Annotated in this window: 50 protein-coding genes and 1 pseudogene (2 of these 51 only partly in view); 35 read left to right on the top strand and 16 right to left on the bottom strand. The window is 63.7% G+C overall.

The features are described 5' to 3' along the window. On the bottom strand, positions 1-671 hold the 5' portion of the coding sequence (locus tag P0D71_RS25310) for an NAD-dependent epimerase/dehydratase family protein (RefSeq protein ID WP_408482668.1). It extends 253 nt beyond the left edge of the window; only the first 671 of its 924 coding nucleotides appear in the window; the start codon lies at positions 669-671; the stop codon falls past the left edge of the window. Positions 672-777: 106 nt separating this feature from the next. Between P0D71_RS25310 and P0D71_RS25305 the strand changes: the two genes are divergently transcribed. The 8 genes from P0D71_RS25305 (at position 778) to hutG (ending at position 10301) form a co-directional block, all read left to right on the top strand. Next, a complete protein-coding gene (locus tag P0D71_RS25305) occupies positions 778-1674 on the top strand; it encodes a LysR substrate-binding domain-containing protein (RefSeq protein WP_408186215.1) in 897 nt (298 codons plus the stop codon). A 367-nt stretch (positions 1675-2041) separates the two neighbouring features. Further along, positions 2042-3565, top strand: a complete 1524-nt coding sequence (gene hutH / locus P0D71_RS25300; protein WP_408482666.1) for a histidine ammonia-lyase — start codon at positions 2042-2044, stop codon at positions 3563-3565. Between the two features lie 24 nt (positions 3566-3589). Continuing rightward, a complete protein-coding gene (hutC, locus tag P0D71_RS25295) occupies positions 3590-4285 on the top strand; it encodes a histidine utilization transcriptional repressor HutC (RefSeq protein WP_091795112.1) in 696 nt (231 codons plus the stop codon). Between the two features lie 61 nt (positions 4286-4346). Continuing rightward, on the top strand, positions 4347-6035 hold the full coding sequence (gene hutU / locus P0D71_RS25290; protein ID WP_408186214.1) for a urocanate hydratase: 1689 nt from the start codon (positions 4347-4349) through the stop codon (positions 6033-6035). Between the two features lie 2 nt (positions 6036-6037). Further along, complete coding sequence (locus tag P0D71_RS25285; protein ID WP_408482664.1) at positions 6038-6670, top strand: HutD/Ves family protein; 633 nt, start codon at positions 6038-6040, stop codon at positions 6668-6670. A gap of 85 nt (positions 6671-6755) precedes the next feature. After that, positions 6756-7979 carry an imidazolonepropionase gene (gene hutI / locus P0D71_RS25280; RefSeq protein ID WP_408482662.1) on the top strand — a complete coding sequence of 408 codons (1224 nt, stop codon included), beginning with the start codon at positions 6756-6758 and terminating at the stop codon, positions 7977-7979. A 10-nt stretch (positions 7980-7989) separates the two neighbouring features. Next, entirely contained in the window at positions 7990-9417 is a 1428-nt protein-coding gene (locus tag P0D71_RS25275; protein ID WP_408482660.1) for a formimidoylglutamate deiminase, read from the top strand. A 68-nt stretch (positions 9418-9485) separates the two neighbouring features. Beyond that, positions 9486-10301, top strand: a complete 816-nt coding sequence (hutG, locus tag P0D71_RS25270; RefSeq protein ID WP_408186210.1) for an N-formylglutamate deformylase — start codon at positions 9486-9488, stop codon at positions 10299-10301. 261 nt (positions 10302-10562) lie between these two features. Here hutG and P0D71_RS25265 read toward each other — a convergent pair whose 3' ends face one another. Then, positions 10563-10700, bottom strand: a complete 138-nt coding sequence (locus tag P0D71_RS25265; RefSeq protein ID WP_177204991.1) for a hypothetical protein — start codon at positions 10698-10700, stop codon at positions 10563-10565. Between the two features lie 334 nt (positions 10701-11034). Here P0D71_RS25265 and P0D71_RS25260 point away from each other — a divergent pair, with 334 nt between their 5' ends. Together P0D71_RS25260 and P0D71_RS25255 are read left to right on the top strand one after the other, a co-directional pair. Continuing rightward, positions 11035-11700, top strand: coding sequence for a hypothetical protein (locus P0D71_RS25260; protein ID WP_408186209.1), 666 nt, complete (start codon positions 11035-11037; stop codon positions 11698-11700). Between the two features lie 38 nt (positions 11701-11738). After that, entirely contained in the window at positions 11739-13640 is a 1902-nt protein-coding gene (locus P0D71_RS25255) for a DUF3857 domain-containing transglutaminase family protein (RefSeq protein WP_408482658.1), read from the top strand. A 64-nt stretch (positions 13641-13704) separates the two neighbouring features. Here P0D71_RS25255 and P0D71_RS25250 read toward each other — a convergent pair whose 3' ends face one another. The 5 genes from P0D71_RS25250 to glgC form a co-directional block, all read right to left on the bottom strand. After that, entirely contained in the window at positions 13705-14856 is a 1152-nt protein-coding gene (locus tag P0D71_RS25250) for a branched-chain amino acid ABC transporter substrate-binding protein (protein ID WP_091795092.1), read from the bottom strand. A gap of 489 nt (positions 14857-15345) precedes the next feature. Further along, the gene (locus P0D71_RS25245; RefSeq protein WP_091795089.1) at positions 15346-15807 is read right to left on the bottom strand and encodes a hypothetical protein; all 462 of its coding nucleotides are present in this window, start codon (positions 15805-15807) and stop codon (positions 15346-15348) included. Positions 15808-15967: 160 nt separating this feature from the next. Continuing rightward, a complete protein-coding gene (pdxY, locus tag P0D71_RS25240; RefSeq protein ID WP_091795086.1) occupies positions 15968-16834 on the bottom strand; it encodes a pyridoxal kinase PdxY in 867 nt (288 codons plus the stop codon). A 316-nt stretch (positions 16835-17150) separates the two neighbouring features. Next, positions 17151-18611: a glycogen synthase GlgA gene (gene glgA / locus P0D71_RS25235; RefSeq protein ID WP_408186207.1), complete on the bottom strand. Its 1461-nt coding sequence runs from the start codon at positions 18609-18611 to the stop codon at positions 17151-17153. 55 nt (positions 18612-18666) lie between these two features. Further along, complete coding sequence (gene glgC, locus P0D71_RS25230) at positions 18667-19932, bottom strand: glucose-1-phosphate adenylyltransferase (RefSeq protein WP_091795080.1); 1266 nt, start codon at positions 19930-19932, stop codon at positions 18667-18669. Positions 19933-20440: 508 nt separating this feature from the next. Here glgC and P0D71_RS25225 point away from each other — a divergent pair. Beyond that, entirely contained in the window at positions 20441-21595 is a 1155-nt protein-coding gene (locus P0D71_RS25225) for an alpha/beta fold hydrolase (protein WP_408482656.1), read from the top strand. A gap of 92 nt (positions 21596-21687) precedes the next feature. On the opposite strand, the gene P0D71_RS25220 is transcribed toward P0D71_RS25225, so the two are convergent. Continuing rightward, positions 21688-22407 (bottom strand): SDR family NAD(P)-dependent oxidoreductase, encoded by a 720-nt coding sequence (locus P0D71_RS25220; protein WP_408482654.1) that lies wholly within the window; start codon positions 22405-22407, stop codon positions 21688-21690. A 130-nt stretch (positions 22408-22537) separates the two neighbouring features. Between P0D71_RS25220 and P0D71_RS25215 the strand changes: the two genes are divergently transcribed. Next, positions 22538-23500 carry a LysR family transcriptional regulator gene (locus P0D71_RS25215; protein WP_408482653.1) on the top strand — a complete coding sequence of 321 codons (963 nt, stop codon included), beginning with the start codon at positions 22538-22540 and terminating at the stop codon, positions 23498-23500. A 134-nt stretch (positions 23501-23634) separates the two neighbouring features. On the opposite strand, the gene P0D71_RS25210 is transcribed toward P0D71_RS25215, so the two are convergent. Then, positions 23635-24501, bottom strand: a complete 867-nt coding sequence (locus P0D71_RS25210; RefSeq protein WP_408482651.1) for a LysR family transcriptional regulator — start codon at positions 24499-24501, stop codon at positions 23635-23637. A 118-nt stretch (positions 24502-24619) separates the two neighbouring features. On the opposite strand from P0D71_RS25210, the gene P0D71_RS25205 reads away from it, so the two are divergent. From P0D71_RS25205 to P0D71_RS25195, 3 genes are all read left to right on the top strand, one after another. Continuing rightward, positions 24620-25231 (top strand): NIPSNAP family protein, encoded by a 612-nt coding sequence (locus P0D71_RS25205; protein ID WP_091795067.1) that lies wholly within the window; start codon positions 24620-24622, stop codon positions 25229-25231. A 226-nt stretch (positions 25232-25457) separates the two neighbouring features. Beyond that, positions 25458-25682, top strand: a complete 225-nt coding sequence (locus P0D71_RS25200) for a hypothetical protein (RefSeq protein ID WP_408186202.1) — start codon at positions 25458-25460, stop codon at positions 25680-25682. Between the two features lie 1004 nt (positions 25683-26686). Next, complete coding sequence (locus P0D71_RS25195) at positions 26687-27175, top strand: SRPBCC family protein (RefSeq protein ID WP_408482681.1); 489 nt, start codon at positions 26687-26689, stop codon at positions 27173-27175. 260 nt (positions 27176-27435) lie between these two features. Here P0D71_RS25195 and P0D71_RS25190 read toward each other — a convergent pair whose 3' ends face one another. Beyond that, complete coding sequence (locus tag P0D71_RS25190) at positions 27436-28431, bottom strand: LLM class flavin-dependent oxidoreductase (protein WP_408482649.1); 996 nt, start codon at positions 28429-28431, stop codon at positions 27436-27438. 307 nt (positions 28432-28738) lie between these two features. On the opposite strand from P0D71_RS25190, the gene P0D71_RS25185 reads away from it, so the two are divergent. Together P0D71_RS25185 and P0D71_RS25180 are read left to right on the top strand one after the other, a co-directional pair. Continuing rightward, positions 28739-29818, top strand: a complete 1080-nt coding sequence (locus P0D71_RS25185) for an LLM class flavin-dependent oxidoreductase (RefSeq protein WP_408482647.1) — start codon at positions 28739-28741, stop codon at positions 29816-29818. Between the two features lie 11 nt (positions 29819-29829). After that, a complete protein-coding gene (locus P0D71_RS25180) occupies positions 29830-30663 on the top strand; it encodes a class II aldolase/adducin family protein (protein ID WP_408482646.1) in 834 nt (277 codons plus the stop codon). 62 nt (positions 30664-30725) lie between these two features. On the opposite strand, the gene P0D71_RS25175 is transcribed toward P0D71_RS25180, so the two are convergent. Both P0D71_RS25175 and P0D71_RS25170 read right to left on the bottom strand, forming a co-directional pair. Beyond that, positions 30726-31067: a hypothetical protein gene (locus tag P0D71_RS25175; protein ID WP_286161952.1), complete on the bottom strand. Its 342-nt coding sequence runs from the start codon at positions 31065-31067 to the stop codon at positions 30726-30728. Then, positions 31064-31429, bottom strand: coding sequence for a tlde1 domain-containing protein (locus P0D71_RS25170; protein WP_091795055.1), 366 nt, complete (start codon positions 31427-31429; stop codon positions 31064-31066). The genes P0D71_RS25175 and P0D71_RS25170 overlap by 4 nt, the downstream gene beginning before the upstream one ends. A gap of 130 nt (positions 31430-31559) precedes the next feature. Here P0D71_RS25170 and P0D71_RS25165 point away from each other — a divergent pair. Both P0D71_RS25165 and P0D71_RS25160 read left to right on the top strand, forming a co-directional pair. Beyond that, positions 31560-31889 (top strand): annotated as a pseudogene (locus tag P0D71_RS25165) (cysteine dioxygenase family protein); the annotation flags it as partial. Beyond that, on the top strand, positions 31886-33487 hold the full coding sequence (locus P0D71_RS25160) for a rhodanese-related sulfurtransferase (RefSeq protein ID WP_408482644.1): 1602 nt from the start codon (positions 31886-31888) through the stop codon (positions 33485-33487). The pseudogene P0D71_RS25165 and the gene P0D71_RS25160, both read left to right, overlap by 4 nt. A 92-nt stretch (positions 33488-33579) precedes the next feature. Here the strand turns inward: P0D71_RS25160 and P0D71_RS25155 are convergent, their stop codons facing one another. Next, complete coding sequence (locus P0D71_RS25155) at positions 33580-34491, bottom strand: LysR family transcriptional regulator (RefSeq protein WP_408297014.1); 912 nt, start codon at positions 34489-34491, stop codon at positions 33580-33582. Positions 34492-34713: 222 nt separating this feature from the next. Here P0D71_RS25155 and P0D71_RS25150 point away from each other — a divergent pair, with 222 nt between their 5' ends. From P0D71_RS25150 to P0D71_RS25085, 14 genes are all read left to right on the top strand, one after another. Beyond that, positions 34714-35661 carry an ABC transporter substrate-binding protein gene (locus P0D71_RS25150; protein WP_408482642.1) on the top strand — a complete coding sequence of 316 codons (948 nt, stop codon included), beginning with the start codon at positions 34714-34716 and terminating at the stop codon, positions 35659-35661. Positions 35662-36494: 833 nt separating this feature from the next. Further along, positions 36495-37046: a hypothetical protein gene (locus P0D71_RS25145; protein ID WP_408296954.1), complete on the top strand. Its 552-nt coding sequence runs from the start codon at positions 36495-36497 to the stop codon at positions 37044-37046. Between the two features lie 35 nt (positions 37047-37081). Continuing rightward, a complete protein-coding gene (locus tag P0D71_RS25140) occupies positions 37082-38035 on the top strand; it encodes a patatin-like phospholipase family protein (RefSeq protein WP_091795041.1) in 954 nt (317 codons plus the stop codon). Positions 38036-38322: 287 nt separating this feature from the next. Then, a complete protein-coding gene (locus P0D71_RS25135; protein WP_012432581.1) occupies positions 38323-39012 on the top strand; it encodes an ABC transporter permease in 690 nt (229 codons plus the stop codon). A gap of 4 nt (positions 39013-39016) precedes the next feature. Beyond that, positions 39017-39730: an ABC transporter permease gene (locus tag P0D71_RS25130; RefSeq protein WP_091795039.1), complete on the top strand. Its 714-nt coding sequence runs from the start codon at positions 39017-39019 to the stop codon at positions 39728-39730. A gap of 45 nt (positions 39731-39775) precedes the next feature. After that, positions 39776-40603 carry an ABC transporter ATP-binding protein gene (locus P0D71_RS25125; RefSeq protein ID WP_091800603.1) on the top strand — a complete coding sequence of 276 codons (828 nt, stop codon included), beginning with the start codon at positions 39776-39778 and terminating at the stop codon, positions 40601-40603. 38 nt (positions 40604-40641) lie between these two features. Further along, positions 40642-41691, top strand: coding sequence for a GlxA family transcriptional regulator (locus tag P0D71_RS25120; RefSeq protein WP_091795036.1), 1050 nt, complete (start codon positions 40642-40644; stop codon positions 41689-41691). A gap of 242 nt (positions 41692-41933) precedes the next feature. Next, positions 41934-43169, top strand: coding sequence for an aspartate aminotransferase family protein (locus tag P0D71_RS25115; protein WP_408482640.1), 1236 nt, complete (start codon positions 41934-41936; stop codon positions 43167-43169). Between the two features lie 41 nt (positions 43170-43210). Continuing rightward, entirely contained in the window at positions 43211-44269 is a 1059-nt protein-coding gene (gene aruF / locus P0D71_RS25110; protein WP_408482679.1) for an arginine/ornithine succinyltransferase subunit alpha, read from the top strand. Beyond that, positions 44266-45303 carry an arginine N-succinyltransferase gene (gene astA, locus P0D71_RS25105; protein WP_408482639.1) on the top strand — a complete coding sequence of 346 codons (1038 nt, stop codon included), beginning with the start codon at positions 44266-44268 and terminating at the stop codon, positions 45301-45303. Before aruF ends, astA begins: the two co-directional genes overlap by 4 nt. Positions 45304-45305: 2 nt before the next feature. After that, positions 45306-46769, top strand: coding sequence for a succinylglutamate-semialdehyde dehydrogenase (gene astD / locus P0D71_RS25100; RefSeq protein ID WP_408296959.1), 1464 nt, complete (start codon positions 45306-45308; stop codon positions 46767-46769). 9 nt (positions 46770-46778) lie between these two features. Beyond that, positions 46779-48119: an N-succinylarginine dihydrolase gene (gene astB / locus P0D71_RS25095; RefSeq protein ID WP_408482637.1), complete on the top strand. Its 1341-nt coding sequence runs from the start codon at positions 46779-46781 to the stop codon at positions 48117-48119. Continuing rightward, the gene (astE, locus tag P0D71_RS25090; RefSeq protein ID WP_408186190.1) at positions 48103-49155 is read left to right on the top strand and encodes a succinylglutamate desuccinylase; all 1053 of its coding nucleotides are present in this window, start codon (positions 48103-48105) and stop codon (positions 49153-49155) included. The genes astB and astE overlap by 17 nt, the downstream gene beginning before the upstream one ends. Before the next feature lie 269 nt (positions 49156-49424). Further along, a complete protein-coding gene (locus tag P0D71_RS25085) occupies positions 49425-50219 on the top strand; it encodes an ABC transporter substrate-binding protein (RefSeq protein WP_408482635.1) in 795 nt (264 codons plus the stop codon). A 118-nt stretch (positions 50220-50337) separates the two neighbouring features. Here P0D71_RS25085 and P0D71_RS25080 read toward each other — a convergent pair whose 3' ends face one another. Further along, positions 50338-51096, bottom strand: a complete 759-nt coding sequence (locus P0D71_RS25080) for an acetoacetate decarboxylase (RefSeq protein WP_408186188.1) — start codon at positions 51094-51096, stop codon at positions 50338-50340. Positions 51097-51361: 265 nt separating this feature from the next. Between P0D71_RS25080 and P0D71_RS25075 the strand changes: the two genes are divergently transcribed. After that, on the top strand, positions 51362-52744 hold the full coding sequence (locus P0D71_RS25075) for an EAL and HDOD domain-containing protein (protein ID WP_408482633.1): 1383 nt from the start codon (positions 51362-51364) through the stop codon (positions 52742-52744). A gap of 136 nt (positions 52745-52880) precedes the next feature. Here P0D71_RS25075 and P0D71_RS25070 read toward each other — a convergent pair whose 3' ends face one another. Further along, positions 52881-54338 carry an HDOD domain-containing protein gene (locus tag P0D71_RS25070; protein ID WP_408343137.1) on the bottom strand — a complete coding sequence of 486 codons (1458 nt, stop codon included), beginning with the start codon at positions 54336-54338 and terminating at the stop codon, positions 52881-52883. Positions 54339-54489: 151 nt separating this feature from the next. Further along, a complete protein-coding gene (locus tag P0D71_RS25065; protein ID WP_408186836.1) occupies positions 54490-56304 on the bottom strand; it encodes a putative bifunctional diguanylate cyclase/phosphodiesterase in 1815 nt (604 codons plus the stop codon). 297 nt (positions 56305-56601) lie between these two features. Here P0D71_RS25065 and P0D71_RS25060 point away from each other — a divergent pair, with 297 nt between their 5' ends. Beyond that, positions 56602-57283, top strand: partial view of an EAL and HDOD domain-containing protein gene (locus tag P0D71_RS25060; protein WP_408482631.1) — the 5' portion only. 656 nt of this gene lie beyond the right edge of the window; only the first 682 of its 1338 coding nucleotides appear in the window; the start codon lies at positions 56602-56604; its stop codon lies beyond the right edge, outside the window.

Here is a 57283-nt window from a genome sequence, read left to right as displayed (position 1 = left end):
CCGCTTTCGACAAAGTAGAACGTGCCCGCGGGCGTTTTCTCGAGAGCGAGCCGATACAGTTCGGCGACGTCGTCGATATGCACGTTCGACCAGATATTGCCGCCGCTGCCCACGTGGCGCACCACGCCGCTCTTCAGCGTTTGACGTACGAGGCGCGGCAATTGCACGCTCGCGCTGCCGGACACCGCACCGTGGCCGTAGATCAGCGTGTTGCACAGCACGGCCGAACGGATGTTCTGCTGCGCGGCGTCGAGCACGAGTTGATCGATGGCCACGCGCGCGGCCTTGTCGGCGGTCGGCGTGGGCAGCGCGTCTTCGTGATAGATGCGCGCCTGACCCGCTTCGCCGCCGGACGCATCGCCGACAATGCTCGAACCGCTCGTGTGCAGGAACGTTTTGCCGGACCCGGCGAGTCCTTCGATCAGCGCTTTCACGGCGCCTTCATGGTCGCTGCTCGCGGCATTGATGACGGCGTCGGCGGCTTTTGCTTCGGCGATCAGCAACGCGCTGTCGTCGAGCGTACCGATGACGGGTTTGATACCCAGACGTTGCAGCTCGGCGCGCTGTTCGGGGTTGCGGATCAGACCGCGGACGGAGTGGCCGGCGCGCGCAAGATGCGCTGCAATGGACCCGCCGATAAAACCGCTTGCACCAGTGATGAAAATCTTCAAGTCGTTCTCCTTGTTGAGAAACACGATGACATGCAGGCAGTATCCACCGACTTGATTCTCGCAAAAAGCGTGTTAGTCTCAAATCAAACTTGATTTGAAATCAACAATGAAAACTTCGACCGACGAGTTGCTGGTGTTCGTCACGGTGATCGACAGCGGCTCGATCACCGCGGCAGCGGAAAAACTGGGGCAGACGGTCTCGGGCGTGAGCCGCGCGCTCACGCGCCTGGAGAAGAAGCTCGATACGGCGCTGGTGCGGCGCACCACGCGCCGTTTGCAGCTCACCGAAGAGGGCGAAGCTTTCCTGCAGCGCGCCCGGGCCATCCTGCACGCGATGGAAGAGGCCGAGGAGTCCGTCACGCGAGGCCGCGAGCGGCCCTCGGGGCGTTTGCGTGTCGATGCGGCGTCGCCCTTCATGCTGCATTGCGTGGCGCCGCATATGACGGCGTTTTCGGCCCTGTATCCGGAAATCAGGCTGGAATTGACCAGCAACGAACGGATCGTGGATCTGCTGGAGCAGAAGGTGGATATCGCGATCCGCATCGGCGAGTTGCAGGATTCGACCTTGCATGCGCGTGCGTTGGGGACCAGCAAGCTGCGGGTGCTCGCGAGCCCGGCGTATCTGGCCGAATATGGCGAACCCAGATCGGTGGAAGCCTTGCGGGAACATCGGCTGATCGGCTTCACGGCACCGGAGCATCTGAATCGCTGGCCGTTGCGGGAAGGGCGCAAGGGCGGCTCCGAAACGCTGAAGATCGAACCGGCGATCACCGCGTCGAGTGGCGAGACACTGCGGCAACTGGCGCTGACGGGATGGGGCATCGCCTGTCTGGCCGACTTCATGAGTGCCGCCGACGTGCGCGAGAAGCGTCTCGTACCGATTCTCGGCAACGTGCTCGCCGACGAGCGGCAGCGGGTGAGTGCGGTGTATTACCAGAGCGCGTCGCTGGCGGGGCGCGTGCAGTGCTTTCTGGACTTTATCGCGGCGCGCGTGAAGCTTTAGCCGCGTTATTCCCTTCATCCGCCTGATACGAAGCCCGCGGCTTGCCAGAGTCCGCGGGCTTTTTTACGCCGCGAGCCGCCTCGCCTATAACGCTCTTATGGCCGCGGAGTCGTCGCCGGTCGAGGCCGGAATCTTTTTGTCCGCCTCGCGCCTCGCTTTTTGAACGTGTATATACAAGTTGAGATCTTGGAAGCGGAGAGGCGCTACACATCGGGTGGTCAATTGAAGACATCGTAAAGGCAAGATCCAAGCCAAGCCTGCATCTCGCCCTAATGGAAACCCCTGGGCCGAAACCTCCAAAAACAAGTTGTATATACAAGCCGACGCCGCTAGACTTCTTTCAAATTGTATAGACAGGACGACAACCATGATGAATCTGAAGCCCGGCCACCTGACCCTCCCGCAACTGCGCCAGATCGCACGCGAACACGTCGCGCTGCAACTCGATCCCGCCAGCCATGCCGCGATCGACGCCTGCGCGCAAGCCGTTGCCGACATCGCCGCGAAGGGCGAGCCGGCCTACGGCATCAACACGGGTTTTGGGCGCCTCGCCAGCACGCATATTCCGCACGACCAGCTCGAACTGCTGCAGCGCAATCTGGTGCTCTCGCACGCGGTTGGCGTGGGTGAGCCGATGTGGCGTCCGGTCGTGCGTCTGCTGATCGCGCTGAAGCTCTCGAGCCTCGGCCGCGGCCATTCGGGCATTCGCCGTGAAGTGATGGAAGCGCTGATCACGCTGTACAACGCCGACGTGCTGCCGGTGATTCCGGTCAAGGGTTCGGTCGGCGCATCGGGCGACCTCGCGCCGCTCGCGCATATGTCGGCGGTGCTGCTCGGCGTCGGCGAAGTGTTCGCGAAGGGCGAGCGCATGGCGGCCACCGAAGGTCTCGCGCTCGTCGGCCTCAAGCCGCTCACGCTGCAAGCCAAGGAAGGTCTGGCGCTGCTGAACGGCACGCAGGCTTCGACCGCGCTCGCGCTCTATAACATGTTCGCCATTGAAGACCTGTACCGCACCGCGCTGGTGTCGGGCGCGTTGTCGGTGGATGCGGCCATGGGTTCGGTCAAGCCGTTCGACGCGCGCATTCACGAACTGCGCGGCCATCAAGGCCAGATCGACGCGGCCGAGGCATACCGCTCGCTGTTGCAAGGCTCGGGCATCAACGTCTCGCACGCCGATTGCGACAAGGTGCAGGACCCGTACAGCCTGCGCTGCCAGCCGCAAGTCATGGGCGCGTGTCTGGATCAGATGCGCCACGCCGCCAACGTGCTGCTGCTCGAAGCGAACGCCGTCTCCGACAATCCGCTGATTTTCCCCGACACCGGCGAAGTGCTGTCGGGCGGTAACTTCCACGCGGAGCCGGTTGCCTTCGCGGCCGACAACCTCGCGCTCGCCGCCGCTGAAATCGGCGCACTCGCCGAACGCCGCATCGCGCTGCTGATCGACGCGACGCTGTCGGGCCTGCCGCCGTTCCTCGTGCGCGACGGTGGCGTGAATTCGGGCTTCATGATCGCTCACGTCACGGCTGCCGCGCTCGCCTCGGAAAACAAGACGCTCGCGCATCCGGCATCGGTCGACTCGCTGCCCACGTCGGCGAATCAGGAAGACCACGTGTCGATGGCAACGTTCGCCGCGCGCAAGCTGGGCGACATTGCTGAAAACACCGCGAACATTCTGTCGATCGAGTTGCTCGCCGCCGCGCAAGGTGTCGATCTGCGCGCGCCGCACAAGACCAGCCCGAGCCTGCAGAAGGCGATGGACGCAGTGCGCAAGGACGTCGCGCATTACGAGCTCGACCACTACTTCGCACCGGATATCGCGGCGGTCACGCGTCTCGTGCAGAACGGCACGATCGCGAAGCTGAGCCCGTTCTCGTTCGTGTCCGAACAGTAAGTCTCAAGCACGCATATCAAGCCAATGAACGCACCGGCCTATCAGGGCATCAAGGACTTCATCCTCGCGCGCATCCATGCGGGCGAATGGGCCGAAGGCGACCAGGTGCCCTCCGAAAACGAGTTGGCGCGCGAATTCAACGTTGCGCGCATGACGGTCAACCGCGCATTGCGCGAGTTGACTTCGGAGCAGGTGCTCACGCGTGTGCAAGGTTCGGGCACCTTCGTGGCCCGTCCCAAGTACGAATCGACACTGGTGGCGATCCGCAGCATTTCCGACGAAATCGTCGCGCGCGGTCATCGCTATCAGGCGAACGTGCTGCACATCGGCGCGAGTATCGCCGACGAAGCGCTCGCCGAGGAAATGCAGGTGAGCGCGGGCAGCCCGGTGTTTCATTCGCGCGTGCTGCATTTTGAAAACGACGAGCCGGTGCAGCTCGAAGAGCGTTGGGTCAATCCGGCGGTTGCGCCCGAATACGCGTTGCAGGACTTTACGAACACCACGCCGAACCAATATCTCGTGCGCGTGGCGCCGTTGCAGCGCGTCGAGTATCGCATCGAAGCGCTCGCCGCTGACGGCGATACGCGCGAGTTGCTGACCATGGACGAACTCGAACCGTGCCTCGTGCTGCATCGGCGCACATGGTCGCAAAGCCAGGTCGCTTCGATCGCCAATCTCTGGCATCCCGGCAGCCGTTATCGCTTCACCGGACACTTCTAACACGCTGTCATTTCCGAATCCGATTCTTTTTCGACTATCTACAAGCATTCCGAGGGCCATCATGAACAACCCGAAACACATCGATCCGCGTCTTGATCCCACCCGCACGATCCGCGCACCGCGCGGCGCGGAAAAGACCTGCAAGACCTGGATCGCGGAAGCCGCGTACCGGATGATCCAGAACAATCTGGACCCGGAAGTCGCCGAGCATCCGCATGCGCTCGTCGTGTACGGCGGGATCGGCCGTGCCGCGCGCAACTGGGATTGCTTCGATCAGATTCTCAAGTCGCTGAAGGATCTGGAAGAAAACGAAACGCTGCTGATTCAATCGGGCAAGCCGGTCGGCGTGTTCCGCACGCATGCCGACGCGCCGCGCGTGCTGCTGGCGAATTCGAATCTGGTGCCGCATTGGGCGACGTGGGAACACTTCCACGAACTCGATCGCAAGGGCCTGATGATGTATGGCCAGATGACGGCGGGCAGCTGGATTTACATCGGCAGCCAGGGCATCGTGCAGGGCACCTACGAGACGTTCTTCTCGGTAGCGAACCAGCACTTCAACGGCGAGCCGAAGGGCCGCTGGATTCTGACCGGCGGTCTGGGCGGCATGGGCGGCGCGCAGCCGCTCGCGGCCACCATGGCCGGTTTTTCGATGATCGCGGTGGAATGCGACGAGACGCGCATCGACTTCCGTCTGAAGACGCGCTACGTCGATAAAAAGGCGAAGACGCTCGACGAAGCGCTCGCCATGCTCGACGAAGCGAAGCAGGCCGGCAAGCCGGTGTCGATCGGCCTGCTGGGCAATGCCGCCGACGTCTTCGCCGAGTGCGTGACGCGCGGCATCACGCCGGATTGCGTGACCGACCAGACTAGCGCGCACGATCCGATTCACGGCTACCTGCCGCAAGGCTGGAGCGTTGAAGACTGGCGTGAGCGGATGAAGACCGCGCCGGACAGCATCATCCTGCCGGCCAAGCAGTCGATGGCCAAACAGGTGCAAGCCATGCTGACGCTGCAGGAACGCGGCGCCGCCACGCTCGACTACGGCAACAACATCCGTCAGATGGCGCTGGAAATGGGTGTGGAAAACGCCTTCGATTTCCCGGGCTTCGTGCCGGCGTATATCCGGCCGCTGTTCTGCGAAGGCAAGGGGCCGTTCCGCTGGGTCGCGCTGTCGGGCGATCCCGAGGATATCTACAAGACCGATGCCAAGGTCAAGGAATTGATTCCCGACGATCCGCATCTGCACAACTGGCTCGACATGGCGCGTGAACGTATCGCGTTCCAGGGCTTGCCGGCGCGAATCTGCTGGGTTGGCGTGAAGGACCGCTATCGCCTGGGCCAGGCGTTCAACGAAATGGTCAGGAACGGCGAACTGAAGGCGCCTATCGTGATCGGCCGTGATCACCTCGACACCGGTTCGGTGGCAAGCCCGAATCGCGAAACCGAATCGATGAAGGACGGTTCGGACGCGGTCAGCGACTGGCCGCTGCTCAACGCGCTGCTGAACACCGCAGGCGGCGCCTCGTGGGTGTCGCTGCATCACGGCGGCGGCGTGGGCATGGGCTTTAGCCAGCATTCGGGCGTCGTGATCGTCGCGGACGGCACGGATGCCGCGAAAGAGCGCCTCGGCCGCGTGCTGTTCAACGATCCGGCAACCGGCGTGATGCGTCACGCGGATGCGGGCTATGAACTCGCGCAGGAAACGGCGCGCGAGGCCGGTCTCAATCTGCCGATGCTGGGCCGCTGATCGTGACGCTTCACGGCACGCTTCATGGCACGCCAATCGGCAGCGGGGCTACCCTCACGCTGATTCGCGGCGCCGACCTCGTGGCGGCGCCGTGGAAGAACGGCGGCGGCGTCGCCCGCGAAGTGGCGGCTTTTCCAGAAGGCGCGGGGCTCGACGCGTTCGTGTGGCGGGTGAGCGTTGCCGATGTCGCGCAAGCCGGGCCGTTCTCGCGCTTTGCCGGTATCGATCGCACGCTCGTGTTGTTGTCCGGTGCGGGCATGCTGCTCGACGAAGCCGGCGGCGAGAAGACACACGCGTTGACGCAAGCGCTCGACATGGCGCGCTTCGCCGGCGAGGCGCACATCGACGCGCGCCTTGTCGACGGCGCGACGCGCGACTTCAACCTGATGGTGCGTCGCGATGCGGCGCAGGGTGAGGTGGAAGTATGGCGCGGCGCAGCGCGGCGCACGCTTTGTGCCGACGTGGTCCTGCTGTACTGCGCGCAAGGCGCCGTGCGGGTCGCGCCGGGCGCCGCGCAACCGCTATCGCTCGAAGCGGGCGACACGCTGCGTATCGACACACCGAACGCGCTGTCATGCGTGGTAGAAGGCGAGGGCGCCTTGCTCGCCATCAGTATCCGCTACGCACAAGGCTGACGACGATTCGTATGCACGCCCAGTTCCGTCACGGCGCGCGCATGCGAACCACCACAGACACGCAACAAGCTGCAAAGAGCACGCGATGAAGCAAACCGTCTGGCATCACCTGAAACTTTGCCCGCAGGGCGATCCCCAACACACGCTGCCGGATGCCGCGCTCGCCGTTGAGAACGGCACGATCGTATGGCTCGGCGCGGCCCCCGAATTACCCGCCGAATACGCCGCATGGCCGCGCGAAGATCTGCACGGCGCGTGGGTCACGCCGGGTCTCGTCGATTGCCACACGCACCTCGTGTACGGCGGGCAGCGCGCGGACGAATTCGCGCAGCGCCTCGCGGGCGTCAGCTACGAAGAAATCGCGCGCCAGGGCGGCGGCATTGTCTCCACGGTGCGCGCCACGCGTGCCGCGGATGAAGCCTCGCTGCTGCGTCAGTCGGCCGCGCGGCTCGAACCCTTGCTTGCCGAAGGCGTGACGACGATCGAGATCAAGTCCGGTTATGGCCTCGATCTCGCCAGTGAGCGCAAGATGCTGCGCGTCGCGCGGCAATTGGGCGAGCGCTATCCGGTAACGGTCTACACGACGTTTCTCGGCGCGCATGCGTTGCCGCCTGAATTCGCCGGCCGCGCCGACGCGTATATCGACGAAGTCTGCAACACCATGCTGCCCGCGCTTGCCGACGAAGGTCTCGTCGACGCGGTCGACGTGTTCTGCGAGCGCATCGGTTTTTCGCTGGAACAAAGCGAGCGCGTTTTCGAGGCGGCGGAACGTTACAAACTCCCCGTGAAAATGCATGCCGAGCAGCTGTCGAACGGCGGCGGCACGGCACTCGCGGCGCGCCACCATGCGCTGTCCGCCGACCACCTCGAATTTCTCGACGAAGCCGGCGTGGCTGCGATGAAAGAAGCCGGCACGGTGGCCGTGTTGCTGCCGGGCGCGTATTACTTCATCCGCGAGACGCAGTTGCCGCCGCTGGAATTGCTGCGGCGCTATGAGGTGCCGATTGCGATTTCGACCGACAGCAACCCCGGCACGTCGCCCGCCACCTCGCTGCTGCTGATGATGAACATGGCCACCACGCTGTTCCGCATGACCGTGCCCGAAGTGCTGCAAGGCGTGACTTCGCACGCGGCGCGCGCGCTCGGCAAGGCGGATCGGCACGGCTCGCTGCAGGCCGGACGAGCGGCCGACTTCGCGGTGTGGTCGGTCGATTCGCTGGCCGAGCTGGCTTACTGGATTGGACGTCCGTTGTGCGCGCAAGTCGTACGCGCGGGTGAAACCGTTTATAAGCGGCGCGAATTGAGCTAGGACCTGAGAGATGACACAAACGCAGACAGAACCGCAGACACAAACACAATCGAAACGATCGCTGTTCGCCGAGCATGCTTATCTGCCCGACGGTTGGCGTCGCAACGTGCTGCTGGAGTGGGACACGAACGGCATGTTGACGTCCGTCACGCCGGATACGTCCACACCGCCCGCCGGTGTGCAGAAGGCCGCCGGTCCGGTATTGCCTGGCATGCCGAACCTTCATTCGCATGCGTTTCAGCGCGCAATGGCCGGTCTCACCGAATATCGCGCGGCGTCCGGCGCGGGCGCTACGGACAACTTCTGGAGCTGGCGCGACCTGATGTATCGCTTTGCCGCGCGCATCACGCCGGAAGGCCTGGCGAGCGTCGCGCAGTGGCTGTACATCGAAATGCTGAAGGCGGGTTATACGTCGGTATGCGAGTTTCACTACGTGCACCACACGCCTGAGGGCGGCCGCTATGCGAATCAGGCGGAACTCGCGCAACGTGTCGTGGATGCGGCATCGGCGAGCGGTATCGGCATGACGATGCTGCCGGTGCTGTATCAGTACGGCGGCTTCGGCTCGCGCGCGCCGCGTGAGGATCAGCGGCGTTTCATCAACACGCCGGAGAGTCTGCTCGATCTGCTCGGCGCGTTGCGCGCGGCGCGCCCCGAAAGCACCGCGTTGCGCTACGGCGTGGCGCCGCATTCGCTGCGCGCCGTATCCGCGGATTCATTGCGCGCGCTGCTCGGCGGCATCGACGACACAGCGCCCGTTCATATCCATATTGCCGAGCAGACCGCTGAAGTCGACGCGTGCCTCGAAACCGAAGGCGCGCGTCCGGTGCAATGGCTGCTCGATCGTTTCGACGTAGACAGCCGCTGGTGCCTCGTGCATGCCACTCACGTCGACACGAACGAAACGCTGGCACTCGCGAAGAGTGGCGCGGTTGCCGGGCTGTGCCTGACGACCGAAGCCAACCTCGGTGACGGCATTTTTCCCGCGCAGGAATATCTCGACGCGCAAGGACGCATGGGCGTGGGCTCGGATAGCCATATCGGCGTCGACTGGCGCGCGGAACTGCGTTTGCTCGAATACGGCCAGCGTCTCACGCGCCGGCAACGCAATGTGCTGGCGTCGGCGCAGACCACGCATGTCGCCGACCGTCTGTACGACGCCGCGCTCGAAGGCGGCGCGCGCGCGACGGGCCGCGCGGTTGGCGCCTTGCAGGCGGGTTGCCGTGCCGATTGGCTCGTGCTCGACGCGGATCATTCGAGCATTGCCGAGCATGCGCCGCACGCCTGGCTCTCGGGCGTTGTATTCTGCGAGCATGGCGAAACACCGATTCGCGACGTGTATGCAGGCGGCGACAAGGTCGTGGACAATCGTCGGCATCGCGATGAAGAGGGCGCGTACGCACGCTATCGTGTGGCGCTTGCGGACCTGCTCAAATAACGCGGCTGCCGGCGCGCCTTGCATGATCCGCTGAACTGATTCTTCGATCTTATCGATTCCGGACTGATATGACTGATTCGAACCCAACGCCGGTTTTCTCGCTGCATCAGGGAAGCCTGCCGCTCCTCATTTCGATTCCGCATCTGGGTACGCAGATCCCCGCCGACATCGCCGCGACGATGACGCCCGTCGCGCGGCGCACCGACGATTGCGACTGGCATCTGGACCGTCTCTACGCGTTCGCAAAACGCATGGGCGCGTCGATTCTTTCGCCGACCTACGCGCGTTACGTGATCGACCTGAACCGTCCGCCCGATGGCGCGAACCTCTATCCGGGGCAGGACACGACCGGTCTGCTGCCGGTCGATACCTTCGACAAGGAACCGTTGTATCCCGACGGCCAACTGCCGACTGAAGCTGAAGTCGCGCGCCGTCGCGAAGCGTACTGGAAGCCGTATCACGAGGCGTTGCAAGGAGAACTTGCAGCGCTGAAAGCGAAACACGGCAAGGTGCTGCTGTGGGAAGCGCATTCGATCCGCTCGCATGTGCCACGTTTCTTCGCAGGACGTCTGCCCGATTTCAACTTCGGCACGTCCAATGGCGCGAGCGCGGTGGCGGGATTGGCCGAAGAAATGGCTGCGCTCGTCGAGCGACATGACGGCGGCTATTCGGCTGTTGCCAATGGTCGCTTCAAGGGTGGGTATATCACGCGCGAGTATGGGCAGCCGTCGCAAGGCGTGCATGCATTGCAGCTCGAACTGTCGCAGATCACGTATATGGAAGAGCACATGCCCTATGCGTATGACGAAACGCTGGCTGCGAAAGTCGAGCCTTTGCTGGAAGCGCTCGTCGCGAAAGCGTTGGAGCTCGTCGAGGCGGCGTGACGCACGCGTTATCGCGCGGTCGTTTTATCTTTCCTTCCACTCGGTTCACGGTGCTGCGCAAGGTGCGCAAAGCCGTGTCCGCGTCGGCTGACACCGCAAAGGTGTAACAGCATGTGTCCGTGATTGCATGCTGCCGTTTTCGCGCAGAACGTATAGAGCGCGTCCAACACGTTGCGCTGTCTTCTACCTGCCGGCGAAAAAAAGCCCCGCGAGTAGCGGGGCTTCACCACGTGCCGCGCCGGTTAGGGCATGGCAGCACCATTAATGGCAGCGCTTTTCCCAATGATGATGGACGTGCACCTTGTGGCATTCGCGGTGATGATGCTCATACGCTTGTGCGGGCGCGATGGCGCTCAGAGCGGCGACGGCAGCGGCGATGGTGAGAACAAACTTCTTCATTACAGAATCCTTAATTCGGTGTTGGGGTATTAGCGTTGAAGCACGGCGCGTGCCGCAACGGTTCGCAAGCATGCCACATTGCGCGTTCAGAGCGGAGGAACGCTGGACAAATGCGCTGGTCAATTCACAACGACGAGCGCCGCGAGCGGCCGCTGGCGGTGACTGGCGTGCGACGGCGTGAAATCGCGCAGTGGCGTGTAAAAACGACAGATCGACGCGCATGCGATGTGATGCCGGGATTGCGCGTCATGGCTTGAAGCGGCTACCCTTTCAAAACGATGACGCGCCTAAGCGCGTGATCTTCACATCGGGCAAAAAAATGGAAGACCCAGCGATGGAAGATTCCGACGAATTGCTGCTCCCGGTCTGGCGAGCGAACCTGGTGCTGTTGACCCGCGAGGTCGGTGCGGCGTCGCGCCTCGCGCGCATGATGACCTTCTCCGCGAGCTATCTGAAGCTGATGTTGTCCGGTCAGCGCGAATTCAGCGAGGAATTCGTGCGCGGGATCGAAGCGGTAACCGGATTGCCGGCTGGCTGGATGAACGCACCGCACACCGAGCATGACATACCGCCCAATGCGCGCGAGGCGATCGATAACGAACAGCCGCTCGCGCGGTTTCGCGGCACGGCGCATCCCGTGCGAAAGAAGACGGTGCTGCGGCCGCCCGAGCCGATTTTCGGCCAGCCGGGACCGGCCAAACGTGTCGAAGAAGAAATTCTCGACGCCGAAACGCATCGGCGTCAGGCACACTTTCGCAAAGTGCGTGATGTGGCGATTCAGGAAGTGCGGCGTTTCGAGCGGCATCTGAGCCATGCGCCGGTGGAACTGGCGTCCATGCGCGCCAAGGTGGAAGACGTGATCGCCGCCGCCGATCTCGACGATCCGATTCAGGCTGACCTCGCGGGACGGCTGGAGCAGATCGAAAAACATCGCCATCTTCTGCTCAGGCACGTGGAGCGGTTGCAGGCTTTACTTGGGCAACTCGGCGAAACGGAGTGATGCCCCGCGCGAGGAGGTGGCGTAGCAACGTCGCCAGCATGGCGTTCTTTCTCAGGCTGGCCTTCGGGTTGGCGCTGGGTGTGTGTCCGCTGTCCATCGCGTTCGCCGACGATAGCGCGTCCACCGCATCCGGCGACGATCGCGCACCCTCCACGATCGAGCGCGACGTTCATCTCTTCACGATCCAGAAAGACGGCTCCGTCGAGGAGCACGACGACACGGTCTTGCGCGCCAACACGACGAGCGGCGTGGACGATATCGCGCAACGCTACGTGTGGTTCAACAAGGACATCGAGCAGGTGCAGTTGCTGGCCGCCGAGACCATCGACGCGGGCGGCGTCGCGCATCCGGTCGGTCCCGAGGCGATTCGCGACGTGCAGGAGCCACGCTCCGCCGGCGCGCCGAGTTTCGAGGACGGCGTGTTGCGCACGGTGATCTTCCCGGGCGTGGAATCTGGCTCGCGCGTGCATCTGGCGTTTCGCAAGACCCGCACGAAGCCGTTGCAGGCAGGCACCTTCGCGTACCTGGTGGAGCCGACTCGCGACCCTGTCGAACTGCAACGCCTGATTTTCGACCTGCCCGCCGACGTGCCGCTTTATGCCGACGCGCGCGGCTACGTTGCCGTGCCGCCAGTCACGAAAAATGGCCGTACCCGCTACGAGTTCGACTATCAACACGGGCCGTATGCGCCGCTCGAAGCGGGCGCGGTCGGCTATGCGAACTGGGGCGACCGGTTGATGGTATCGACGGTGCCGGACTTCGCGAGTTTTGCCGCGCGATATCGCGGGCCCGCGGTCGACGCGACGATGACCGACCCGGCGATTGTCCGCCTCGCGCAAGCGTTGAGCGCCGGCACTTCCGACCCACGCGTGAAGGCGCAGTTGCTGTACGACTGGATGCGCCTGAATATCCGCTACGTGGCCTTGTTTCTCGGCGAGACGGCGGCGATCCCGCACAAGGCGATCGATATCCTGCGCAATCGCTATGGCGATTGCAAGGATCACGTCGCGCTCTATGGCGCGTTGCTGGCCGCGCTCGGCATCCGCAGCGAAGCGGTGCTCCTCAATCTCGGGCCGTACTACAGTTTGCCGGACGTGCCCGGCTACGGCGCAAGCGCCATCAATCACGCGATTATCTGGATTCCTGAGTTGTCGTTGTTCGCGGATACGACAGCCGGCGGCACGGCGTTCGGTTATCTGCCGCCGAGCGTGATGGACAGGCCGGTGTTGCTGGTGGGCGAGGGCGTCCTGTCTCGAACGCCGGCCACTCAATTGCGCGAACGCAATGCGCGCGTGCAGATCGACGTCGATGAAAGCGGGGCGGCGCACTACGCTTACCGCGTGGAAGACACGGGTTTCACGGCAGAGATCGAACGCAACACGTTTCGTCGCGCGACGCGGCAACGCACGCAGCAGATCGCCGCGAACCGTTTATTGCAGACGGGTTTGCACGGCACCGCGCAATTGCGCACAGCGGATCTCACTACGACGACGGGACCGTTTGCGACATCGATGCAAGGGAAAGTGGAGCACTTCGTCTGGACCGAGGGCACGACGGCAATACCCGCTTTGACGAGTTTCGCGGGCGGCATGGGTTCGCAGGTGCAGGCGTGGCTTGCGGAGCCTGCGAGGACTCAGCCGTGGGCGTGCATTGGCGGAGAGTTCGACGAGACGCTGGAAATGACGCTGCCGCGCTTCGTGCGAGTGACGGATTTGCCGGCGGACACAGCGGTGCAAGACCGGTTTCTGACGTTTTCATCCAGCTACGTTTTCGATCCCGTGTCGCGCCTCTTGCAGGTCAGGCGGCACCTGCGCGCCGCCTTTGGACATCAGATGTGTTCTGCCAATGAATTCGCCGAAATGCACGACGACCTGGTGAAAATCGAGCGGGATCTCGATGCCGGCCTGGTGGTCAAGGTCGCCGATTCGAAGAACCGGTAGCAATGGCGCCGGCACGGGGGGCAAAAAGCGGGACACCGCCCCGAAACCCGTGCCGGAACCTGTCTTAGCTTCCGCTCTTCGTTACGATCGGCACCCAGGCCCCACTCTTGACCTGGTACAGCGTCGACGCGCCGCTCTTCAGCGCGCCAGTGCCATCGAAGGAAATCTTGCCGGTCACGCCTTCGAAATCGATCGCCTTCAGCACGGGCCGGTAGTCGTTCGGCGAGCTGGATTTGGCCTGCTGCATGGCCTTGATCGCGGCCCATGCGCCGTCATAGCCGAACGGTGCGTAGGACAGGATATCCACGCCGAAACGCTTCTTGAACTTCGCCGAGAAATCCTTGCCGCCTGGCAGTTGCGCGAGGGGGCGTCCGTATTCCCAGGCCATCACGCCTTCAGCCGAATCGCCGGCGAGCTTGATGAAGTCCTGATCCATCACGCCGCCGCCGCCCACCAATTGCGCGGTCATGTTCAACTGCTTCATGCGCTTCGCAAAGCCGGCGGCCTGCGTGTCCAGTCCGCCGAAGAAAATCAGATCGGCGTTGGTCGATTTGAGCTTGGTGATCTGCGTGCTGAAGTCGACCGCTTTATTGTCGGTGTACTCACGCGCGACAATGCTGCCGCCGTGCGCTTTCACTGCTTTCTCGAACTCGTCGGCCTCGCCCTGGCCGAACGCGGTCCGGTCGTCGATGATCGCGATGCGTTTGGCCTTGGTCACTTCCACGGCATACACGCCTGCGTTGCCGGCGTTTTGCGCGTCGGTGGAAATCACCATGAAGGTGTTCGCGAAGCCGCGTCCCGTGATCACCGGATTCGTGGCGGCCGGGTCGATCACCGGAATGCCGGACTGCTCGTAGATCTGCGAGGCCGGAATTGTCGTGCCGGAGTTGAAGTGGCCCACCACGACGGAAACGCCCGAGTCGACCAGCTTCTGGGCGGCCTGCACGCCGATGCGCGGGTCGGCCTGGTCGTCTTGGGAGACGATCTGGAATTGCGCGACCTTGTCGCCGATCTTGATCTTCTGCGCGTTGGCTTCCTCGATCGCGAGCCGGACGCCGTTCTCCAGGTCCTTGCCGTAGCCGGCGTTGGCGCCCGTCAGCGGCGCGGCAAAACCGATCTTCACCGGCAGATCATCGGCGAACGTGGCCGGCGGCGCGACGGCGAAGATAGCGCCAACTAACAGGGCGAGCGGTTTCAGCGTGTTGCGAAGACTCATGGTCTCTCCTTCCATCGACAGTTTCAGGTTGTGAAAGCGGCAAGGCAGTAACGCTGGATCGACGCGCGAGCGTGGACGTCTCACGGCGCGCATCGAGAGACTACGGATGATCCGGCGCCATAAACAATAGTGGAATACGCCCAGAGGACGCCCCCTTCGAGGCGCCTGAAGGAAGTCCCTTAGGGGGCTTCCCGAACCCATTCCTTTTGCCGGCGCACAGTCGCGTTCATCCGTGCGTCAATCTGGCCCGAATATAGAAAGCCAATTTACTGTCGTCTTGGCAGTTCAAGGCGTTTTGAATGAGCATTTCGGCACAGCGGGCACAGCGCATTCGCTGATAGCGTGTGGATTCCGTCGCGAGGGTGCGGATTGCGGCACATGCTTAAGAGACCGGCGCGAATGCGCCGGCCGGGTGTCCGCGGCGCAGCGGCGGGAATGAACCCGCAGGCATGCGCCGCAGAGAGTGTCTTGCGAACTAAAGCGGGACGCTCAATGCTCGCCCTGCTGGCGCAACAACTCTTCACGCAGACGCAGAAGCGGCGCCTTGGTGTCGTCGTCGGCCCATGTGTCGAGATCGTCGATTGCGCGCTGGCAACCGTCGAGCACGAGGTCGAGGTCCACCGGCACGCCGTTGTTCAGCGCGAATTCGATGGTCTCGGCGAATTGCTGGCATTCGTCTTCGCCGTAGGAGATGTCGAGATTGTCGGCGATGACTTCGGCGATGTTGCTGCGCGCCTTGTCGTCCGCCGTGACCATATCGACGATGCCGCGCGCCACGGCCGGCGAATAGTAGAGCGCAATGTCGAGCCATTGCGCGGGATCGAAGTCGGCCTGGTCGAACTGATTCTCGAAGAATTCGATCGCTTCCTGTTCGTGTGCTTCGTCAGCGTCGACGCTGATGCACAACTGCTCAAAATATTCTTCCCGCTCACTGCGGATATAACCGTCCATCGATGCCTCGTCTGCTGAATGCCGGATGCCTGAAAATGCGACGCGGGCGGGCAGGTGCCTCGTCCACGCGGCACGCATTATAGGACGGGTGGCCGAGGCCGAGCCCAACGAGCCGCGTCGCGTTCCGCGCACGACACGTCAAACGGGTGACTCACGCTACTTACGCCGTCTCCGCCACCCACGCATCGAACCACTCGCGCGGCTGCGCGATTTCATTCTGCGCGGCCACCAGTTCGAGTTCGTAACGCCCGGCCTGCCAGGTCGCCTTCACCACCGCATTCACGGCGGCGAGCGTGTGCTCGAAGGCGGCGCGGATCGAATCGCCGAGCAGCGTACGCGCGACGAACACCGCGCTCGTCAGATCGCCCACGCCCACCGGCTGCCGTGCGAACGGATAGAGCGGGCGCTGTCCCATCCACGCTTCGCGTTCAGTGACGACCAGCATGTTGAAGCGGTCGGCGAGGCTGTTGCGATCGAGCAGGTGTTTAACCAGGATCAGCTTCGGCCCGCGAGCGATGATCTCGCGGCATGCGGTGACGGCTTCTTCCAGCGTCTCGATCTCGCGGCCCACCAGACGTTGCAGTTCGGTGTGGTTCGGCGCCATCGCGTCGGCGAACTCGGGCATCGTGCGCACGAGAAACTCCTGGATGCCCGGCTCGACCTTGCAGCCGCTCGCGGCACCCATCACCGGATCGCAGAAGTACCACGCGCGAGGATTGGCGGCCTTCACGGACTTGACGATTTCCAGCACCGACTGGGCCTGCTCGGGCGTGCCCAGATAGCCGGACAGCACGGCGTCGCAACGCGGCAGCATGCCGATCGCGCCGATGCCGTCGACCAGATCCTCCATTTCCGAGGCGTCGATCGCGCCACCGGTCCAATGTCCGTATTGCGTGTGGTTGGAAAACTGTACTGTGTTGAGCGGCCAGACATTGACGCCGAGCCGACGCATCGGAAACACGGCCGCGCTGTTGCCGGCGTGTCCGAAGACGACATGTGACTGGATGCTCAGAACGTTTTTCGTCATGGTATGGCCCGCGCGAACGGATAGGCGCGATCAAAGAAAACGGGAAGGTTGCGCCGCGGTGGCGATCCGTCGGGTGCGGGACGCCTCATGCGGCAGGACTGCTTCAGATGATGCGGGAAATCGGCATACTGTGCATCGTCAGGCAACAATACATGAGTTTGCCGCGCGCGAGTTGATCCGTCCCCGTGTTGTTGCGTCGAACCATCAAACGCGCGGGCGGCGAGGGCGGCCGTGAGCCAAACTCAAGCGAACCTCAAGCCAACCTCAAGCAAACCTCAAGCCAACCTCAAGCCAACCTCAAGCCAACCTCAAGCCCTCACACGAGCTCACGATACAGCGCCAGATAGCGCTCCGCCGAGGCGCCCCAGCCGAAGTCCTGGCGCATTGCGCGCCGCTGCGTCGCTTTCCATTCGGTGCGGCGTCCATACAGGGCGAACGCGCGGCGGATCGCGGCGCCGATCCCCTTCAGCTCGAAGCGTTCGAACACGAAGCCGGTGGCGAGGTCGTCGGCGAGATTTTCGAGGGATGCGTCCACCACCGTGTCCGCCAGGCCGCCCACGCAATGCACGAGCGGCAGCGAGCCATAAGCCAGCGCATACAGCTGGGTCAGTCCGCAAGGCTCGAAGCGCGACGGCACCGCGATCACGTCGCTGCCCGCGACGATGGTGTGCGCGAGCGTCTCGTCGAATCCCAGTTCCACCGCCACCGATTCCGGATGCGCCTGCGCGGCCCGCTTCAAGCCGTTTTCCAACGCCGGGTCGCCGGTGCCGAAGACGACCAGTTGCCCGCCGTGCCGGATAATTTCAGGCACTGCCTCGAGCAGCAGATCGAGGCCTTTCTGTTCGGTCAGGCGGCTCACCACGCCGAACAGCAATGCGTCGCTTTTCTGCGCAAGGCCGAAGCGCTTTTGCAGCGCCTCCTTGCAGGTCAGTTTGCCGGCGAGGCGCGTGGCGCTGTAATGGTTTTCGAGCAGCGCGTCGCTGGCGGGATTCCAGACTGAGTAGTCGACGCCGTTCAGAATGCCGCTCAGATCGTGCGAGCGATGGCGCAGCAGCGCGTCCAGTCCGCCGCCCTGGGCGAGCGTCTGGATTTCGCGCGCGTAGGTCGGGCTGACCGTGGTGATGCGGTCGCTGTAGTAGAGGCCTGCCTTGAGAAACGACAGTTGCCCGTAAAACTCCACGCCGTGCATGCTGAAGTAATCGGCCGGCAGCCCTAATTGACCGAACTGATGAGCGGGAAACACGCCTTGATAGGCGAGGTTGTGCACCGTGAAGACGCTGCGCGCGAAAGATCGGCCGTGCTGGCGCTCCGCCGCTTTCAGATAGGCGGGTGCGAGCCCCGCATGCCAGTCGTGCGCGTGGACGATTTGCGGTGACCACGTGGGGTCCAACTGCTGGGCGAGCTGCGCGGCGACCCAGCCGAGCAGCGCGAAACGCTGGGCGTTGTCGCCGTAGGGCACGTGCTCGTCATTGAGATAGGGATTGCCGGGACGGTCGTACAGCGTGTCCGCGCGGATCACGTAGACGACCAGGCCGTTCGACGCCAGCGTGCCCCGCTCGAGCGTGACGCCCGGTGCGTCGAACCGGCGGCCCAGTTGCGCGACCGGCGCGAGATCGGCCAAACCGGCGAGCACTGCCGGGAAGCCGGGCAACAGCACCCGCACGTCCGCGCCGCGCTCGATCAGCGCGGGCGGCAACGCGCCCGCGACGTCGGCGAGACCGCCCGTTTTGAGGAGGGGATACAGTTCGCTTGCGACGTGCAGGGCGCGAATCGTCATAGGCTCCGTCTCTATCCTGTGTGAATGCGGGTTGAGTCTGACACCAGCACCGGCCTTACTTCACCGTCTGCCGTAACGCTTCCGGCGTGACCAGCACGACGCCGTCGTCGGTTCGGTAAAAGCGCTCGGCGTCGCTTACCGGATCTTCGCCGATCACCGTGCCGTCCGGTATGGCGCAGCCGCGGTCTATCACCACTTTCTGCAATCGGCAACTCGCGCCGACGGTGACCTGCGGCAACAAGACTGCCTCATTGATGTTACAGAATGAACTCACTTTCACATTCGACGAGAGCACCGAGCGCGAAATCTGCGAGCCCGAGATCACACAGCCGCCGCACACGATCAGATTGTTGCCCGAGCCTTGCAGCCCCTTCAGGTCGCGCACGAACTTGGCGGGCGGCAACTGCTCCTGGTAAGTCCAGATCGGCCAGGTGCGATCGTAGAGATCGAGTGTCGGGATGGTGGAGGCGAGGTCGAGATTGGCGGCCCAGTAGGCGTCGATCGTGCCGACGTCGCGCCAGTACGGTTCCACGTTCGGGTCCGACGACACGCACGACATGCTGAACGGATGCGCGATCGCCGTGCCTTGCGTGACCACGCGCGGCAGGATGTCCTTGCCGAAGTCGTGATCGGTGTCGATGGAGGAAATGTTCTCTTCGAGCAGCGAATACAGGTAATCCGCGCTGAACACGTAGATGCCCATACTGGCGAGCGCCGTGTCCGGGCGGCCCGGAATGGCCGGCGGGTCGGCGGGCTTTTCCACGAAGCCGGTCACCCGGCGGTTTTCGTCGACGTGCATCACGCCGAACGCCACGGCGTCCATGCGCGGCACCTCGATGCAGCCGACCGTGCAATCCGCGCCGCTCTCCGCGTGGTCGGCGATCATGCGCGTGTAGTCCATCTTGTAGATATGGTCGCCCGCCAGCACCACCACGTATTTCGGCCGGATCGAACGGATGATGTCGAGGTTCTGGAACACCGCGTCCGCGGTGCCGCGATACCAGTGCGCGCCTTCCACCCGTTGTTGCGCGGGCCACAGGTCGATGAACTCGCCGAATTCGCCGCGCAGGAAGCTCCAGCCGCGCTGCAGATGGCGCAACAGCGAGTGCGCCTTGTACTGCGTGACGACCGCGATGCGCCGAATGCCGGAGTTCAGGCAGTTGGAGAGGGCGAAGTCGATGATCCGGTACTTGCCGCCGAAGTGCACGGCCGGCTTGACGCGTTTGTTGGTAAGCGGGCCGAGCCGCGTGCCCCGTCCGCCCGCGAGGACGATGGCGAGGGTGGTGCGCTGCAGATCGTTCAGCCGTGCCGGAGTATCCATGTCTGTCTCCTTTGTCGACCGGGCCTGGCGCTTTGCAGGGGACCCGGGTAGCACGCTTGCGCGCGAACGCTGGTCGACAGCTAAAGCACCTGCTCCGGTCCCATGCAAGATGGTTGCTGGTTAGTATGCCCCGGATGCTTGGGTCGCTTGCTCCCCCGATGATTCGTTCTGCCAGGCGGCTCCGTCTTCGCGGGCCCGTCTGCTAGTTCTAGCACTGATTTGCCGTGGGCGAATAGTCTGAATTGTGCCGACGCCGCTCACGCGCCCACCTTGCGCACGATCGCCCCTTGCATCCCGGCGATCCGTGCGCCACGACACATAGAGCGCAAGGTGAGCCGCCGCAATATGCGTGCCACGCCCGCCCGAGGCGCCATGAGCTCGCGCTGGCGGCGGCAGGGTCGGGCGGGGCGTCGTAGAATCGTCCGCTCCCGGCCGCTGGTTGGGGCGCCGGCCTGGCCGTGCGCCTGTCTCGCAGGCTTCCGTTGCTTTTCCTTTGTAAAAAACCTCGATGAGTTTTCGCCGCCTTTCCTTGCTCGCCACAGTGGGCGTTTGCACGCTAGCTTGCGCCTGCGGGTCCGCCGTTTTCGCTGCTTCTGACGCCACGCCGGCGAACGCCGCCACCGCGCAGACCACGGACAGTCAGGCCAGTGCGGCCGCTGTGGTCGCCACTAACGCCACTAACGCCACTAATGCCGGCAGCACCGGCGGCGATGCCGGGCCGGCTTACGGCCCCGAGTTGCAGGGCTTCGACTACCCGGCGCCCGTCGGCCAGTACGACTTCACCTCGCAAGGTTTGGCGCTGCACATGGCCTACATGGACATCAAACCGGCGCATGCGAATGGCCGCACAGCGGTGTTGCTGCACGGCAAGAATTTCTGCGCAGCGACGTGGGAGGCGACCATTCATCAACTGAGCGACGCGGGTTATCGGGTGATCGCGCCGGACCAGATCGGCTTTTGCAAATCGAGCAAGCCCGAGCACTATCAATACAGCTTTCAACAGCTCGCGCGGAACACGCACGCGCTGCTGCAATCCCTCGGCGTGACCGACGCGACCGTCATCGGGCACTCCACGGGCGGCATGCTGGCGATCCGCTACGCGCTGATGTATCCGCACGAGACGCAGCAACTGGTACTGGTCAATCCGATCGGTCTGGAGGACTGGAAGGCGAAGGGCGTGCCCTCGCTCTCCGTGGACCAATGGTATGAGCGCGAGCTGAAGACCACCGCCGACGGCATTCGCCGCTACGAGCAGACCACCTATTACGCCGGGCAGTGGCGCGCGAATTACGAGCCGTGGGTGCAGATGCTGGCGGGCATGTACCGCGGTCCTGGCAAACAGATCGTGGCGTGGAATTCCGCGCTGCTGTACGACATGATTTGCACGCAGCCGGTGGTGTACGAGTTGGGACAATTGAGCATGCCGACGCTGTTGCTGATCGGCCAGAAGGACACCACCGCGATCGGCAAGGACGCGGCGCCACCCGAGGTGCGGGCGAAGATCGGCCATTATCCGGAACTGGGTAAAGCGGCGGCGAAGGCGATTCAGCACGCGACGCTGGTCGAATTCGCGGAGTTGGGGCACGCGCCGCAGATGCAGGATCCGAAGGCGTTTCACAGGGCCTTGCTGGCGGGTCTGGCGGCGGTGCCGACGAATCGGTAGGCATCCAAACGGCTTTCCGTGCCGTCACGGTGCTCCTAAGTCGCGGCGGTCCGCTCGATCAGGGTTTGGCTGAGTATACCGGCGTATCTCCGTCACCACCGGACGGTCCGGCCGCGATAATCGAGATATTCCAGGCCGGGACGGCCCTGCTTGGCCAGCAGTACATTGACGACCCCGGGCACGCTTTCTTCGATCGACAGTCTTCCCTCCGGTCCACCCAGGTCGGTGCGCACCCAGCCCGGTGCCATTAGCAGCATGGCGCGGGGCGTTCGAGCCTGGCGCGCAGCAAAGCAGCGCATGAACTGATTCACCGCCGCCTTGCTGCCGCGATAGACCTCTCGCTGACCGGACTCGTTGTCCGCGATGCTGCCTTGCCCGGACGACATGACCCCGATCAGTCCGGTGGGCGGGACAAGATCGGCAAGGCGCTCCACCACCCGCATCGGGCTGAGTGCATTGGCAACCATGAGGTTGACGAAATCCCCGGTCGATACCTCGCCGATAGTTTCGGTTGGATCCGGATTGGTCGTGCCGGCGTTGACGAACAGAATGTCGAACGTCCGGTCGGACAAGCGCGAGTGCAGGGCGTCGATCTCATCCGGCCGGGTGATGTCCAGCGTCTCGATCTCGACCCTGTCCGGATGCGCATCGGCCAGGGCGTGCAGCAGGGTCCGGCCGCTGCCGGCGCGGACGGTGCCCATGACGTTCCATTCCTTCTTCAGAAACTCGGCCGCCATCGCATGGCCAAGGCCGCGCGAGGCGCCGATGAGCAGAATCGTGGGACTGTGAGCCGGGTCGCGTGCTTGGGGCATGAGCTTTCCTTCTTCGTCGGGTGATGCAGTGAATTCTGGGGGATCGCTCCACCTTTGCACCAGACGCTCCGCCTACAATCCACGATTGCGTCAAACGCCATACCTGACCAGCTTGGGCTATGCTGGAGGGATGTCACGCGTCGACCTCAACCTCCTGACCGCGCTGAATGCGCTGCTGACCGAGCGCAGCATTACGGGCGCGGCGCGGCGACTGAACCTGAGCGTCTCCGCCATGAGTCGCACGCTCACGCGTCTGCGTGCGGCCACGGGCGACCGCCTGCTGCTGCAGGCCGGCCGCACGCTGGTGCTCACACCTTACGCGGAGCAGTTGAGCCAGCGTCTTCCCGGCCTGACCCGCGAAGCGCAGGCTTTACTGAGCCCCGCCGACCATACATTCGAAGTCGCCACCCTGGAGCAAAGCTTCACGCTGCGAGCGGGGGAAGGCTTCATCGATCTGCTCGGCGCACCCTTGATGAAGAGGATCCACCGCACAGCGCCTGGCGTGCGGCTTTGCTTCACGCCCAAGCCTGACTGGGACGCGCAGCCACTACGCGAAGGCACGGTTGATCTCGAGATCGGCACTGTCAGGACCACGGCGCCCGAGATCCGTACACGCCTTCTGTTCCGCGACCGATACGTGGGCGTGTGCCGACTCGGCCATCCCCTCATGAGCGGCACCGGCATCAGTGCGGAGCACTGGACTACGTGCGGCCATGTGGCGACCTCGCGTATCAAAGATGGAGTCAGCCCGGTGGACGCGGCCTTGGAGGCACCGGGCCTGCGCCGGAAGGTGGTGATGGTGGTGCCGTCCTATACGAGTGCCATGCAACTAGCCCGCCACTCGGACCTGCTCGCCGTCATTCCGCATTCCTGCCTCGGCAACCCGTTCACGCCTGATCATGCCGCCGCAAACGGGCTTCAGGGCTTCGAGCTGCCTGTGCTGACACCCGCTTTCGACGTCTCGGCGATCTGGCATCCGCGCCTCGACCGGGATCCGGCCCATCGGTGGCTGCGCGCTGAGGTGCTCGACTTGTGCCTGGCGGCGTATCCGCGAGAGCCGAACGCGGCAGACTCGCTGCAATCAATTCGCTAGTACTGTTGCACGCTTCGCGGCTGTGCGTCATTCGCTCGTTGTGATTGGCGACGCGACAGTTCCGTATGGCGCTCTCCCGTCAATGCGCATAGGTGGCCGTGTTCTGTTTTCCGACTCCAGAACCTCAACCTCATTCACGCCCACTTCAGCAGTGGTTCGCGGTCGATGCAATCCACGAGGAACGCCATGACAGCCTTGATAGCTCGCGCGCGTCGCAGGTCGGGGTAGGTTACCAGCCACAGTGCTGTTTCCGGAGGCCCGCCTTCGACGTCGAGCCTGACGAGTTCAGCGTCGCGTTCGCCGAGCAACGTTGGCAAAACGGCGACGCCAACACCGTTGCGTGCGGCCATCTGCTGGGCGATCACATCGCTTGTTTCGAAAACGATTGGCCTGCCATCCACAAATCGTCGCAGCCATGTTTGATGCTTCACGTGATTCAGCGACGCATCGTAAGCTATGAATGACCACTGCGCGGCGGGCCGGCTCGCATAGGCACGGCTCGCATACAAGCCAAAGCGAATCATGCCGATCCGGCGCGTCAAGAGGCTCGGCTCTTCTGGCTTCACCATGCGAATCGCTATATCCGCGATGCCCCGGTCGAGTGCTGCGATGTCTGGCGTGTTCGCCATGACAATCTTTAAAGACGGATGCGCCTCGTGAAATGTCTGCATGTACTGCGCGACGCAAAAGTTGCCGACTGTGGGCGGAACGCTTATCCGCACCACGCCAGACAATGCCGACTTCGCCCGTAGCGCAAACGACTCGATGGCCTGTGCGCTTTCGGAGATCGTGGCGGCAAGCTCGGCGACGACCAGTCCATCTTCGGTCAACCGAATGCTTCGGGGTAGCCGATGAACGAGCTTCAATCCAAGTGTCGCTTCCAGTGACGCAATGCGACGCCCGACCGTTGCGTGTTCAACCGACAGCTCAGTCGCTGCCTTGGAGAGCGACCCGGCGCGCGCGAGCTCATGAAAGTAGCGCAGATCTTGCCAGTCGAACATGGTGAATTTTTTCCCAGAGGCTGTGAACGAACAGGGAATACCGCTGCGGCAGCGGATGAGTCTAATCTAGTTCGCAGACAGGTACCCCGCGAAGATTCGGATCACTCTGGAGAATGACGTGCTGTATGAACTGACTACCCTTTCGTCTCACATCCTCAAAGTGCCTCAGGTCATTGCGAACGCGCAGACATACCTCCATCAGCGTGTAGCGCTCGGCCGTTGGCTTGGCACCTGGACCTCGGAAAACGGAACGCTCGGAAGCGTGCGCATGCTGCGAAGATTCGAAGACGCGGAGGAACTCGCACGTGAGAGAAGGCGCGCGCTGCATCACGACGACCCTTTCGGGGCAGCCACGAGCGAGTGCGCAATCGAGATGGAAAGCTACGCCGCCTTTCCTTTTCTTCCCCCGGTAGAGCCGGGGGCCTTCGGCAAATACTATGAGTTTCGGACTTACTGGTTGCGGCCGGGTGGACTCGTGCCGACGATGAAAGCATGGGAATCCGCAATGCCCGAACGTTCGAAGCGCTCGCGCTTAACGGTCAACATGTACGCGCTCGATGGCGCGCCACGCATCACTCATATCTGGCCTTGGGAGAGTCTGGACGAGCGCATTGCGATTCGCGCCAAGTCGTACGCCGATGGTATCTGGCCACCGAAAGGTGGCCCGGAGCAATTTTCCGAAGCGACCTCGACGATCTGGATACCTGCAAACAATTCTCCGCTTCGATGAGTTTGACTATACGAGGAGCGCTTAGGACGATGTTTGGACAGAGCAGCGGCGCCGCGCAACCGGACTTCGCCGGCAGGCAGCCCTTGAATCACCAAGGGTTTGTACCTATTCCGGCAACTGTCAATTGTTCTACAAGAGCTTAATCACAAGCCGCCTCCGGCCTAGACTGAAAGCACTGAAACGCAAACGGGTGTTTGCGGAAAATCAAGTCTTGGAGGTAAGGATCATGAAACTTGTTCAATCACTGGTTGTGGCCGCCGCTCTCGCTATTCCGGCTGTATCGTCTTTCGCTCAATCGAATGAAGCGGCTCCGCCGGTCAATTCTCTGTCGGGAACCCATCAACATCTGCATTCGCTCCGTAACGATGTTTCTCGCTTGGGGCACAAAATCCAAGGCTCAATTCGTCCGGATGCAAACCATGGGATGAAGCCGATTTACTTCGGTTCGTAAATCACCGGTGTCGAATGCTGCAGGCCACTGTTGTCGTTCTTGCTTTAGGCCGTGAGCATTCTGTAGTTGCAATGGATCGAAGCGCGCAGGTCAATCTGCGCGTTTTTTGCTTTTTCGAGAACCCTCCTACTGTGCCTGCATTTAGCCGCGAGCGATGTCTGCTTCGGGGTCGACTTCTATCGACCGCCTCGGGCAGTGACCGGTCATCGACGGCCGTTGGGCCGCGTCTTCATACGGACGTTCGAATGGCGCCTTCGCTGGGTTAACGAACCTTTGCACGTCGAAGTTGTCCGGCGCGTCGTAGAACGGCCAGCGGGCCGATCATCAGGGGGCGCGCGATCCGGGGCGCACCTTCGATCGCCCACCCTCAGCCGGCCAGCGACTCAAGATTAGCGCTACATATCTAACGGCCTTGAAGGTGAATTACCTCCCGAAGCTGGTTTTGGTCAGCTTCACGCCGCCGTGACGGAAGCCTTCGATCTCACCACCGCGTGGAAACGGGAGTGAGTACCCTTATTCTGTACAGCGAAGGTTGATGCACGCTGACGCTCACATTACATTGATGTTACGTGCGCTTCGCCTTCAGGAATGACAGGGCGGCCCAGGAAGCAATCGTTCAGGTTTCGAGGGGCGAAGCGCTGCAACGGGGCGACATGGGCCGGTTGCAAAAGGCCGCGCTCGGGCAGAGACGACCGGTCACTGACGCTCGTACAGGCGGCGCAATGACCGGATACTGGCGGAAGATTCAGCGTTTTTGGAGGGCTGTGTCGCCCGTGCGTGTCACTGTGCTGACGCTGCTTGCAATGGTCGCGTTTGCAGCGAATTCGTTGCTATGCCGGCTGGCCCTCAAGGGCACCGGCATCGATGCAGCGAGTTTTACGTCGATCCGTATCGCGTCGGGCGCCCTCTCGCTCTCGATGATAGTGCGGCTCCGGGGCGGCAGGCTGGGCGGCGCCGGAAGTCAGAGCGCGGTGGACGAGAAGAATACTAAGAACGGAGGCAGTTTGCGGACGGTCGAATACCGCTTTTCCACCATCTGGCGCATCGACGCGCCAGTGGAGGAAGTTTGGGCGGCAATCCAGGATTCTGCGCGCTGGCCTGAGTGGTGGCGTAGCGTCGAGCGCGTGGAACAGCTTCAGGCAGGCTCCGAGCAGGGCGTGGGCCTTGTACAACGCTATACATGGAAAGGCCGCTTGCCGTATCGCCTCGTGTTCGATATGCGGGTGACGCGCGTCGACCCATTAGTCGCGCTGGAGGGAAAAGCCAGTGGCGACGTCGACGGCGCCGGCAGGTGGAGCTTTTCGACCGACGGACGCAACCATACGAAGGTCCGCTATGACTGGTGTGTGCGCACGAACCGCGCGTGGATGAATGCATTGGCACCGTTGTTGCGGCCCGCTTTTCAATGGAACCACGACGCCGTGATGCGCGAAGGCGGCGCAGCGCTAGCGCGGAGGCTGGACGCACGGCTGCTTGGTATCGAACATGGATGAAGCCAGCGCGGCGCAGACTGAATGCGCTGCGCCGTTTCGCCTTTACCTCGATGGCGTCTCCTGGCATCGATGCAAATGATGTGCTTCAGACGGTCGGGCGGAACGGAATCTGAAGCTGGGCGCCGCCAGATGACGATCGACCCATCGGTCGCTGTTCGGCCAGCAGCAGCCCCTCGCCGTTGCCATTGCCGTTATGCGGGCATTCACACGAGCGTTTCACATCTGACACCCGATGCTCACGCTGCATCCGTGCGACGCCTTTACGTCCCGGCCGCCAACTCCTCACGCACTTGCGCGCCGATGTCGAAGGAACGCAGCCGCGCCTTGTGATCGTAGATCTGCGCGGTGAGCATCAACTCGTCCGCACCGGTTTGATCGATGATCGACTTCAACGCTTCGCGCACCGTATCGCGATCGCCCAGTGCCGTGCAGGCGAGCGAGTGCGCCACGTTATTCAATTCCATCTCCGAGGCCTCGAGCCGCTCGACCGGCGGCTGCAACTGACCCGGCGTGCCGCGCCGCAGATTGATGAACTGCTGCTGCAGCGAGGTGAAAAGACGTTGCGCTTCTTCGTTGGTATCCGCGGCGAACAGATTGACACCGACCATCGCATACGGTTTCTCCAGCGCGGCCGACGGACGGAATTGCGCGCGATACACCTGCAACGCGGTCAGCATGTAATCCGGCGCGAAATGCGACGCGAACGCGAACGGCAGGCCGAGCGCCGCGGCGAGTTGAGCGCTGAAGAGCGACGAGCCGAGCAGCCACAGCGGCACGTTCAGCCCCGCGCCCGGCACCGCGCGAATGCGCTGGCCCGGCACGGGGTCGGCGAAATAACGCTGCAATTCGACCACATCGTCAGGGAACGAGTCCGCGCTGTTTTGCAGATCGCGGCGTAGCGCGCGAGCGGTGCTCTGATCGGTGCCGGGCGCGCGGCCGAGGCCCAGATCGATCCGGCCGGGGTACAGCGAGGCAAGCGTGCCGAACTGTTCCGCGATGACGAGCGGCGCATGGTTCGGCAGCATGATGCCGCCCGAGCCGACGCGAATTTTTTTGGTGCCGCCCGCCACGTAGCCGATCACCACCGAGGTCGCCGCACTGGCAATGCCTGTCATGTTGTGATGTTCCGCCAGCCAGAAACGCTGGTAGTTCCAGTTTTCCGCATGCTGGGCGAGGTCGAGCGTATTCCTGAACGCGTCCGCCGGCGTGGCGCCCGCGGTAACCGGCGAGAGGTCGAGGACCGAGAAGGGGATCATTGTCTGTTCACTTGTTGTTTCCGGCGCTTTCGCGCGATGGGGCATTCTCGCAAAGGTTCCGCTTTTCTGCTGACGGTGCCGCGATGTCCACATTCACGAAAGGGGGTTTGCTCGCGCGCGGCGCGAGGCAGGCGAGACGCGTCGATCGAAGCCCGCACCGTTACATGCAAATCCGATATAGATATGGCCGATCAATATTTAACATGCGCATGCCGCGCTGCTACCTTAAACGCCTCGAAGCGAACCATGCATCCGGCCAGCCGCGTCACCGTCCCGCCGGGCAGCAACCATTCAGGGAGACACGCACGTGTCCATCGAATTCATCGGCATGATCCAGACCCGCAAGGTGTCCGAAACGCACGCGGCGCAAGGACCGGTCGTCGACATCGACTATGTCGAACAGTTTGCGCGCGCGCACGAGGCCGCCGGCTTCGACCGCGTTCTCGTGCCGCATCATTCCACGAGTCCCGATGCGCTGTTGACGGTCGCGCACGCGGCGAGCGTGACCAGCAAGGTGCACTTCATGCTCGCGCATCGGCCGGGTTTTGTCGCGCCGACGCTCGCCGCGCGTCAACTGGCGACGCTCGACCACTATTCGGGCGGCCGGCTCGCGGTTCACATCATCTCGGGTGGCGACGACGCCGAGCAGCGCCGCGACGGCGACTTCCTGTCGCACGACGAACGCTACGCCCGCACCGACGAGTACCTGCATATCCTGCGGCGCATCTGGACCGAGGCCAAACCCTTCGATCACAACGGCCAGTACTACCGCTTCAAGCAGGGCTTCTCCGAAGTGAAGCCTGTGCAGCAGCCGCATATTCCAGTGTATTTCGGCGGCGCGTCGGCGCCCGCGCTCGAAATCGCCGGCCGTCACGCGGATGTCTATGCGCTGTGGGGTGAGTCCAAGGCGCAGGTGCGCGAGCAGGTCGCGCGAGTGCGCGCGGAAGCCGCGAAGCACGGCCGCACGGTGCGATTCTCGGTGTCGTTCCGGCCCATTCTCGCGGCCACCGAAGCGGCGGCCTGGGAGCGCGCGGAACACATCCTCGAAGAAACAAGGCGGCTGCGCGCGGCGCAGGGGATTGGCCGGGGCGGTCCGGCGCAAAGCGAAGGCGCGCGGCGGTTGCTTGCGGCATCGGGCGACTCGGATCGTGTGGACGAGCGCTTGTGGACCGGCGTCGCGAAGGAAATCGGCGGCCGCTCGAATTCGACGGCTCTCGTCGGCACGCCGGAACAGGTGGCCGATACGCTCGCCGAGTATTACGCGCTCGGTGTGTCGACGTTCCTCGTGCGCGGCTTCGATCCGTTGGAAGACGCTATCGACTACGGCCGTGAACTGATTCCCGCCACGCGTGAACGAATTGCGCGCGTCGAGCGCGTGGCGGCGTGAACGGAGGCGCGATGACCGATCTTTCTCTCACCGTTGCCACCAAGACCGCCGAGGAGCCGCCGGCAATCCAGCGTCACGCGCCGCTGCGCAAATTCTGGTTCGACGAGGTTGCGCCGCGCGAGAGCCTCGCAGCGGAACGCCGCTACCGGCAGGAGCGGCTCGCCGTCGCGTTCCGGCTGTTTGCGCGCTACGGTTTCGATCAGGGGCTCGCCGGTCATATCACCGCGCGCGATCCGGAGTGGCCCGATCACTTCTGGGTGAATCCGTTTGGCAAGCATTTCAGCCGCATTCGTGTGTCGGATTTACTGCTCGTAAACGCCGAGGGCGAGATCGTGGTCGGCGAGGGCCCGGTGAATCAGGCCGCGTTCGCGATTCACGCGGCGATTCACGAAGCGCGCCCCGACGTGGTATCGGCGGCCCACACGCATTCGCTGTATGGCAAGGCGTGGTCGTCGCTCGGCCGCACGCTCGATCCGCTGACGCAGGACTCGTGCGCGTTCTATCAGGACCACGCGTTGTTCGACGATTTTCGCGGCGTCGTGCTCGATACCGATGAGGGTGCGCGCATTGCCGCCGCGCTCGGCGAGCGCAAGGCGGTGATTCTGAAGAATCACGGCATTCTCACGGCCGGTCCGAGCGTGGAAGCCGCGGCGTGGTGGTATATCGCGCTCGACAACGCGTGCCACGCGCAACTGCTCGCTGAAGCCGCGGGCACGCCGCAAGCGATTCCACACGACATCGCCACGCTCACGCATGAGCAGGTCGGCCGCGCGGGCGGCGCGCTGTTCGCGTTCCAGAGCCTGCTGGAAGGACTGGTCGAGCACGAACCCGAGGTGCTCACCTGAACCTTTCGCGATGCGCGCTCGCAGCATGTCTGCGGCACTGGCAAAGGGCTGAAATGATCAGACTACTTGATGTCGATTTTTTGCGTCACGACCCACACGACGGGATCGGACATTGAGCACTCTGCCGAACTGGCTTCGCTTGACGTGATGACCTCAATTGCGTGTCCGGTTTGTTCGTAAAAGGTGATGTCGTAGACATCGCGCCAAAGGTCTTTGCCGATTTTTTCCGAGGCGATCCGCACTGCCTTGGTTTTCGAGTCGTCAATTTTGACCGGATCCGTGATACCGACGTTTTTCAGAATGAGCGGCGTTATATTTTTTGGCCAACTCGCGCATTGCGAAGGCGAGCCGGCGAAACACAGGGCAGGGGCCGTCAGCATGGCCACAATGGCGGCGGCCCTCACAGGGTCACCGCGATCGTGTGGTCGCCGCTTTCCCAGATGCACCGGCGCGTGACGATATTGACGATCACGCAGCCGTCGGACGCAGCGCCCGGATGAGCGGTGCTGTCGCCGTGAATCATGAAGCCTGAGCGGCGGTAGGTAACAGTGCCAGGTAAAGGTGTGAGTCGCATTGCGTAAGGACCGGCATGTGGATGAGTAAATGGCGCGCCGATCGTCCAGGTTCCTCGCGGAATGGGTCCGATCATGGCCTCATTTTGTCGCGACGGGTTATTTTTTCCTCGCCCGCGTCCGCTATATCCGACTCCGGCAAGAGTGCCGTCGTGCTCGATTCGACCGGTGTTCTGACGGTAGATCCAAGGCATTCGTTCACCTCATTGGCATGTAAGGATCGAGATATTACTGACTCCGGTGTCTCAAAATCGAATTGGTATGCAGGTTGGGAATAAACATGTGTCGCTCATTTGTTTGAGCAATTTCCCGCTACGTGTCGGCTGGGGGCTGATCGGCGTACTGCGTGGCGCGGAAATTGCGCAGGGGTACCGTGTCACCGCCGACGGCGCGCTAGAGGAAGAGGGTGCGGCAAAACGGCTCGATGCCGGCGCGGTGGATGCGGTGTCGCCGAGCATTGGCGATATCCATCGCGTGAGTAACGCTTTTGGTGACCGTACGTCGATCAGCATTCACGTGTACGGTGCAAATATCGGCGCGGTGAAACGGTCCGTCTATCCGGGCGGCGCCGCCCGCAAGCTGTTTATTTCCGGCTACGCAAACGACGTGTTGCCGAATATCTGGAATGTAGCGAAGGAGTCTCCGATCTCATGAGTTTCGTTCAGCCATTTCGTACCCGATCATTCGAAGATGTGCGCTACGCACTGCTCGAGCACGAGGAAATCGCGCTCGTGGACGTGCGCGAGGAAGATCCGCACGCCCGCAGTCATCCGCTGTTTGCAGCGAATCTGCCGCTTTCGCGGCTCGAACTCGACGCGCCGGTGCGTTTGCCGCGCCAGGCCGTGCCGATTGTGGTGTTCGACGCCGGTGAAGGGCTCGCCGAACGCGCCGCGCGCCGTTTGACCGAGTTGGGTTATACCGACGTCGCCCTGCTTGAAGGCGGTTTGCAAGGCTGGCGCGAGGCCGGCGGCGAGTTGTTCCAGGACGTCAACGTGCCGAGCAAGGCATTTGGCGAACTGGTGGAAAGCGAGCGCCATACGCCGTCGCTCGCCGCGCCGCAAGTGCAGGCGCTGCTCGACCATGAAGCCGACGTGGTGGTGCTCGACGCCCGCCGCTTCGACGAATATCACACCATGAATATTCCCGGCAGCGTCAGCGTGCCGGGCGCCGAACTGGTGCTGCGCGCCCGCCAGCTCGCGCCGGATCCGGCTACGCGGATCATCGTCAATTGCGCGGGGCGCACGCGCAGCATTATCGGCGCGCAGTCGCTGATCAATGCGGGCGTGCCGAATCCGGTCGCGGCGCTGCGCAATGGCACGATCGGCTGGACGCTGGCCGGGCAGGCGCTTGCGCACGGCAGTTCGCGCCGCTTCGAGCCGATCGTCGACGATAAGGTGCGTCTGGCCGCCGCCGACTCCGCGCGCGCGGTGGCGGATCGCGCGAGGGTGGGCCGCACCTCACGCGACGAAGCGCGCCGCTGGGCCGGCGAAGCCGTGCGCACCGTGTATCGCTTCGACGTGCGCACGCCGGAAGAATACGAAGCGGGTCACGTGCCCGGTTTTCGTAGCGCGCCGGGCGGCCAGCTCGTGCAGGAAACCGATATGTTCGCGCCGGTGCGCGGCGCGCGCGTGATCCTTGCGGATAACGACGGCGTGCGTGCCAACATGACCGCGTCGTGGCTCGCGCAGATGAATGTCGACGTGTATGTCGTCGATGGTTTGACGGCCGCCGACTTCGGCGAAAAAGGCGCGGCGCCCACGGCCCGTCATGCGCCCACGCCGCCCGATGCCGACGAAATTGCCGCGGCTGAACTCGTCACGCTGTTGCAATCGCCGGGCACGGCGGTGCTCGACTTCACTACCAGCGCCAATTACGTGAAGCGGCATATTCCCGGCGCGTGGTTCGTGATTCGCGGCGAACTGGAAAAGGCGCTGCTCAAGCTTCCCGATGCGCAGCGCTACGTGGTGACCTGCGGAAGTAGTCTGCTCGCGCGTTTTGCGGCGCCTGACGTCGCGGCATTGACCGGCAAGCCGGTGCAGGTGCTAAGCGGCGGCACGGCGGCGTGGATCGAGGCCGGCTTGCCCGTCGAGAGCGGCGAGACGCGACTGGCGTCGCCGCGTATCGATCGCTACCGGCGTCCTTATGAGGGCACGGATAACGCGCGCGAGACGATGAATGCGTATCTGGAGTGGGAATATGGTCTTGTCGCGCAGCTTGGGCGCGATGGTACGCATGGGTTCTGCGTGATCTGAGCGGCTGGCTTGCAGCGAGTGCTCGAAGTGTTCGCAACGCTCGCAGCAGCAGTCGAGTCAGATAATCGAAACAGCAGGGCGCAGCGCGCGTTTCAGGCCGCGCGCTGCGCGCGCGCTTCCTTGAACTGCCGCTCGATCGCGGCGCCGAAGCGCTCCACAGGCTGCTGCAATTTGCCGAGCACGCGCGGCTGCACGAGCCAGATGTCGATGAGTGGCTTGAAGTCGCTGATCGAGACGAGATCGAGCGCATTCGCATGAGCGCTTGCCTGCAGGAGCGGCAGCGGCACGAGACCGAGGCCGTTGCCGTCGGCGACGAGCTGCAATTGCAACTCGGTGCCGGGCGTTTCCAGGTTCAGCTTGAGAGCGAGCCCGAGGCCGGTGAGTGCGCGCTGCAAACCATCGCGGAATCCGCAGCCGTCCGGATTCAACACCCAACCGATCGACTGGCATTCCGTCAGCGTGTGCGCACGTTTTTTCAGCAGGCCTTTCTGCGCGACGACGGCCAGTTTGATGCGGCCAAGCGAGCGGGCCGATAGCGCCACGTCGAAGGTCTTGTTGCTGGGCAGCAGGATCGCGGCGGCGTCGAGTTCGCCCTGTTCGACGCGTTGCAGCAACTGGCCGCCCCAACCGGTCGAGGCACGCGCCTGCAGGCCGGGATAGTCCCCTTTCAGGCCGCGTATCGCTTCGCTGAGCGCGATATCGGCGATCGTTTGCGCGACGCCGAGGCGCAGCGTGCCGACCGGCGGCGTGTCGGCGGCGACGATCTCGCGCAGCACGTCGAGTTCGCGCTGGATCACACGGCATTGCTCATAGACGATGCGTCCCGTGGCCGTTGCCTTCAGCGGCCGCGTATTACGGTCGAGCAATTCGACGCCGAGCGCTTCTTCGAAATTTTGCAGACGGCGCGTGATGGCCGGTTGCGTGAGGCCGAGCGAGAGCGCCGCCTGCTGCAGCGACTCACAGCGAATCACGGTTACGTAGGCGTCGATTTCGTCGATCTTCATGGTGGGCGGTGACCAATGATGGTGCAAAAGAATGCGCTCGATCATACTCGTATCGTGCGCGCTCACCGCTTGTAGCCGAAGAAAATTCGCATATTTGCTTAGCAGAATAATGCGTTTGTCTTATACAAAGGTGTGCCTTATCGTCGTTGCAAATCCACTCCATGCGACGATTTACGCGCTGCCATGACGACTTCCCGTTTTTCCTTCGCAATCCGATCTGTTATGCAACGCGTAAGGTTGCTGCCGGCTGGCGCTGCCGCGCTTGCGGTGTCAGCGTCGCTATGCGCCGCGCCATCTTATGCGGCCGATGTTTCTGTGCTCAAAGTCGGCGATCAGTCCTTGCAAACGCGCGGCATTCTCGAAGCGTCCGGCCAGTTGAAAGACCTGCCGTACAAGATCGAATGGTTCAACTTTCCGGCCGCGCAGCCGCTCGGCGAAGCGTTGAATGCGGGCGCGGTCGACGTCGGCGGTCTCGGCGATGCGCCGCTGGTGTTCGCCCTTGCCGCGGGTGCGCGGGTGAGAGCGGTCGCGGCGACACGCTCGACGCCGCTGGATCTGGCGATCGTGGTCGGCGCGCATTCGCCGCTGAACGACGCCGCGAGTCTGAAGGGCAAACGCATTGCCACGACGCGCGGCTCGATCGGCCACTACCTCGCGCTCGCCGCGTTGAAGAAGGCCAACGTGCCGCTCGCCGACGTCACCTTCGTGTTCCTCGCGCCGGCCGACGCGAAAGCGGCGCTCGCCTCGGGCAGCGTCGACGCCTGGTCGGTGTGGGACCCGTACACCGCGCTCGGCGAAGCGCGCGATCACGACCGCATCATCGCCAACGGCGTGGGCCTCTCGGAAGGTCTCAGCTATCAGGTGGCGACAGAACGCGCGATCGCCGACAAGCGCACGCAGCTCGCCGACTTTTTGCGGCGCGTAGCGATCGGCCAGCGCTGGGCGCTCTCGCATCCCGACGAGGTCGCGGCGATGCAGTCGCGCGTCACGGGTTTGCCGACCGATGTGCTGAAGACCGTCTATCAGCGCGGCCAGGTGCATCCGGTGGCGATCGACGACAGCGTCGTGGCCGCGCAGCAGCGCACGGCGGACACCTACGAAGCGGCCAATGTGATCCGCGCGCATCTGGACGTGCGGCCGAGCTTCGACCGCAGTTTCCCTTTGCCTTGATGCGGTCGACAGGCATTTGCGCATGAATGCCCGTGATTGCCGACAGCGCCGAGACACGGCGTCATCCGCTCGATAGCGAGATGCATTCGACGCTTGCTGGCGCAACTCGCGGACGAGTTCGCCGCAAGCGTCGCGCACCTCGACCGCAAGGCTGAATTCCCGCACGCCAATCTCGCGCGCTGCGCGTGCGCGGTCGGCATTCCTATGAAAGCGCTGCCACTCAAGGCAAATCATCTGCCGATTCGGTGTAAACGCGCTCTCGTCTAAATCCGCCAATCCGTTTAGATTAGCTGCACTTGGAAGGCTTATCGAGGGACCAGGGCGGCCAGTCAAGCAGCGGTTTGCCATTCCGGCGATGGCGCGAGGTGAGCAGCCAAGGTTGCTCACCGCTTCGTCCGGGACCAGACCGCTGCGCGTCGTCCGTGGCGCTTCGTTTTTAGTCGGCCGGACGGCCGATTTTACTTTCCCGGTCGACCGTATCGACCGACCCGGCGACGCTTTGCACAGCGTCGCCTTTTTGCTTGTGGCCACCGTTTTCGCGCGCGATTTTCGCGTGTGGCCCGCGCGTCGCCCGTACGGCCGGAGCCTCACCTTCGCGTGGCCTTCCGCCGTCGCCGACTTCGCCTCACGGCTTCTAACTCCGCAGCTTCTAACTTCGCCTCCGCGGCATCCGTCTCCGCCTCTGCCTACGTCACCGTTGCGCACCCTGTGCGACTGCGCACACCGCCGTGCGGCGCCCGCTCGCGGTTTTGCCCGTGCGCGGTTATCCTGTAGCGGACACTACACAACAGGATGCGGGCCTTCGCGGGCCACATCCGAACAGGAAATCCGCTGTGAGCCTGAAACTGCTTACTGTCGCCATGCTGGCCGCGTCCGTCGCGTTGACCGGTTGCGACGACCAACAGAGCGACCGCGCCGTGCAAAAACTCAAGGAATTCTTCAACGCCGTCAAACCGGACGCGTTACTGCTCAAGGACATGACGCCGGGCGTCACGACCGAAGCGCAGATCCGCGACCAGATAGGCAAGCCGGAAACCGAGCGCACCTTCACCGACGGTTCGAAACGCTTCGAATATCCGCGCGGCCCGCAAGGCTTGAATACGTACATGGTCGACATCGATCGCGACGGTAAATTGCAGGCCATCACGCAGGTGCTGACGGCGGCCAACTTCGCAAAGATCCGCATCGGCATGAGCGAGGACGAAGTGCGCCGCCTGCTCGGCAAGCCCGGCCAGGTCGCGGTGTTTCCGCTCAAGCCGGAAACCGTGTGGAGCTGGAAGTGGCGCGAAGGCGGCGTGACCGAAGAAGGGATTTTCAACGTGCATTTCGACCAGTATCAGAAGGTGTACACGACATCGCGCTCTGACGTGATTCGTGGGCGATAGCGGTGAGTGATAAAAGAGAGCAAGCGGGGAAGATCATGATACGTCGACGTCGATACAGCCGGATCGGGCTGGTGTTGGGGGGCGGCGCCGCGCGCGGCTGGGCGCATATCGGCGCGATTCGCGCGCTGCACGATGCGGGCATCCGGCCCGATGTGGTCTGCGGCACGTCGATCGGCGCGCTGGTGGGCGCGGTGTATGCGAACGGCGATCTCGACTGGCTGGAAGAGTGGGTCTCGCGGCTCACCTGGCAGACGGTGGTGCGCCTGCTCGATCTGCGGCTTTCGGGCGGCCTGCTCGGCGGGCGCAAGGTGATCCAGTTGTTCGCCGACAAGTTCAACGGCCGTTCGATCGCGCAGTTGAACATGCCGTTCGCGGCGGTCGCGACCGAACTCGACTCGGGCCGCGAAAGCTGGTTGCAGGACGGCAGCGTGGTCGAGGCGGTGCGCGCATCGATTGCGATTCCCGGCATTTTCACGCCGGTGTGGCACAACGGTGTGTGGCTGGTGGACGGCGGTTTGAGCAACCCGGTGCCGGTTTCGGTGGCGCGGGGCATGCGCGCGGACTGCGTGATCGCTGTCGATCTGAACAACGATATCCTGAACGGCCGCGATTTCGGCGGCGCGGTGGTCGATACGCCGGCCATCGACCCGGCCGAGCCGCAGGCGGTCGCGCTGCGCCGCAACGGCAAGCCCTGGCCACGCTGGCTCGCGCCCGCCGATGCGCGCGTCACGGACGACGTGCGCGTGCCGCCCGCGCCGAGCGCGCGCGTGCCGTCTATGCTGAGTTCGATCGCACAAAGCATCGACATCATGCAGGTGCGGATTACGCGCAGCCGTCTGGCGGGCGAACCGGCGGACATTCTGATCCAGCCGCGGCTGGGCGGCATGGGGATCTTCGATTTTCATCGCGCGGCGCCTGCCATCGAGGAGGGGCGCGCGGCGGTGGAGCACATGCTGCCGGCGATTCGGGCGCGCCTGGGCATCGATTAGGGCGTTCCGGCGGTCCGCCGTCTATCGAAAAAGCGACCCGAAACTTGCTAAATCGCGGCGGCGCTCGCCGCGCACTGCCTGCCTTACAAATTCCCACAACCCTCAAAACCAAGCCCTGCACGCCGTGCAATGCGCCAAAGGCCGCTCTGTTGCGTTGCAGCAAAACGCCCGCACGCCTTTGAGAATTTAATTTTCGCTTGCGAGACTCCGCGCCATGCTGGACGAGTCGGGCAGGCATGAGCCGACACCGTCCGAGACATCCTCAAACAACCTGGATGGAGACACGCGTGTTCCTATACGGCTTTGGCCCGGTGTTGCTGGCCGGCACGATCCAGACGATCGAGCTGTCCGTCCTGTCGCTGGCGGCCGCCGTGCTGCTCGGCCTCGCGGGCGCGGCGGCGAAACTTTCGTTCAACCGCCCGCTGCGGGCAATCGCGACCGGCTACACGACGCTGATCCGCTCGGTGCCCGACCTCGTGCTGATGCTGCTGCTGTTCTACAGCATCCAGATCGCGGTCAACAACCTCACCGACGCGCTCAATCTCCCGCAGTTCGATATCGATCCGTTCGTGGCCGGCGTGCTGACGCTCGGCTTCATCTACGGTGCGTACTTCACCGAGACCTTCCGCGGCGCCTTTCTCGCCGTGCCGCGCGGCCAGCTCGAAGCGGGCAGCGCGTACGGCATGAGCGGCGCGCGCGTATTCACGCGCATCCTGTTTCCGCAGATGATGCGTTTCGCGCTGCCGGGCATCGGCAACAACTGGCAGGTGCTGGTGAAGGCCACCGCGCTGGTGTCGATCATCGGTCTCGCCGACGTCGTCAAAGCCGCGCAGGACGCCGGCAAAAGCACCTTCAACATGTTTTTCTTCATCCTGGTCGCCGCGCTGATCTATCTGGCGATCACCACCGCTTCGAATCTCGTGCTGATCTGGTTGGAAAAGCGCTATTCGATCGGTGTGCGGCACGCGGAGCTTTAAGACCATGATCGACATTCTCAATGAATTCTGGCGCGCGTTTCTCTACTGGGACGGCCAGCGCATCTCCGGTCTCGCGGTCACGCTGTGGCTGCTGGTGGCGTCGGTCGGGATCGGCTTCTGCGCGGCGATTCCGCTGGCGGTGGCGCGCGTGTCGAAGAAGCGCTGGCTCTCCACGCCAGTGCGTCTTTACACTTACGTGTTTCGCGGCACGCCGCTGTACGTGCAACTGCTGCTCATCTACACCGGCATGTACAGCCTCGAATTCGTGCGCTCGCATCAACTGCTGGACGCGTTTTTCCGCAGCGGTTTTCACTGCGCGATTCTCGCCTTCGCATTGAACACCTGCGCGTACACCACGGAAATTTTCGCCGGCGCGATCCGTTCGACCTCGCACGGCGAAGTGGAAGCGGCGCGCGCCTACGGCATGAGCTGGTTCACGATGTACCGCCGCATTGTGATACCGTCCGCGCTGCGCCGGGCCTTGCCGTTGTACAGTAACGAAGTGATCCTGATGCTGCACGCCACCACGGTCGCTTTCACGGCCACGGTGCCGGACATCCTGAAGGTGGCGCGCGACGCGAACTCGGCCACTTACCAGTCGTTCGACGCGTTCGGCCTCGCGGCGCTGATCTATCTGGTGGTGTCGTTCGTGCTGGTGGCGCTGTTCCGCCGCGCCGAGCGCCATTGGCTGGGCTATCTCGCGGTGCGCACGCATTGAAACGCGCCGTGTTTGCAGTGGGCGGCGCGGCAGTCGCGCCCCGTCATGAAGATTGATCCGTATTTTCAAAGGGAGAGCATCTTGCTCCACACGACTCAAACCGAAGCTTGCAAGCTCGCCGTACAGGACATCCACAAGCGCTACGGCGACAACGAAGTGCTCAAGGGCGTGTCGCTCAATGCGAACAAGGGCGACGTGATCAGCATTATCGGTGCGAGCGGGTCGGGTAAGAGCACCTTTCTGCGCTGCATCAATTTTCTCGAGCGGCCGAACGCCGGGCAGATCGTCGTCGACGGCGAAGCGGTGAAGACCAAAACCGACCGCGCCGGCAATCTCGAAGTCGCGGATCACAAGCAGTTGCAGCGCATCCGCACGAAGCTCGCCATGGTGTTCCAGCACTTCAACCTGTGGGCGCACATGAACGTGATCGAGAACATCATCGAAGCGCCGATTCATGTTCTGGGTCTGAAGCGCAAGGAAGCCGAAGACCGCGCGCGTGAGTATCTCGAGAAGGTCGGTCTTGCACCTCGCCTCGAAAAGCAGTATCCGTCGCATCTGTCGGGCGGTCAGCAACAGCGCGTGGCGATTGCCCGCGCGCTGGCCATGAACCCCGACGTGATGCTGTTCGACGAACCGACTTCGGCGCTCGACCCCGAACTGGTCGGCGAAGTGCTGAAGGTCATGCAGAAGCTCGCCGAAGAAGGCCGCACCATGATCGTCGTCACGCACGAAATGGGTTTCGCGCGCAACGTGTCGAACCATGTGATGTTCCTGCATCAAGGCCGCACCGAAGAAGAAGGCCTGCCCGCGGAAGTCCTGAGCGCGCCGCGCAGCGAGCGGCTCAAGCAGTTCCTTTCCGGCAGCCTGAAGTAACGCGCGGCTCGCGCCGTAGCGTTTAACCCGTTTCAGCGATGGCTCGCACGTCCAGCCCGGCTCGCACCACGCAAGTCGCTATCGTCGCCTTGCCGCCCGTGTCGATGTCGGGCGTCGGGCCGATTGTCGACGCCCTCAATCTCGCCAATGAAATCGACGGCCGCGCGCTCTACCGCGTGCAGGTCTGCTCGTGGGACGGCCGCGCGGTGCCGCTCGCGGGCGGCGCGCAATGGCCGGCCGATGCCGCTTTCGGCGACGCGATCGCGTGCGACTGGCTGATCATCGTCAGCGAGCGGTTTCAGCAGTTCGCCGACTATCGCCTCTTTCTCGCCAGCCTCTCGCGGGTCGGTCAGCGCACGCCGCTCGTCACCGGCATTCACCACGGCGTGTGGTGGCTCGCCATGGCAGGGCAGTTGTCCGGCTACCGCGTGAGCGTCAACTGGGAAACCTATCAGCAGTTCTCCGAGCAGTTCGAACGCTCCATCGTCACGCAGCAGATCTTTGAAATCGACCGCGATCGCGCCACCTGCGCGGGCGGCCAGGCCACCGTCGACTTCATGCTGGCGATGATCGGCCGCGAGCACGGCCCCGAACTCGCGGATCGCATTGCGGATACGCTCGGCGTCGGCGCGTTGCGCGCGGGCGAGGAGCGTCAGCGCATTCCGTTCGTCACCGCGCCGGGCGAGCGCCATCCGCGCCTGAACGACGCCTTGCTGCTGATGGAAGCGAATATCGAAGATCCGCTCACCACCGACGAGATCGCGGGTCTGGTGGGCGTGTCGCGGCGGCAGCTGGAGCGCCTCTTTCGTCAGTATCTCGGCTCGATGCCGTCCAAATACTATCTGGGGCTGCGGCTTTCGAAAGCGCGCACGCAATTGCAGCGCACCAGTAAATCGGTGGTGCAGATCAGCCTCGCTTGCGGGTTTTCGTCGGCGGCGCACTTTTCGAATGCGTACCGCGAACGCTTTGGTGTCACACCGCGAGAGGATCGTCGCAACTGGATCGACAAGCAGACCGGCGCGAGCGGCGCCGCGGCCAGCGAGCCGCGGCCGGGCGCGCTGATCGAGCGGCCGGATCAGGTGGACTGAAGCGCGGGCCAAGGCGCGGACCGCGGCAAGGGCTGAAACGAGACCCAAAGCGCGGCCCGAGGCAAGGGCCAAAGCGCGGCCCGAGGCAAGGGCTCAAAGCGCGGATTCAAGCCCGTCGCCCATTCACCGAACGCCGCCCGCTCGCGTGGAAGCTCATAGAAAGCGTCGCGTATGCGCAAGACGTATCGGGCGCAGTTACCTACACTAGCTGTATTACCTCTCACCTGTAACGAGGATTTGCCATGAACGACCTGACAGTGACACGCCAGACCTTCGACGAAGTCATGGTGCCGGTGTTTTCTCCCGCCGCCTTCGTGCCGGATCGCGGTCTCGGCTCACGCGTCTGGGATACGCAAGGCCGCGACTATATCGACTTCGCCGGCGGTATCGCCGTCACAGCGCTCGGTCATGCGCATCCCGAACTGCTGAAAGTGCTGCACGATCAGGGCGGCAAGCTGTGGCACATCGGCAATGGCTACACCAACGAGCCGGTGCTGCGCTTGGCCAAACGCCTCGAAGAGCTGACTTTCGCCGACCGCGCATTCTTCGCCAACTCGGGCGCGGAAGCGAATGAAGCCGCGTTGAAGCTGGCACGCCGCGTCGCGTTCGATCGCCACGGCGCCGACAAGATCGAAATCATCTCGTTTACGCAGTCGTTCCACGGCCGCACGTTCTTCACGGTGAGCGTCGGCGGGCAGCCGAAGTATTCGGAAGGCTTCGGCCCGGTGCCGGCCGGCATCACCCACTTGCCGTACAACGATATCGAAGCGGCGAAGAAAGCCATCGGCGCGCAAACCTGCGCGGTGATCGTCGAGCCGATTCAGGGCGAAGGCGGCGTGATCCCGGCGGATCCGGCGTTTCTGAAGGCACTGCGTGAAGCCTGCGATCAGCATGGCGCACTGCTGATTTTTGACGAGGTACAAACGGGTGTGGGCCGCAGCGGCTATTTCTACGCGTACCAGGAAACCGGCGTGACGCCGGACATCCTGACCACCGCCAAGGCGCTCGGCAATGGCTTCCCGATCGGCGCGATGCTGACCACCACTGAACTGGCCGCGCATTTCAAGGTCGGCGTGCACGGCACGACGTACGGCGGCAATCCGCTCGGCGCGGCGATCGCCGAAAAGGTCGTCGAACTGGTCAGCGATCCGAAGGTGCTTGAAGGCGTGCGCGCGCGTAGCGTTGCGCTGAAGGGCCACCTCGCGAAGCTCAACGATCGCTTCGGCCTGTTCAAGGAAGTGCGCGGCAGGGGCCTGCTGATCGGTGCGGAACTGACCGATGCCTTCAAGGGCCGCGCGAAAGACTTCGTCACGGCCGCTGGCCAGCATGGCGTGATCATGCTGATGGCCGGTCCTGACGTGCTGCGTTTCGTGCCGTCGCTGATCATGCCGCTCGACGACATGAACGAGGGCTTCGCGCGTCTGACCCAGGCGATCGAAGGCATCGTCGGCGCGAAAGCTGAAGCGGCGTCGCACTGAGCCACAGCATTGATCACGCGCCACATTCAACAGGAACGATGATGCTCTTTGTACGCCCAGGCCGCCTCGCCGATCTCGACGCGCTCGAGCATATGGCGCGCACCGCGCAACCGGTGCTGCATTCCCTGCCGCACGACCGGCGCGCGCTCGAAGCGCGCGTCGCGTTGTCGGAAGACTCGTTTCGCGCGGAAGTCGATTTTCCGGGCGAGGAGTTCTATCTGTTCGTGCTCGAAGATGCGTCAAGCGGCAAGCTGATGGGCACGGCGAGCATCGTCGCCGCGGCCGGTTATTCGGACCCGTTCTACGCGTTTCGCAACGACGCGCTGATTCATGCGTCGCGCGAATTGCATGTGAACCGCAAGATTCACGCGCTGACCATGTCGCATGAACTGACCGGCAAGAGCCGCCTCGCGGGTTATTACATCGACCCGTCGCTGCGTGGCGACGCCGCCGCGCATCTGATGTCGCGTGCCCGGATGATGTATATCGCCGCCAATCGCAAGCGGTTTACGCCGGAGGTGTTTTCGCTGCTGCTCGGCGTCACCGACGAGAACGGCGTGTCGCCATTCTGGGAAGCGGTGGGGCGCAAGTTCTTCGGCCGCGACTTCGCCGACATCGAGATCGAATCGGGTGGCCGCAGCCGCACCTTCATCGCCGAAGTGATGCCCACGTATCCCATCTATGTGCCGTTGCTGCCCGAGGCGGCGCAGCGCGTGCTCGGCGAGCCGGATTCGAAAGCCTTGCTCGCGTACGACATCCATCTCGAGGAAGGCTTCGAGACGGATCGCTATGTCGATATTTTCGATGCGGGGCCGGTGCTGACCGCGCAAGTGGATCGCAGCGCCTGCGTCACGCGCAACGAAACACGTGAGGTACGCGAGAGCAACGTGGCGGCTGACGGTGCGACGTATCTGATCGCGCATAACGGCGCGGACGGCGAGTTCCGTTGCGTGCTCGGCGAACTGGCGGCGGGCAAGGAAGCCGGCGCGCCGTTGCCGCAAGCGGCGCGTGCCGCGCTCGGCGTGCAGGAAGGCGACACGGTGCGCTGCGTGCCGTTGCACCAGTCGCAGCAGGACGAACAATCGGGAGACGCACGATGATCGTGGTTCGCGTTGTGCAACGAGGCGATGTGGACGCGCTCATGCGGCTCGCGCAGGAAACCGGTCCGGGACTGACCACCTTCAAGCCGGACCGCGAGGCGCTCGCGGCACGCGTGGAACGCGCGCGCCGCACGATGGAAGACAAGGCCGAGCCGTACGAAGCCGGCTACTTCTTCGTGATGGAAGACACGGATACGGGCGACGTCGCCGGCGTGTGCGGAATCGAAACCGCGGTGGGCCTGCAGCAGCCGTTCTACAACTATCGCGTGAGCACGGTGGTGCATGCGAGCCAGGACCTCGGCATCTGGACGCGCATGCGCGCGCTGAACATTTCGCACGACCTGACGGGTTACGCGGAAGTGTGCTCGCTGTTTTTGAGTCCGCGTTACCGCACGAGCGGCGTGGGCGGCTTGCTGTCGCGGTCGCGCTTCATGTTTCTCGCGCAGTTTCGCGAGCGCTTTCCGCAGCGTTTGTGCGCGGAATTGCGCGGCCATTTCGACGCGGAAGGCACCTCGCCGTTCTGGCGCGCGGTCGGCTCGCATTTCTACCAGATCGACTTCAACGCGGCGGACTACCTGAGTTCGCACGGCCGCAAGGCTTTTCTCGCCGAGTTGATGCCGCGCTATCCGGTGTATGTCGAGTTGTTGCCGCAAGAGGCGCAGGACTGCGTGGGCCTCACGCATAACGACACGATTCCGGCGCGTCGCATGCTCGAAGCGGAAGGGCTGCGCTACGAGAATCACGTCGATATCTTCGACGCGGGTCCGGTTCTCGAATGCCATATCGCGGACTTGCGCACGGTGCGCGAGAGCGTGGTGGTGCCGGTCGAAATCGGCACGGCAAGCTCGGGTGCGCCGCAGGACGGGCCGAAATCGATGGTGTCGAATACGTCGTTGGGCGATTTTCGCGTCGGCGTGGTGGCGGGCGTGCCGCAGGACGGCGTGTTCCGTCTGAGCGCGGCCGAAGCCGCGGCGCTCGACGTCAAGGCAGGCGAGCTCGTGCGCGTGCTGCCGCAGAAACATAAACAGGGATGATCATGAGCGAGCTTTTCATCGACGGCGAATGGGCCGCCGGCACAGGACCCGCATTCGCGTCGCGCAACCCGGGCACGGGCGCGGCGGTGTGGGAAGGCAACAGCGCCTCGGCTGACGACGTGGACCGCGCGGTGCGCAGCGCGCGCCGTGCCTTCGCCACGTGGTCGGCGTTGAGCCTCGACGAACGTTGCGCCGTGGTGCGCCGCTTCGCCGCGCTCGTCACCGAACGCAAGGAAGCGCTGGCGGAAGCGATCGGCCGCGAAACCGGCAAGCCGTTGTGGGAAGCGCGCACTGAAGCTGCTTCGATGGCGGCGAAGGTCGAGATTTCGATTCAGGCCTATAACGAGCGCACCGGCGAGAAGCGCTCGGCCATGGCGGACGGCACGGCCGTTTTGCGCCATCGTCCGCATGGCGTGGTGGCCGTGTTCGGGCCGTATAACTTTCCGGGGCATCTGCCGAACGGCCATATCGTGCCGGCGCTGATCGCGGGTAATGCGGTCGTGTTCAAGCCGTCCGAACTGGCGCCGGGCGTGGCCGCGCTCACGGTGCAGATCTGGCGCGACGCCGGTTTGCCGGCAGGTGTGCTGAACCTCGTGCAAGGCGAAAAAGACACTGGCATTGCGTTGGCCAATCACCGGCAGATCGACGGCCTGTTCTTCACAGGTAGTTCGGATACCGGAACATTGCTGCACAAACAGTTTGGCGGCCGCCCGGAGATCGTGCTGGCGCTGGAAATGGGCGGCAACAATCCGCTCGTGATCGGGCCGGTGGCCGATATCGACGCCGCCGTGCATCACACGATCCAGTCGGCGTTTCTGTCGGCGGGGCAGCGTTGCACCTGCGCGCGCCGCATTTTCGTGCCGAACGATGCTCAGGGCGATCGCTTCATGGAACGCTTCACCGAGGTCACTTCGCGCATCAGCGTCGGCGAATATAACGCCGATCCGCAGCCGTTCATGGGCGCGGTGATTTCGGCGCGGGCGGCCTCGCGGCTCGTCGCCGCGCAGGAACGCCTGCTGGCCGACGGCGCGAAAGCGCTGCTGAAAATGGAGCAGCGCGATCCGAAGCTCGGCTTCGTGACACCGGCCATTCTCGACGTGACCGCCGTGAAGAACCTGCCGGACGAAGAACACTTCGGGCCTTTGGCGCAAATCATCCGCTACGGCAGTTTCGACGAAGCGCTGGAGCAGGCGAACGACACCGAGTTCGGTCTTTCCGCCGGCCTGCTTGCCGACGACGAAGCGCTCTGGACGCACTTCCAGCGCACGATTCGCGCGGGCATCGTCAACTGGAACCGGCCGACCAACGGTGCTTCGTCGGGAGCGCCGTTCGGCGGGCCGGGCCGCTCGGGCAATCACCGGCCGAGTGCATATTACGCCGCCGACTACTGCGCGTTCCCGATGGCTTCCGTCGAAAGCGCGCAACTGCAAATGCCCGCGAGCGTCTCGCCGGGCCTTCAATTCTAAGGATCGACGATGCAAGCCACTGAAGCCAATTTCGACGGCCTGGTCGGCCCGACGCACAACTACGCGGGGCTGTCGTTCGGCAACGTCGCGTCGCAGAACAACGAGAAGTCGGTTGCGAATCCGAAGGCCGCGGCCAGGCAAGGCCTGCGCAAGATGAAGCAACTGGCCGATCTCGGTTTTCATCAGGGCGTGCTGCCGCCGCAGGAGCGGCCGTCGATGCGTCTGTTGCGCGAGCTCGGTTTTTCCGGCGACGACGCCACGGTGATCGCGCGCGTGGCGAGAGACGCGCCCGAGTTGCTGGCCGCGGCGAGTTCGGCTTCGGCCATGTGGACTGCGAATGCGGCAACGGTGAGCCCATCCGCGGATACGCACGACGGCCGTGTGCATTTCACGCCGGCCAATCTGTGCAGCAAGCTGCATCGCGCGATCGAACATGAATCGACGCGCCGCACGCTGCGCGCGATTTTCAGCGACGCCGACCGTTTCGCGGTGCATGAGGCGCTGCCCGGCACGCCGGCGCTCGGCGACGAAGGCGCGGCGAATCACACGCGCTTTTGCTCGGAATACGGCACACGTGGCGTCGAATTCTTCGTGTACGGCCGCAGCGAGTATCGTCGCGGACCGGAGCCGAAGCGCTTCCCGGCGCGTCAAACGTTTGAAGCGAGCCGTGCCGTCGCGCATCGTCATGGTCTGGCCGACGCGGCTACGGTCTACGCGCAGCAGAATCCCGACGTGATCGACGCCGGCGTATTCCACAACGACGTGATCGCGGTCGGCAATCGCAATACGCTGTTCTGCCATCAACTGGCGTTCGTCGAACAGAATGCCGTCTACGACGAATTGCGGACGAAGCTCTCCGGCCTGAAGGCGGAGTTCAATGTAATCGAAGTGCCGGACGCGCAAGTGAGCGTGGCCGATGCCGTCACTTCGTATCTGTTCAACAGCCAGCTGCTGACGCGCCCGGATGGCAAGCAGGTGTTGGTGGTGCCGCAGGAATGCCGCGAAAACCCGCGCGTGGCCGCCTACCTCGACGAACTGACGGCGCACACGGGCCCGATCGACGACGTGCTGGTGTTCGATCTGCGCGAAAGCATGAAGAACGGCGGCGGGCCGGCGTGCCTGCGTCTGCGTGTGGTGCTCGACGACGCGGAACGCGCGGCAGTGACGAAAGGCGTGTGGATCAACGACACGTTGTTCGGCCGTCTGGATGCGTGGATCGAGAAACATTATCGCGACCGCCTCGCGCCGGCCGATCTGACCGATCCACACTTGCTCGCCGAGTCGCGTACCGCGCTCGACGAACTGACGCAGATTCTCGGCCTGGGTTCGCTATATGACTTCCAGCGCTGAGCGCGATATGCCGGTTTCGCTGCTCGACGATTTTCTCGCCTACACGCTGGCGGGCACGCGGCCGGCCGAGCAGGAAGCACAGGGCACGTGCGCCGGTGGCGTGCGCTGGTCGTGGCTGGACGACGGCGTATTGCTGATGGAGCCCGCGGCGCGGGAAGAGGGCACGCGCAGTGTGCTCGTCTCCGCCGGCGTGCATGGCGACGAGACCGCGCCGATCGAGTTGCTGGCGTTTCTCGTGCGCGACATCGCGCGTGGCACAGCCGCGCTGACCTGCCGCCTGCTGGTGATTCTCGGCAACGTCGACGCGATGCGCGAAGCTTGCCGTTACCGCGACGACGATCTGAACCGCCTCTTCAGCGGACGTCATCTGCAGGTGCCGCACAGCTACGAGGCGCCGCGTGCGGCAGCGCTGGAGCAGGCCGCGACGCAGTTCTTCGCGGCCGCGCCGAGCGATCCCGGCGCGCGCTGGCATATCGACATGCACACGGCAATCCGCGCGTCCGCCTTCGAGCAATTCGCGTTGCTGCCGCACACCGGCAAACCGTTTTCGCGTGCGATGTTCGCGTGGCTCGGCGAGGCGCGCATCAGTGCGGTGCTGTTGCACACCACCAAGGGCAACACGTATTCGCATTTCACCGCACAAGCGTGTGGTGCTCAGGCATGCACGCTGGAACTCGGCAAGGTGCGTCCGTTCGGTCAGAACGATCTGACGCGTTTCGCGGGTGCCGATCATGCGGTGCGGCACCTCGTGGCCGGCATGCGGGGCGAGGTGCGCGCGGACATGCCGAGGGCGTTCACGGTGATCGACCAGATCACCAAGCAGAGCGACGCGTTCGAACTGCTGGTCGCGGCCGACGTCGCGAATTTCACACCGTTCGCGAAAGATACGGTGCTCGCGCGTGACGGCGAGTATCGCTATGTCGTGCGGCACGACGAGGAGCGTCTCGTGTTCCCGAATGCGACGGTCAAGCCCGGTTTGCGCGCCGGCCTGATGGTCGTTGAAACGACACAGGACACGCTCTCGAAGCTCGTGTAGTTCACGCGGATGCCCGCGACATTGCGCGCGGGTTTGCCTGAACGCGACACCTACTTACACCTTTGCTCCTGCCGCCCGCGGCGCTCGCTCGACCAAATGCCGAGCGGCGCGCCTGCAGAGGCGGAAAACGAAGCCTGTACAATCGCGGCCTCGCGGCTGTTGCGCTGCATCACGCCGGCCGCACGAGTTTGAATCGCAATTTTGGCGCGGCAATCATGCTTGCCTGGATTCGGCTCCGTCTTGTTCAATACCGTAGAGGAACACCCGCAATGAAGATGAATTGGCGAAACATGGCTGCGCTCGCGCTGTTCGCGACGGCCACGGCCACGGCCGGCACCGCATCGGCTGCCGATATCAAGGAAGTGCATTTCGGCGTCGAGGCGTCGTATGCGCCGTTCGAATCGAAGTCGCCGTCGGGCGAACTGCAAGGGTTCGACATCGACGTCGGCAATGCCGTGTGCGCGAAGCTGAAGGCCAAATGCGTGTGGGTCGAGAACTCGTTCGACGGTCTGATCCCGGCCTTGCAGGCGCGCAAGTTCAACGCGATCAATTCGGACATGACGATCACGGAGCAGCGTCGCCAGGCGATCGATTTCACCGATCCCATCTACACGATCCCGAATCAGATGATCGCGAAGAAGGGCAGCGATCTGCTGCCGACGCCGGCTTCGCTCAAGGGCAAGCATGTCGGCGTGCTGCAGGGCACGATTCAGGAAACTTACGCGAAGGCGCGCTGGGCGCCGGCGGGCGTGGACGTCGTGCCGTATCAGACGCAGGACCAGATTTACGCCGACCTCGCCTCGGGGCGTCTGGACGCCGCGTTCCAGGACGCGGAAGCCGCGTCGAAGGGCTTTCTGAAGAAGCCGCAAGGCGCCGGCTTCGACTTTGCCGGTCCGGCTGTCACCGATGAGAAGCTGCTCGGCGCGGGTGTGGGCTTCGGCATCCGCAAGGGCGACAAGGCACTGAAAGACGCGCTGAACCAGGCGCTCAAGGAACTGAAGGCGGACGGCACGATCGACCGCTTCGCAGCCAAGTACTTCGACGTGAAGGTCGTGTTGAAGTAAGGCTTCGCGTGTCTCGCGCGTTCTCGCTTGCTCTGATGCAACGGCCGCAAATCGCGGCCGTTTGCATTTGAGGGACGACGCGCGCGCCCACCGATACCGCGCGGAAACTGTGGATCGATCAGCGTGTATTCGCTTCCGGCTGATCGAGATAATCGAATACCACTTCGCCGAGACCGAGCGTCAGGTCGGCAAGCAGATGACGCGCCTCGACCACCTCCAGCACCGGCAACGCCGCGACCGGCGCGAGCGCGTGCGGCGCCAGTTCGAGTGCTGCCGGCCCGGTCCATGCGCCTTTCAGATCGATGTCCTGCAAGTAGTAGCGCACCAGCTCGCAGATACGCGGCGTGCCGTCCACGTGCGGAATCACCTTGAGCAGGAAGTTTGGCGTTTCAAGGCGTTTTTTTTGCTGCGCGAGATCGAGCTGGCGATGCTTGTAGCCCATCGTGCCGGTGGCGATCCGGATCGGACCGTAGTCGAGCGTACCGACGAGCGTGTCGGTGTGGACGGCGAGCACCGGGTTGGCGAGCTTCTTCGGAAAACCCCACAATTCGCGGCCGCCGGCGATCGGCGGGTGGTCGTCCAGATACATGGCCAGTGTGTAGCCGCCCGCCACGCCCTGATACGAGACCGGAATCACCTGGCCGCTTTCCGTATAGTCGCCGAAGCCGGTCGAATCCGGCATGCGAATGAACTCGTAATGCACCAGCGGCTCGCCGATTTCGAGCGGCTCGGGCACCACGGCGCGCAATTTGTCCGGATCGGTGCGGTAGGTGATGATCAGAAACTCGCGATTGATGAACCGGTAAGGGCCCATGGGAAACGCCGGGCTGGTGATCGGCATCGCGAAGGCATTTGACAGCACGCTTTTGACGTCCATGTTTTTCCTCGGTGGTTAAACGCGGTTGGAACGCTTCTGCACTGCACAAGAGTATCGGCGATTTCGTGCTGGAAATCTTTCGGACACTTCTCCAATTATTTCGAGATATTGCTTCATGGACGTGTCCGCGCATGGCGGCCTGCGATAAAATCGCCGGGCACATCGCGGGCGCCAGCGGCTTCATGTCTCGGGCCATGCGCTAACGGTGGAGCGAAAACCAGAATACTGTAGTAGGCGCCGCGAAGGCGCTCAGCGGGGGAGCACAATGACCACCATCGCAATCGGGAATCCGGGCCAGACGGGCGCCGCGGACGATGCGCAATTGAATGCCAGCTTCGCGCGTCAGCCGATTCTGAATCGGGACGGCATGCTGTGCGGCTACGAGATCAAGGTGCGCGCGCCGCAATGGACCGCGGCGATGATAGAAGCCGCACGGACCGCCGCGGACAACGAGGCGGACAACGACGCGGACGCCGAGGCCGCGCCGGGCCGCGCGCCCGATCCCGCGCAACTCGTGGCGCGAGCCATTATCGACGGTCTGCTGCAGGGCGCGGTGCGCGGTGCGCTGACCGGGCATCCGGCGTATGTCGACGTGAGCCGCGAGATGCTGTTGGACGACGCGATCCTGCACCTGCCCGCCGAGCGCTTCATGCTCGAACTCGCGCCCACGATCGAGGTCGACGAGGCGCTGGTCGCACGCATCGTCCAGTTGCACGGGCGCCGCTATCGCTTCGTGCTCGACGAGGTGACGCAGCCCAACGAAGCCTTCGCCAAACTGCTGCCGTACGCGGAAGTCGTCAAGATCGATTTCACGCAGGCGCCGCGCGCGCTGCTGCCGAAACTGGCGAGCGTGCTCAAGTCGGCGGGCAAGCTGCTGGTCGCCTCGGGCATCGACGCGCAAGCCGATTTCGAAACGGCGCAGGGACTCGGCTTCGATCGCTTTCAGGGTTACTTCTTCGCGCGCGCGCAGACTTCCACCACACGCCGCGTCAGCGCGCCGCGCCACGCGTTGCTGAATCTGCTGCAATTGCTGGCGGGAGAGCCGACCGTCGCGCAGCTCGAAGCCGAACTCAAGCTCAATCCGGTGCTGGTGATGCATCTGATGAAGCTCGCCAATTCGAGCGGCCTCGCCGTTGGTCACAAGGTGACGACGCTGCGCGAGGCGATCAACGCGACGGGCACGGACCGCATTGCACGCTGGACCCAGTTGCTGCTCTACGCCGACGGCCGCAAAGTCGCCCTCGAGGACGATCCCTTGCTGCAACTCGCCGCGACGCGCGCGCGCTTCATGGAACTGGCGATCGAGCGCCTGCCCGAAGCCGGCCGCGATGAAGCCGACGCGGCATTCCTGACTGGCGTGTTCTCATTCGTCGACGCGGTATTCGGCGGCTCGCTCGAAAGCACCTTGAACGTGCTGACGTTGTCGCGTCCGATCCAGGCCGCGATCCTGCATCGCGAGGGCGTGTTGGGGATGCTGCTGAGTGCGGTCGCCGCACTGGAGCGCGGCGCGTGGGACGAGATCGGCACGCTGTGCGCGCACTTGCAGCCACTCACGGTGGAGCAGATCGCGGATATGGGGCTGGCGGCGGGCGCGTGGGCCGGTGTTGCGGACCGCAGCGCGCAAGGACTGGAAAGAATCGAGGATTGAGACCGGTGATTCGAACCGGGGACGCGGCATGCTGTGCATGCCGCGTCCGGCGAGACTGGTCCAACTTCAATGTGGCGTAGGGCAAATACAGTAAAGGGGAGAGTGAAGCGCCGTGATTAACGATCACGCCAGGTCTTCACATCATCTCCATTTCCCGCATCTGCCCCAGGCCGAAAAAACGGCCTAACTCCTTGGCCAATTCATTCAACACGCTCATTTCTTTCTGTGAGATACGGCGTGGCTCCTGACTATGCGACCAGTCGCCGTATAAGAGCGCCACGGTCGTGTCGCTCTCATCGACGACGGGTAGCAGCACGAAGGCGCGGGCGTCGTCGAATGAGCGGCGGAACCATTCGGGTAGCCTCGCGACCATCTTCGGATCGCGCGCGTTCTCGATAAAGATGCCCACCGAGTTCGCGATCGCGAGATGAAACACGTCGGGCTCGAAGGCGGTATTGAAGGTCAGCCTGGGTAACGCCGCGTCGATCTTCGGTCCGAGTCCCAAACGCGCCTTGAACGTGCCGTTGCTGTGCTTGACGAACACCACCGTGCGCGCGAAGCCGAGACCGGCCAGCAGCGTTTCCGCGGCCATGGCCAATGCCGGCGCGAGCGGGCTGCCGTCGGGCAGGCCGCGCAGATCCTTGACCCCCACCGCGATGCGCGCCTCGGGATTGAGCGCCTCGCGCGCGATCGCGTCCGCGTTGGCGCGCAACTCGACGATTTCGCGCATTACGCCGTCGCCACCTTCCTCGCGGGCGAGCGCGACGCTCATGCCGAGCAGCACTTCGGGATCGGTATTCAGCGCGCCGCTATATTCGCGCGCCAGCTCGGCGATGCGCTGCTCGCGTTCCCAGTCCGGCATGTTCTGCTGGGTGAGCACGTCGGCGACCGCCGTCGAGTAATTCGTGATGGCGCGCAGCCACTGCACCTGGCGCGGCTGCGTGACGTCCTGCGGGTCGAACTCGCCCATACCGGAGCGGATCATGTCGGGCAGGCGCCAGCGCACGGCGGCTTCGGCGCCGATCTCGTCGAACGTGACGCCGAGCACCAGCACGCAGGCATCGGCTTCGAGCGCGCCGTCGTCGATGTGGCGGCGAATCTGGTCCCATTCGGCGTCAAGATAGAACACCACCAGCAGCTTGCCGATCTGGCGCATCAGCGTGCAGACCACGGCTTCCTCGCCAGCACGCAGATCGCCGCGCTCGGTCAGCTTGCGCGCGACGCAACCCGACAGCAGCGTGCGGTTCAGTTCAAGTTTCGCGTCGATGCGGCGCGGCGCGCTGTGATGAAAGTGATCGACGATCTTCAGGCCGACCACCAGGTGGCCGACCGCGTCCATGCCGAGCACCATCAGCGCGCGCGACACGGTCGTGATGTTGCCGCCGAACGCAATGTACATGGCCGAGTTGGCGAGCCGCAGCACCTTTTGCGTCAGGGCGAAATCGGACAACACCACCTGCACGAGGCCGGTGAAGTCGAGGTCGTCGTTATTCATCGCCGCCATGGTGGTGCGCAGCGACTGCGACAGCATGGGGAAATCGCCGCGCTCGCTCATTCGCGTCCAGAGCCGGTCGAGCACCGCCGCCTTTACCATGTGAGTCCCGCAAAAGCCATACGTGTTCCAATGAGTGCCACGCCGGCCCGAGGCCGGCTTGTTCCGCTGCTAATCCACGCAAATGAGCACACACATGAGCCCGCAAATGAGCGGGCGCGTGAGCCGTTACATGAGCGCTTTGCCTGCATCGCTATGCGGTATGCAGATGAAGCGTGCGCGCTTCGAACCGCAGCGCGAGTTCGTCGGAGGGCAGCGCCTTGCAGACGAGCCATCCCTGGATGTGGTCGCATCCCATCTCGGTGAGCAGGGTTCGTTGCGCTTCCGTTTCGACGCCCTCGGCCACCAGTTCGAGATCGAGTGTCTGCGCGAGGCCCACGACGGCGCTAACGATTGCCTGATCGTTTCGTGAGGTTAGCAGATTCTCGACAAAACTCCTGTCGATCTTAAGCTTGGCGAGCGGGAAGCGTTGCAGGTATGCCAGGCTCGAATAGCCGGTGCCGAAGTCGTCGACTGCAAAGCGGATGCCCATCGCCGTCAGGTCTTCGAGCAGGCCCTTGGCATGCGCCGGGTCGTGCATCAGCAGGCTTTCGGTGATCTCGAATACGAGGCGGCGCGGATCGATGCCGGTCAACGCGATCGCTTCGCGCACGGAGTCCTTGAAGCGCGGGTCGCGGAACTGCTGCGGCGACACGTTCACTGCTACATATTGCAGGGCGATGCCTTTGGCGTCCCACTGGATCAACTGCATGCAGGCCACCTTCAACACCCAGTTGCCGAGGAAGTTGATCAGGCCGATCGACTCCGCAAGCGGGATGAACATGGACGGCGGCACCAGCCCGTGCACCGGATGCGACCAGCGGATCAAGGCCTCCACGCCGACCACGCCGTGCGTGCGGCTGCTCGTGATCGGCTGGAAGTGCAGCGAGAATTCGCCGTTGCGCACGCCGTCGTAGAGATCGGCCTCCAGCTTGAGGCGCTCGGCGTCGGCTGGGTTGTCGTCGGGGACGTAAAAGGCGAGCGTATTGCCGCCGGCCGCCTTGGCCTGCAAGAGGGCATGGTCGGCCCAGCGCAGCAGATGGGTGTCGTGCGCGGCGGTGTCGTTGGCGTGACGCACGTCGGGATAGAGCGCAATGCCGATGCTCGCCGACAGGTGCACCTGCTGGCCGTTGAACACATACGGCTGCTGGATCGCGGTCAACAGGCGCCGCGCCAGCGCTTCGGCGGCGGCCGCCGCGTCGGTGCGGCTGGCAGCGGGCTTGATGAGAATCGCGAACTCGTCGCTCGCCACGCGCGCCACGGTCTCGCTCGGGCTCGTCATGTTCAGAATGCGGCGCGAGGTGTCGCGCAGCATTTCGTCGCCGGCGTCGTAGCCGAGCGCGCGGTTCACGCGCTGATAGTCGTCGAGGTCGAGCAGGAGCAGCGCCGCCGGCGTGCCGTGCGCGTCGGCTTGCTGCTGGGCCTCGAGCAGCGCCGGGATCAGTGCCGGCTGGTTGGCCAGATTGGTCAGGCGGTCCAGATGCAGCGCCTGGGTCAGACGTTCCTCGGTGGCGCGCCAGGCCGACACGTCGAAGCCGGCGATCGCATAGCCTTCGGTGCCGTCGTGAGTGCTGCGCACCACGCGCAACTCGACGGTGATCGGGTAGGTGAGCGACTTGATCAGGCCGAGCGTCGCCTTTTCGACATTGCCGGAGACGGCCGCGCGCGTGAGCAGGGCGTCGAGGCGCGGCACGTCGGCCGGCGCGACGAGATCGTGCAGCGTGATGGTCTCGAGGTACTCGCGGTGATAACCGATGAAGCGCAGGCTGGCGTCGGACACGTAGAGGAAGCGCAACTCGTCGTCGACGTGCGCCAGCAGGTCGACGGCGCCGACCACCTGTTCCAGTTGCGCAGTGCGGCTTGCTCCCGCCTGCGGTTTGCCATGCTCGCGCCGGCCGAGCGCACGAAGCCGGTCGATGACCGTGCGCAAGGAGCCCCGGCGGGGCGCGGTGATCCTGTTCGCTTCCATGTTTATCGCTGGCAACCTGTATTCGTCTGCAGGCGGGGCGGCTGTTTCCGCCTGGGTCGGCGGTCGAGAGGGTATCAGGCCGCCCCATCAGATCGAGATAACGGCCCAGGCCGGAAAATCTTTAGCGCGTGCTGAGAAAAACATCCGGTAAGGGATGTATGTGCGCCAAAGCGTCGCCTGGAGACCGAATCAGTTAAAGTGCCACGGCCCGACGTCCGTTAATACGGGAAACCCGTTGTGCAGTGCCGGCTATGACGCCGCTGCTGCGTAGCTTTCCGAACACTTGCACCGATGCTCATGTCTGACCGCCATCAAGCCGGGGCCCTTGCCCGGCACAGCGAGGTGCTCGAGTCGACTGCCGAAGGCTGCGAACCGCCGCCTCCCGTGCAGTTCGTCTATCTGGGCCGCCAGCCGATCCTCGATCGCGACGGCGCGCTCAATGCTTACGAGCTGTTGTTTAGAGCCGGCGCGCATAACTACGCCGAAGTCACCGACGACGCCCAGGCCACGGCGCAGGTCGTGGCGCGCGCGATCGGCGGGATCGGCGTGCCGACCGTGCTGGGCCGGCATCGCGGCTTCGTCAATATCGACCGTGCGCTGCTCTTTAGCGACATCGTCCATGTGATGCCGCCCGAGCGCTTCGTGCTCGAAATTCTCGAGACGGTGCGATTCGATGCGCAATTGGGCCGCCGTCTGGGCGAGTTGCGCCGCGCCGGCTTCCAGGTGGCGCTCGACGACGTCAGCGAACTGTCGGACGAGTTGCTCGCCGCGCTGCCCTACGCGGACATGGTCAAGATCGACTTCATGCAGACCGACCGCGCGGTGCTGCCAAAGCTCGCATGCCTGTTGCGCGGGCAGGGCAAGACGCTGATCGCCGAGAAGGTGGAGACGCGCGAAGACTTCGCGCTCGCTCGCGACCTCGGGTTCGACCTGTTTCAAGGCTATTTTTTCGCGCGCCCTCAGGTGCTGGCCGCGCCGC

This window comes from Paraburkholderia sp. RL17-383-BIF-A, assembly GCF_046028015.1.
Classification (GTDB): domain Bacteria; phylum Pseudomonadota; class Gammaproteobacteria; order Burkholderiales; family Burkholderiaceae; genus Paraburkholderia.
Note: the sequence above shows the minus strand (reverse complement) of the source record. Positions and strands in the feature narration are given on the sequence as shown.

What these genes read in the sequence shown, in the direction of transcription:
- P0D71_RS25305 (WP_408186215.1), top strand. Translation starts at nt 778, where the DNA reads ATGAAAACTTCGACCGACGAGTTGCTGGTGTTCGTCACGGTGATCGAC.
- hutH (WP_408482666.1), top strand. Translation starts at nt 2,042, where the DNA reads ATGATGAATCTGAAGCCCGGCCACCTGACCCTCCCGCAACTGCGCCAG.
- hutC (WP_091795112.1), top strand. Translation starts at nt 3,590, where the DNA reads ATGAACGCACCGGCCTATCAGGGCATCAAGGACTTCATCCTCGCGCGC.
- hutU (WP_408186214.1), top strand. Translation starts at nt 4,347, where the DNA reads ATGAACAACCCGAAACACATCGATCCGCGTCTTGATCCCACCCGCACG.
- hutI (WP_408482662.1), top strand. Translation starts at nt 6,756, where the DNA reads ATGAAGCAAACCGTCTGGCATCACCTGAAACTTTGCCCGCAGGGCGAT.
- P0D71_RS25275 (WP_408482660.1), top strand. Translation starts at nt 7,990, where the DNA reads ATGACACAAACGCAGACAGAACCGCAGACACAAACACAATCGAAACGA.
- hutG (WP_408186210.1), top strand. Translation starts at nt 9,486, where the DNA reads ATGACTGATTCGAACCCAACGCCGGTTTTCTCGCTGCATCAGGGAAGC.
- P0D71_RS25265 (WP_177204991.1), bottom strand. Translation starts at nt 10,700, where the DNA reads ATGAAGAAGTTTGTTCTCACCATCGCCGCTGCCGTCGCCGCTCTGAGC.
- P0D71_RS25260 (WP_408186209.1), top strand. Translation starts at nt 11,035, where the DNA reads ATGGAAGATTCCGACGAATTGCTGCTCCCGGTCTGGCGAGCGAACCTG.
- P0D71_RS25255 (WP_408482658.1), top strand. Translation starts at nt 11,739, where the DNA reads ATGGCGTTCTTTCTCAGGCTGGCCTTCGGGTTGGCGCTGGGTGTGTGT.
- P0D71_RS25250 (WP_091795092.1), bottom strand. Translation starts at nt 14,856, where the DNA reads ATGAGTCTTCGCAACACGCTGAAACCGCTCGCCCTGTTAGTTGGCGCT.
- P0D71_RS25245 (WP_091795089.1), bottom strand. Translation starts at nt 15,807, where the DNA reads ATGGACGGTTATATCCGCAGTGAGCGGGAAGAATATTTTGAGCAGTTG.
- pdxY (WP_091795086.1), bottom strand. Translation starts at nt 16,834, where the DNA reads ATGACGAAAAACGTTCTGAGCATCCAGTCACATGTCGTCTTCGGACAC.
- glgA (WP_408186207.1), bottom strand. Translation starts at nt 18,611, where the DNA reads ATGACGATTCGCGCCCTGCACGTCGCAAGCGAACTGTATCCCCTCCTC.
- glgC (WP_091795080.1), bottom strand. Translation starts at nt 19,932, where the DNA reads ATGGATACTCCGGCACGGCTGAACGATCTGCAGCGCACCACCCTCGCC.
- P0D71_RS25225 (WP_408482656.1), top strand. Translation starts at nt 20,441, where the DNA reads ATGAGTTTTCGCCGCCTTTCCTTGCTCGCCACAGTGGGCGTTTGCACG.
- P0D71_RS25220 (WP_408482654.1), bottom strand. Translation starts at nt 22,407, where the DNA reads ATGCCCCAAGCACGCGACCCGGCTCACAGTCCCACGATTCTGCTCATC.
- P0D71_RS25215 (WP_408482653.1), top strand. Translation starts at nt 22,538, where the DNA reads ATGTCACGCGTCGACCTCAACCTCCTGACCGCGCTGAATGCGCTGCTG.
- P0D71_RS25210 (WP_408482651.1), bottom strand. Translation starts at nt 24,501, where the DNA reads ATGTTCGACTGGCAAGATCTGCGCTACTTTCATGAGCTCGCGCGCGCC.
- P0D71_RS25200 (WP_408186202.1), top strand. Translation starts at nt 25,458, where the DNA reads ATGAAACTTGTTCAATCACTGGTTGTGGCCGCCGCTCTCGCTATTCCG.
- P0D71_RS25190 (WP_408482649.1), bottom strand. Translation starts at nt 28,431, where the DNA reads ATGATCCCCTTCTCGGTCCTCGACCTCTCGCCGGTTACCGCGGGCGCC.
- P0D71_RS25180 (WP_408482646.1), top strand. Translation starts at nt 29,830, where the DNA reads ATGACCGATCTTTCTCTCACCGTTGCCACCAAGACCGCCGAGGAGCCG.
- P0D71_RS25170 (WP_091795055.1), bottom strand. Translation starts at nt 31,429, where the DNA reads ATGCCTTGGATCTACCGTCAGAACACCGGTCGAATCGAGCACGACGGC.
- P0D71_RS25160 (WP_408482644.1), top strand. Translation starts at nt 31,886, where the DNA reads ATGAGTTTCGTTCAGCCATTTCGTACCCGATCATTCGAAGATGTGCGC.
- P0D71_RS25155 (WP_408297014.1), bottom strand. Translation starts at nt 34,491, where the DNA reads ATGAAGATCGACGAAATCGACGCCTACGTAACCGTGATTCGCTGTGAG.
- P0D71_RS25150 (WP_408482642.1), top strand. Translation starts at nt 34,714, where the DNA reads ATGCAACGCGTAAGGTTGCTGCCGGCTGGCGCTGCCGCGCTTGCGGTG.
- P0D71_RS25140 (WP_091795041.1), top strand. Translation starts at nt 37,082, where the DNA reads ATGATACGTCGACGTCGATACAGCCGGATCGGGCTGGTGTTGGGGGGC.
- P0D71_RS25130 (WP_091795039.1), top strand. Translation starts at nt 39,017, where the DNA reads ATGATCGACATTCTCAATGAATTCTGGCGCGCGTTTCTCTACTGGGAC.
- P0D71_RS25125 (WP_091800603.1), top strand. Translation starts at nt 39,776, where the DNA reads ATGAAGATTGATCCGTATTTTCAAAGGGAGAGCATCTTGCTCCACACG.
- P0D71_RS25120 (WP_091795036.1), top strand. Translation starts at nt 40,642, where the DNA reads ATGGCTCGCACGTCCAGCCCGGCTCGCACCACGCAAGTCGCTATCGTC.
- P0D71_RS25115 (WP_408482640.1), top strand. Translation starts at nt 41,934, where the DNA reads ATGAACGACCTGACAGTGACACGCCAGACCTTCGACGAAGTCATGGTG.
- aruF (WP_408482679.1), top strand. Translation starts at nt 43,211, where the DNA reads ATGCTCTTTGTACGCCCAGGCCGCCTCGCCGATCTCGACGCGCTCGAG.
- astA (WP_408482639.1), top strand. Translation starts at nt 44,266, where the DNA reads ATGATCGTGGTTCGCGTTGTGCAACGAGGCGATGTGGACGCGCTCATG.
- astD (WP_408296959.1), top strand. Translation starts at nt 45,306, where the DNA reads ATGAGCGAGCTTTTCATCGACGGCGAATGGGCCGCCGGCACAGGACCC.
- astB (WP_408482637.1), top strand. Translation starts at nt 46,779, where the DNA reads ATGCAAGCCACTGAAGCCAATTTCGACGGCCTGGTCGGCCCGACGCAC.
- astE (WP_408186190.1), top strand. Translation starts at nt 48,103, where the DNA reads ATGACTTCCAGCGCTGAGCGCGATATGCCGGTTTCGCTGCTCGACGAT.
- P0D71_RS25085 (WP_408482635.1), top strand. Translation starts at nt 49,425, where the DNA reads ATGAAGATGAATTGGCGAAACATGGCTGCGCTCGCGCTGTTCGCGACG.
- P0D71_RS25080 (WP_408186188.1), bottom strand. Translation starts at nt 51,096, where the DNA reads ATGGACGTCAAAAGCGTGCTGTCAAATGCCTTCGCGATGCCGATCACC.
- P0D71_RS25075 (WP_408482633.1), top strand. Translation starts at nt 51,362, where the DNA reads ATGACCACCATCGCAATCGGGAATCCGGGCCAGACGGGCGCCGCGGAC.
- P0D71_RS25070 (WP_408343137.1), bottom strand. Translation starts at nt 54,338, where the DNA reads ATGGTAAAGGCGGCGGTGCTCGACCGGCTCTGGACGCGAATGAGCGAG.
- P0D71_RS25065 (WP_408186836.1), bottom strand. Translation starts at nt 56,304, where the DNA reads ATGGAAGCGAACAGGATCACCGCGCCCCGCCGGGGCTCCTTGCGCACG.